Here is a 57,671-nt window from a genome sequence, read left to right on the forward strand (position 1 = left end):
AGCGTCCGAACCGGACGCCAACGAGGTGATCTTGAAGCCCTCGCCGGCGAGCTTCTCCCGCAGCGCCCGCAGCACCTCTGGGCGCTTGTCGTCCTCGGCCTTCAACAGGACCCCGGAGCTGAGCTGATAGGCCTCGCCCTCATCGGCCACACCCAACCCCCGCCCCTGGCACCTGTAGTAGCCGACGAGCTTGCTCCACGGATCGCGCTCAAGGCCCGTCAGCTCGCGCACGTGGTCCTGGACCCGATCCGTCCGGGCCAGCGCCTCCTCCCGGGACTCGACACGTGTGGGCACGCTCGGTGTTCCCGATCCTCCGCCCGGCGACCCCACGGACGAGCACGAGCCGAGCACCAGGGCGCCCGACACCATCAACACGGCCGCGCAGGCCGCCCGTCCGGCCGCCCCGGACGGCACGGCCGTCGATCTCTTGAACAAGTGCAGTACTCTCCCCCGCTGACAGGTGTGCGTTGTGCCATCCGGATGCTACGGCACCACCGGGGAGGCTCCGCAGGTGGCGCCGAAGCGTGACAGCTGACACCAAGGCGCGCGCGTACCGATGGACCCGAGAGACCCGGGGAGCCACCTGACGAGCACGATGAACCGGGCCACCACAGGTGGAACCCGGCCGGGCATGTGGGAACTACGGGAGACGTGTCGCCGTCCGGACGAGGTCGGCGACGGCCCTGGACCGGCTGTGCGGTGGCCAGGCGATCACCGTGGTGACTTTCGGCGCGTCCAGCACGGGCACGGCGGCGAGGCCACCGTGCAGTTGGACTCGGCACGACTCCGGCGAGACCGCGCAAGCCCGGCCGAGCGCGACGAGCTGCAACAACTGTGCGTGGTCGCGGACTTGGGGGCCAGGGCCGGGTGCGTAGGTGCCGTCCGGGTTGGGCCAGCGTGGCAGGGGCAGGCCCGGCAGCCCGGCGATGTCGGCCATGTGTACGTGGTCCCGGACGGTGAGCGGATGCCCGGCCGGCAGGACCGCCACCTGGCCCTCCGTGCTGAGCGCCTCGGCGTGCAGCCCGGCCGTCGAGTCGAACGGCCGGTGCAGCAGCGCCACGTCGGCCCGGCCCTCGCGCAGAAGTCGTCCCTGCTCGGCCGGGCCGCACAGGATGACGTCGACGGGGACCGAGCCGGGTTCGGCGGCGTACGCGTCGAGCAGTTCCGCCAGCAGTTCGCTGGACGCGCTGGCCTTCGTGACCAGGACCAGACCGGGGCCGCCGGTGGGGGAAGCGGCGGCGCGGCGGGTCCGACGCTCGGCGGCGTCGACCGCCTCCAGGGCCGCCCGGCCCTCGACCAGCAGCACCGAGCCGGCCTCGGTCAGCGTGACGGTGCGGCTGGTCCGATCCAGCAGCGCTGCCCCGAGCCGGCGTTCGAGCTGCTGGATCGCCCGTGACAGCGGCGGTTGCGCGATCCCGAGGCGCTGCGCGGCGCGCCCGAAGTGCAGCTCTTCGGCGACGGCGACGAAGTAGCGCAGTTCCCGGGTCTCCATCCGGCCACGGTACTCCGGATCAATACCCGGACGGTATCGGTGCCCACCCGATCGGTCTTGGACCCCAACCGGGGGCCGCGGGCAGCATGGCCCCATGAGCGAACGAACGACTGCGCTGGTCACCGGCGCGAACAAGGGAATCGGCTACGAGATCGCCGCGGGCCTGGGCGCCCTCGGCTGGAGCGTCGGCGTCGGCGCCCGCGACGACCAGCGCCGTGAGGCCGCGGTGGAGAGGCTGCGCGCGGCCGGCGTCGACGCGTTCGGCGTCCCGCTGGACGTGACCGACGACGCGAGCGCGACCGCCGCCGCCCGGCTGATCGAGGAACGGGCCGGGCGCCTCGACGTGCTCGTCAACAACGCCGGCATCGCCGGCGGCATGCCGCAGGAGCCCACCCGGGTCGACCCCGCCACCATCCGGACGGTCGTGGAGACCAACGTGATCGGCGTCATCCGCGTCACCAACGCGATGATGCCGCTGCTGCGCCGCTCCACCTCGCCGCGGATCGTGAACATGTCCAGCAGCGTCGGCTCCCTCACCCGGCAGTCAGGAGCCGCTGCCGAGCAGACGGCGGGTCCGGTGGCCGTGGCGTACGCGCCGTCGAAGACGTTCCTGAACGCCGTCACCCTCCAGTACGCCCGGGAGCTGAGCGGCACGAACATCCTGATCAACGCCGGCTGCCCCGGCTACGTCGCGACCGACCTCAACGGCTTCCACGGCGTGCGCACCCCCGAACAGGGCGCGGCGATCGCCATCAAACTCGCGACCCTGCCCGACGACGGCCCGACCGGCCAGTTCTTCGAGGACGCCGGCGTAGTGCCCTGGTGATGCGCACAACGACCGCCGCCCCGGCCGCCACTCCGGCGCCCGGGGATCCGCATCGCAAGGTCACCACACCCGCATGGTCTTGTCCTGTCCCGAGCGCCTGGTCACTGCGAAGGCGAACCGGTTGACAGAAGGCTGCCATGCCGGGCGTCGCGACCGGCGAAGAGCGGCTCAGCCGGGGCTTCCCGGGGCGAGGTGGCGACATCCTAGATCATCAAGTTGAGGTTCTGTCAGGTTCCGCGACTTCGACTCCGGATCCACCACCGGTTGTGCTTCCCTTCGTTCCGGACCGCCGAGTTCGGCGGCCCGGTTCTGCCCCGCGACACACACGATGGAGACGGAATGCCTGAGAACGAGACCGTAACTCGCGCCACCCTGCGCACGCTGACCCTGGACATAGAGGGCCGACCCTCCACCACGTGGCGCCTTGACGACCCGCAGGTGCTCGCCGATCTGAAGAAGACTCCGTTCGTCCTCGCCGAAGGTGCCCACTACAGGCTCAGTTACAGCTTCACGGTGAGCGGTGACATCGTGTCCGGCCTCAAGTACGTCTCCGCAGTCTTCCGCAAGGGTCTCAAGGTCTCCAAGGACCAGCAGATGCTCGGCTCATTCGGCCCGCAGGACAAGGAGCACACGGTGCGCCTTCCCCGGCACGGCTGGGAGGAGGCTCCGAGCGGGCGGCTGTCCCGCGGCAACTACACCGCCAAGTCAACCTTCGTGGACGACAACGGCACGACGCTCGGGGAGCTTGAGTACGCCTTCGACATCACCGAGAACTGGCCGGCCACCGAGTCGACCAGCTGACACACCTCCTCACTTCCTCTCCACGCCAAGGGCAGGCACTCGCCGTTGCCCTTGGCGTGGCCCCGCACCGCCTCGGTTTCCGGGCCCGTCCGACGCCGTGACGCGCTCCACCGAGCAGGAATTCTCGGCTGTCCGCGCTGAACACTCCGCCCACCTGCCGGTCGAGCGCCGGGCCCCGCAACCTGCCGGACACCGCCGGCCGCGTGGCCGGCCGCAGGTACGGCGAGGGCCAGGACCAGCCCCGCGAGCGCGGCAGCCGCCACGTTTCGAAAGCGCATGATTCCTCCAGGTATTGAGGGGTCGTCCGCACACCCCACCGCACCACGGCCCCGCAGGACGGCCGACACCCTGACGGCACGGCCGCACTTCCCCGACCGGGCCCTCCGCGCCGAAGCGCGACAGCCGACACCGAGATCGGCCGAACGGGTGGGCACCAGCGGCGCCGGAAGCCTTGTGCGTGCACGAAGGCAAATCGCCGTGCGTAACTGTGCGCGGGTCCAGCGGGCACACGGTCCGCCGTACGAGCCGATGGCCGCAGCCCTCCCCGTCCCGCCCCGCCCCCCGAACGGAGTCGCCCACCCATGCGCACCCCCGCTCTCGCCGCCCTCTCCCTGGCGCTCGCCCTACCCCTGACGGGGTTGGCCGCCACCGGCACCGCCGCCGCCCAGTCCTCCGCCTCCCGAGGGGTGCCGATCACGGAGTGCGCGGGCGTCCCCAAGGTCCGCGACGCCGGCGCCGAGGACTACCTCTGCACCCGGAAGGAACTCGGCCCGGTCACCCTGCCGACGGACTCCGTGGTGACCAAGCTGCTGGCGGGCTACGACCGGCTGGGCGGAGTGACGCCGGTACGCTTCCTGGACTGGTACCGGGACTGGAGGGGGTGGAAGTACCCGGACAACAACGGCTTCACCGACAACAACGGCACCCTCGACATGGCCGTACAGAGCATGACGGAGCACCAGAAGCTGGACCGCTTCGGGAACAGCGCCTACGGCTCGTTCCTCGCCCCCGGCGGCACGCCGTTCCCCCAGCGCGCCCTTCCGCCGGACTCCCTCAACGGAGGCGAGGACAACTACCACTGCTTCGAGGTGCAGAAGCCGTTCCAGGTCCAGCAGGGGCACATCGCGGGCGCGTTCTCCCAGCCGGGCAACGGACTCCAGCAGTGGCTCGACCCGGCCCTGAAGCCGGGCGACATCCCGGGCACGTACGACGTCGCCGCCCTCATCACCGCCGGGTACCTGACCGAACACGTCGCCGACAAGAACTTCTGTCTGGCGGACAACGACGCCGTCTGACCCCCACCCGGGCAGACCGCGCTGCGCACAGTCGGCAACCGACACCCGCCCCGCCCGGCAACGCGCCCGGCGGGGCCGGCGCAGCAGTCGGCACAGGTCTGTGACCTGCGGCGACACCGGGACGGTCCGGCCTTCGGCACTCCCGCTCGACGTGCGGGTTGAGCACCCTCCGCAGCACCTCCGCACCATGGCGCGGGAAAGTCCGGTGCATCGATGACTGCCGGCCCCTAGCATGCGTGGGTGAACCTTTCGCATCTCGGCGTGCCGATCGGGCCGATGATCCGTGTCCACGGCGGGTTCGCCAACCGGATGTACCGGCTCGACACCGACCAAGGGTCGTTCGCGGTGAAGGAGTTGAACCTCGTCGACCGCCGCTGGACCTATCGCGTCGAGGACGTGTTCAGGTTTGAGCGGGCGGCCTTCGCCGCCGGCATCCCGATACCGGAGCCGATCTCGGCCGGCCAGCACACGCTCGTGCACCGATGGGTCGAGGGAGAGAAGGTGCCGGAAGCACCGGTGTCGGCGGCGTACGCGTTCGAGATCGGTGAGATCCTCGCGCGCATCCACGCGCTCGACGTCGCGTGGACCCATGTGCCGATCGAGGAGCCGACGTCACGGGACTGGCCCGAGCTCGCCGCGCGGGCGGCGGCGACCGGACAACCGTGGGCCGACGAACTCGCCTCTCGCGTCGAGGCGTTCCTCGCGATCGCCCACTTCGTCGACACCTGCGAACGGCCGGGCCCCGTCGTGCTGACCCACAAGGACATCCACCCGTGGAACCTGCTCGCTCGGGAGGGTCGGCCGGTGGTGCTCGACTGGGAGCTCTCGGGAATGCTCGACCTGTCCGGTGAGCTCGGCTCGACCGCGCTGAGCCTCGCGAAGGGGCCTGGCTTCGACCACATCGAGCCCGCCGTCTTCCGCTCGGTCCTCGACGGCTATGTCGCGGGGGGCGGAGCGCTGCCGCCGTCAGGTCCGAGCTGGTTCGTGTTCATGATCGGCGGCTGGCTGGGGCACACGAGGTGGAACATCCTCCGGTGCCTCGCCGGTGTCGAGGCGAGCACCGGCCCTGACCTCGCGCTGTCGCACGAGTCCGTGCGCAACGGCTTGCGCGGCCTCCCCGACCTGTTCGGCCGACTTCCGGAGTTCGAGGCGCTGCTCGTCTGACAGTGGCCCGCACCTGTGCCCGGTATGCGGCGCAAGGCGCGCCGGACGGCGACACGGGCGGCGACACGGACGACCGAGCCCCCCGCTCACCTGTGAGCCAGATCACCGTTGAGGTTGACCTTGGGTCAGGGCTCAAGCTCCTCGCAACGGCACGACGCCGACCGGGCGTCACCGATGCGAAGGAGCACACCACCATGTCACTCCCCCTTTCCGGCCCTTCCGACCAGGACGAGAGCACCCTGCGGACCGTCGCTCTCGGCGCCCCCGGGCAGGACCGCCCGGAGCTGCAGAAGGCGATCGAGGAGATCGTCGACTCCGGTTTCACCGGGGTGTCGCTGCGCGTGCACGACGAGCGGGGCGCGTGGGTCGGCAGCGCCGGGGCGGCCGAACTGGGCGGGGCCGCGAAGCCGCCGACGGACGGGCACGTCCGGATCGGCAGCAATACCAAGACCTTCACCGCGACCCTGGTGCTGCAACTGGTGGCCGAGGGCAAGGTCGGGCTGGACACCCCGGCGGCGCACTACCTGCCCGAGTTCGGGCTGGACGGGCGGATCACGGTGCGGATGCTGCTGCAGCACACCAGCGGGGTGTTCAACCACACCGGCGAGGTCTACGCCGACGGGACGGTCGCGCCGGGCATCCCCATCCCCTACGGCACCACGGGCAGGGAGTGGATGGACAACCGGTTCAAGACCTACCGGCCGCAGGAGCTGGTACGGCTGGCGCTGTCCAGGCCGGCCCGGTTCGAGCCGGGGGCGGGCTGGAGCTACTCCAACACCAACTACGTGCTGGCCCGACTGCTGATCGAGAAGGTCACCGGCCGCCCGCTCGCCGAGGAGATGCAGCGGCTGATCCTGGAGCCGCTCGGGCTGTCGGGCACCGTGCTGCCGGGCGCCTCGCCCGAGATCCCCGAGCCGCACGCCCACGCCTACTACCGGTACGAGGACGCCGGCGAGCAGAGGACGATCGACATCACCCGCCAGAACCCCTCCTGGATCTCCAGCGGCGGCGACATGATCTCCACCACCCGGGACCTCCACACGTTCATCTCCGCACTGCTGGGCGGCAGGCTCCTGCCGGCCCCGCTGCTGGCGGAGATGTGCACCCCGCACCCGACGGGCATCCCGAACATGGACTACGGCCTGGGCGTGTTCGTGGTGACGACGGACGGCGGCGCCACCGTCGTCTCCCACAACGGCGCCGCCGTGGGCCACGCGGCGCTGATGTACAGCACGCCCGACGGCAGCAGGACCCTGACCGCCGCGCTGAACTGCGTGGACGACGCCGCCCTGTCCATCGGCGGGGCGTTCCAGCAGGCGATGCACAGGCTCGTCGACGAGGTGTTCTGCGGCGGGCCGGCCGATCCGTCCCGGCCGACGGACTGATGTGGTGTGCGTAGCCGCCGAGTTCGCGTACGAGGCAGGATTGGCGGATGAACGGAGTCACGATCGGGCAGGCGGCGGCATTCGTCGGCATCACGGTGAAGACGGTGCGGCACTACCACAAGCTCGGCCTGGCCGAGGAGCCGGAACGCGACAGCTCCGGATACCGGCGGTACGGATCGGCCGACCTGTTGCGGCTGGTGCAGATCCGGACGCTGGCCGCCGCCGGGGTGCCGCTGGCCGAGACCGGGCCCCTGCTCGACGCCGACGCCGCGCTGTTCACCGCCAAGCTCGCCGACGTCGAACGTCAACTCACCGAGCGGATCGAGGAGTTGACCGCGCGGCGCGACACGCTGCACCGGCTCGCCGACGGCGACCGGGCGCTGCTGCCCGACCGCGCCGTGGCACTGCTGGAGCGGATGGCCGGCCTCGGCTTCACCCCGGACGAGGCGGCGGCCACCAGGGAGGGCTGGGTGCTGGCCAGGGCCCTGGTCCCGGAAGGCTTCGACGACTACCTCACCCATGTCGAACACGCCCTGCTGGACAGCCGGTTCGTCGCCCTGCTCAAGCGCGGCGCCGAAGCCGCGACCTGGGAGCCGGACGACCCGCGCATCGCCGAACTCGCGACCGCCGCGGCCGACCACTTCCTCGCCAACCCCGCCCAGCTGAAGATCGTGACCGGCCTCCAAGCCCGCACCGAAGCCGCGACCCGGTACCAGCTGATCGCCCACCACGGCGAAGAACAGGGATCGGCCGAGGCCCGGCTGGTCGCACTGGTCGAGACCAGGCTCCGCTCCGCCAACGTCCGCATCCCCAGGCCGGACTCCCCCTGACCGAGACGGGACCGATCATTCGAGGAAGCCGCCCCGGCCTACGGGGCCGGGGCGGCTTGTGCGTTTGTCGGTGGCGCAGGTGTCGGGGGCTCAGGCGCCGTACTCGTAGCCGACCGTGACCCGGGTCGGGACGACCCAGAGGCCGAACTCGATCACGCCCTCGTCGTCCGACCAGCGATGCACCCCGCCCAGGACCGGGGACCCCACGCGAAGACCCAGGGCCGATGCCTCTCGGGCATCGCACTCCCGGGCATGCATGTCATCCCGGGCATGCGTGATCGTCCGGCCGGAAGCGTCGAGCACTTTCGCAGTGAGACCCGCGTTCTTGCCGGGCGCCGTCGAGAGCAGATCCGGCACCAGCGCTGCGAAGTGCGCCGGGTACCAGACGACCGCCAGCATGGTCCGGCTCCGGCCCCGGCCCGCGATGTACTCGCGCCTGACCAGCTGATCGCCGGGATCAAGGTTGAAGATGTCCTGCACGTACAACGGGGGCACCACCAGCTCGGCGGCCGTGACCCGGCTGGTTTCGCCCTCCATCAGGCTGGACCTGAGCCGCTGGACCGTGGTCAGCCGGTCCCGTCCCGTCGCGGTCGACGTCACCTCGTCCGCGACGAACGTGCCACGCGGACTCGTCCTGATGAGCCCTTCCACCATCAGCTGGTTCAAGGCCCTGCTGACGGTTGCCGCTGCGACGTTCCACCGCTGGCACATCTCCCTGTTGGTCGGGAGTTTCTCGCCTGGAACGAGTTCGCCGGTGAGTATCGCCTGCCGGTAGTGATCGGCGATCGCGGTGAACGTCTTGGAGCCGGCCATGCGCTACTCCTCGGTCGAGGTGATAGTCACTCAGGAGCACACTAGTGAACCGACGTTGAAGCCGACAGCACTTCTCCTCGCTCTACCTTCTGACCTAGGACACAGGTTGAGTGCTCTAGGGAGTTCGCAGTGGCGGTTCGCAAGAGGTCTCGCGCGTCAAGGACCTTACGGACTCAGGCATCGAGCGTTTCCAGATCTCCCGGACCGTCTTCAGGGCGGGGGGTCCGGCGGTTCACAGTGTCCTCGTCGGCGCTCTCGGGCGTTGCTTCATCGGGCTCCTTTCGCGGCCGAGTTCGGCCCGATCGCCGCCGACGCGCCAACCGGGGCATCGGGCGTCCGTGCAGCCGTCCCGATTCCGGGGGCGGTCGGAGGGCTCGAAGTTCAGCGCACCGGCTCGGGCCCCGGCGAGGGGGACGGGGCGCCCGCCCAGCGGTGCAGGGCGGCTTCGAGGGCGGCGGCGTCGGCGGCGGCCCCGGTGGCGGTGCTGGTGGTGTCGCAGGCCCAGGCGACCACTCCGTCCGGGCGGACGAGGACTCCGGTCGGTGTCGCGCTGTCGTCGGCCACAGCGGTCACAACGGTCACCCGCCCGGTCCAGTCCGAGGCGAGGCGGGTGAACGCGCCGTCCGCCGTGCGGTCGAGCAGCAGGAACCCGCCGCCGTGGCCGTGGTCGACCAGCCGGGAGCCGTCCCCCAGCCACAGGTCGGGGACGTACCGCCCGACCAGCGGGTGGTCGCCGGGCAGGTCGATGCGCTGCGTCACCCCGGAGATCTTCTTGACCGCGTGGGTCGCGCCCGCCCCGGTGCCCAGCAGGTCGGCGACGACCTCCCGGAGCGCGGCCGACTTGGCGTCACCGCGCATCACCCCGATCTGGGCCCGCGTCCAGTCCAGCACCCAGGCGCCGAGGGGGCGGCGCTCGGCGTCGTAGGTGTCGAGCAGCCCTTCGGGCGCCCACCCGGCGACCACGGCGCCGAGCTTCCAGCCGAGGTTCATCGCGTCGCCGACCCCGAGGTTGAGCCCCTGGCCGCCGAACGGCGAGTGCACGTGCGCGGCGTCGCCGGCCAGGAGCACCCGCCCCGAGCGGTAGGCCGCGGCCTGGCGGGCGTTGTCGCTCCAGTGGGTCGCGGGGCCGCGCAGCGCGGTGAGGGTGACGTCGGTGCCCGAGACCCGGCGCAGGCTGCTCTGCACCTCCTCAAGGGTGACCGGCGCGGAGCGGTCGGCGGGGCCGCCGTCGAACTCCACGGTGACCACCCGCCCGGGCTGCGGCCCGTAGCGGTAGGCGCCCCGGGTCGACCACGCCCATCCGTCCGCGAGCACCGTGGGGTCGGCGATGTCGACGACCGCCAGGTGTCCGGTGAGTTCGGGGTCGGTGCCGGGGAAGCCGATGCCCGCGAGGCGGCGCACGGTGCTGCGCCCGCCGTCGCACCCGACCAGCCATCCGGTGCGCACCGTGCCGGCGGTGGTGGTGACGAGCACGCCGTCGCCGGTGTCTTCGAGCGCGGTGACCTCCACCCCGCGACGCACCGCCACGCCCAGGCGCGCGGCCTGGCCGGCCAGCAGTGCCTCCAGCTCGCGCTGCGGCACCATCCGCGCTCCGTCGACGGCGGTGTGCGCGGCGAGGTCGGCGTCGGACCAGTCCACGAGGTCGGCGTCGAGGACCATCCCGGCGAAGTGCCCGGTGAAGCGGGGTGCGCGCGGCGGCCGGCCGCCGCCGGGCGGCTGGTCGACCGCGCGGGCGAACGACCCGACCCGTTCGAGCTGCTCCCGCTGCACCTGTTCGGCGGCCGGCAGCAGGCCGCGGCGGTCGAGCGCCTCGGCCGTCGGGACGTTGACCGCCCCCGCCTTCATCGACCGGTCCGGCTCGGCGAGCCGTTCGAGCACCTGCACCGTCGCCCCGGAGAGCGCCAGCTCGGCGGCGAGCACGAGGCCCACCGGCCCGGCGCCGACGACGGTCACGTCCACGTCCACGTCCCGCTGCACGTCCCGGCTCACGGCCTGGTTCGAATCCTGGTTCACATTCGTAGTCACGAACAGTGTTCTATAAACGAACGGCGTTCGTGTCAAGCTATGATGGTCCGGTGAACCCGAGAGAGCGACGCGCGGCACGCCACCAGCCGCCGAACCCCGACGCCGAGACCGACCCCAGGCCGCGGCGCCGCAAGGCCCCCATCACCGTGGACCAGGTCATCGACACCGCGCTGGACGTCATCGCCACCGAGGGCTACGAGGCACTGACCATGCGCCGCCTCGCCGGCGCCCTCGACACCGGACCCGCCTCGCTCTACGCCCACGTCGTCAACAAGGCCGACCTCGACGAGCTGCTCATCGGACGGCTGTGCGCCGCGCTCGCCCTGCCCGAGCCCGACCCCACGGCCTGGCGGGACCAGATCCGCGGCGTCTGCACCCAGATCCGCGACCAGTACCTGGACTACCCCGGGATCTCCCGCGCCGCGCTCGCCATGGCCCCCACCGACCTCGAAACCATGCGCGTCAGCGAAGGGATGCTGGCGATCCTGCTCGCCGGCGGCGTCGCCCCACAGGCCGCCGCCTGGGCCGTCGACGCGCTCCTGCTGTACGTGGCCGCCTACTGCCTCGAAGTCTCGATCGTGCGCCAGCGAGCGGCACACGACGACGACGCGTGGGTCCTCGACCGCGACGAACTACTGCGCCGCCTCACCGCCCTGCCCGCCGCGGCCTTCCCCCACACCACCCGCCACGCCGCCGAAATCACCGCCGGCACGGGCCACGACCGCTTCGACTTCACCGTCTCCCTGATGATCGACGGCCTCGCCCGCCGCTAGGGCGCGTCTTCAAACTCCCGCCTGCGCGCCGGCGTTGGGGCACGCACCTCGCCGCGTTGTCGTCAGTCGCCGATGCTCCGCATGGACTCCCTCCTCCGCCTTGCGATGCACGCACCCCAACGCCGCCACGCCCGCCCTCCGGGCGGACGACGGGAGTTTGAAGACACGCCCTAGGCCCTTTCCGGCGGATCACGTGACGGCCTCGTTCTTGGATGATTATTGCTTGTGGGGCGGGGCGATCTGGCAAGCGAGGAGTGGGCGGTTGGGGCCGCAGCTGCCGAAGTCCGGTTGCCGCGGAGGGCGCTGGATCGATCACCGGAAGGTGATCAACGGGATCCTTTTCCGAATACGCACAGGCGTCCCGTGGCGGGACCTGCCCTCGCGGTTCGGGAACTGGAAAACCGTCTACGAGCGCCACCGCCGTTGGTCAGCGGACGGCACGTGGGAAGCCCTCTACCAGGCCGTCCTGACCGACGCCGACGCTCAGGGGCGAATCGACTGGAGCATGGTCGGCGTGGACTCCACCTCGTGTCGTGCCCACCAGCACGCTGCCGGAGCACCGCGCAGGCCGCCACGGCTCCCCAAGCGAAGATCGACGCCCCGGCAGCACCGTCCCGACGAAGGACTCGGACGCTCCAGAGGCGGTTTGACCTGCAAGCTCCGCCTTGCCGGGGAGGGCGGCCTTCGCCCACTGGCCCTGCTGATCACACCGGGCCAGTGGGGCGACAGCCCGCAGCTGATCCCCGTGCTGGAGCGCATCCGGGTCAAGCGCACCGGCGGTGGCCATCCGCGCACACGGCCCGACCACCTCGGTGGCGACAAGGCCTACAGCTCCCGCCGTAACCGCCGCTACCTGCGCAGACGCCAGATCAAGCACACCATCCCCGAACCGAAGGACCAGCGGGCCAACCGCCGGCGCCGCGGCAGTAGAGGAGGCCGACCCACGGGCTTCGACAAGCAGATGTACAAGCGCCGCAACGAAGTCGAGCGCACGATCAACCGCCTCAAGAGCTTCCGGGCCGTGGCGACGCGCCATGACAAGCGGGCCTACGTCTTCCACGGAACCGTCACCGTAGCGGCGATCAGGCTGTGGCTGCGCCCCTGACCGCGTCTCAGTGCGCGGGCTCGGCCAGGAGCAGCGCGTTGAGGGTGGCGTAGTCGAATCCGCCCTCCAGTGTGGTCGTCGTGCCATTCTCCAGCAGTTCGCGGGCAGCCCGGCGGACCAGCCCGTACGCCGCCTCGGCGATGGAGGATCCAGCACTGATGCGGGCGGCTCCCGCCTCGGCGAGCTCGGAGACCGGGAGTGCGCCGGGGCCGGCCAGGACGTTCACCGGCAGGGGTTGAGAGCCCACGAGCGCCCTGACCGTCTCGGCGTCCGGCGTGCCGAGGACGAAGATGCCGTCCGCGCCGGCTGCCGCGTAGGCGCGGGCGCGGGTGAGCGTCTCGTCCAGCCAGGCCGTGTGGTCACCTGGCGGCAGGCGGTGCGTGTCGATGCGGGCGTTGATGAACAGCGGGATGCCGGTCTCGTCCGCGGCCCTGCGGGCGGCTGCGATCCGCTCAGCCTGCTCGTCGACGGGGCGCAGGGTGTCCTCGAGGTTGATCCCCACGGCTCCGGCCGCGAGGACGCCTCGGACAGTCTCGGCCACGCCGTCAGGGCCGGTCGCATAGCCGCGTTCGATGTCGGCGGTGACCGGTACGTCAACAGCGGCCGTGATCCGGGCGATCGCGCCGAGCGCCTGGTCGCGGGTCATGTGATCGCCGTCGCCGCGGCCGAGTGACCAGGCGACCCCGGCACTGGTGGTCGCGATCGCAACAGCACCTGCGTCCGCCACCACACAAGCGGAAGCACCGTCCCACGCATTGGGCAGGACCAGCGGCGTGCCAGGTACATGCAGGGAACGGAACCTCTGTGCCACATCAAGAAGCGTTGCCATAAGCAACATTGCATCACGAGAGCCAGATGGACGATCAAGGCCCACACCCCGTCGACGCCATGATCCGCCGGACAGGGCCTAGAGCTCTCTGTCCGACTCCGTTCACACGGCTCCGCCCGCCGCCCCGGCCCGAGAACGAGGGCCGGAACGACGGGCGGAGCGACGCGCGGGTGCGGTCAGGCCTGGGCGTTGCCCGGCTGGCGGCCGGGGGCGTCGGCGGCGGCGCGCTTGAGGACGGCGGTGTTCGCGATGACGGTGCCGGGCTTGACCCCGGAGACCTCGGTGACCTGGACGCTGCGCTCGCCCAGGAAGGTGTAGGAGCTGCGGTCGAAGATGATCTCGTCGCGGGAACCGGTGGCGGTGTTGGTACGGGCGATCGCGATGCCGGTGCGCCCGGCGGCGTCGGTGGCGCTGTCGACGAGGACGACACCGGGGATGCGGGCCGCAGCCTGGTAGAGCGCAGCGGCGAGCTCGCCGGGGACGGCCTGCTCGCGGATCAGGTCGCCGATGGTGACGAACGCCTGCTGGTCCGGCCCGCTGCCGCTTCCCTTGGTCTCGGTGTAGATCTTCTGCAGCAGTTCCTGCGGGTCGGTGGGCAGGGTGCGCAGGTAGTCGTAGGAGGGTGCGTTCAGGTGGTTGCCGCTGTCCGCCGAGAGTGCCGCGCCGCCTTCCGGGGACTTGCCCTCTTCGGTGAGCCAGCCCGTGCGGCCGTCGGCCGAGTGCCAGATCTGCCGCTGGTGGGGCTTCTCGACCCACACCTTCGACGTGCCGCTGCTGAGGTCGACGGAGCCCGCGAGGTGGGAGACGGTGCTCTCGATGTAGACGTACTGCCCCGGGCGCAGGACGACGTCCGGCGCGGCCTTGGCGGCCAGCGAGATCCGCTCCACCGCGCCGGCCAGGCCTGCGGTGTCGCCCGCCGAGACCTGGATGACGGGCGCGGCGATGCGCTCACTGCCCGCGGGGGTTGCTCCCGGGCTGCCGAGCGTGGTGGCCGCCACGGTGGCGGCGAGGGCGAGGGCCGCCACCGTGGTGGGTACGGCGATCAGCAGCCGCCGACGCTTCCTGGCCTCGGGGCGGACCGGCACTGCGGCTTCGGTGGTACGGGTGATCTCGTTCATCAGGAACTCCTCGATCTGGCGCTGCCGGCCGAGCGGGACGGCAGGTGCTCCGGCCGCCGGCAGCAGGTGCCTCAGCTCCGTGTCATCGAGCGGCTGCCGCCGCTGCGGGATGCTGGTCATCTGCTTCACTCCTTGTTCGACCGGGCCGGAACCATCCGGCCACCCTGTACTTGTCCGGCTGCCCGCAGGGGTTCCCGGCGAGTTTTCGAGGCCTGCCGCAGTTCCTTGTCGGCCAGGGCACGCAGCCGGGTCCGGGCCCTGGAGAGCCTGGAGCGCACGGTGCCGACCGGGATGCCGAGGGCCTCGGCGGCCTCGGGGTAGCTGAGGTCCGCCCACACGCACAGCGAGAACACCTCGCGCTCCCCACGACGCAGTTTCTCCAACGCCGTCTTGGCGGCCAGCAGCTGATCGCGGTCGGCGATCCGACCGACCAGCTCGTCGGCGAAGTCCGGGGCGGGTTCGGCGAGCGGCATGCGGGCGAGGGCGGCCGCGTGCCGACGGGCGGCTCTGGCCCGGTTGCGCAGCACGTTGACGGTGATGCCCATCAACCACGGGCGCGGAGTGACCCCTTCGTCGCGGAGCTTGTCCCGCAGGCGCCAGGCCTCCAGGAAGACCACCGCCATGACGTCCTCGGCACCGGCGCGATCCCCGCTCACCCGGACCGCGTGTGCCAGAACCGCGCGCGAGTGCTCCTGGAACAACTGCCGGAAGGCGTCCGGGTCCCCGGCTCTGATCCGTTCGTGCAGCGAATAGTCCACACCTCTGGTTGTCCTGCCACCACGAAGCAGTTCCAGTGAGCTGCGTCACAGGTGTGCCGGCGACCGGCGGGTGCCTTTCGCGCTGACGACGGGTCCTCCGCGCAGGTGCCGACTTGAGCGGCGGCACCTGCGCGGCGGCACCTGAGGCGCTCGGCCCGGTAGCGAGCGGCTGCCCACCGGGCCGTCCCCCGAACGCCACGAGGTGTTCCGGCGAACCCCCCGATGCCGAGAACTCTGCAGCGGCGGCGCATTGTCCGAAAGAGCCCTCTGGGCAGGACATTCAAGTCGGACAACGATGTGAGGGGGCGGGAGAGGCCTGCCAGGGGTGGTGAACGTGGACACGCGGCCGAACGGGACACGGCGCAAGGCCCGGCTGGGCAGACCGGAGCGGTTCGTGGATCCGCAGGCCGGTCCGGTGGAGCGGCTCGCCTGGGAGCTGCGCCAGTTGCGGGACCGGTCGGGCGCACCGAGCTACCGCGTGCTGGCGAAGGAGTCGCACTACTCCGCCAGCACGCTGGCGGAGGCGGCGAAGGGTGAGCGCCTGCCGTCGCTGGCCGTGGTGCTCGCCTACGCGCGGGTGTGCGGCGGGGAGCAGGCGGAGTGGGAGGCCCGCTGGCAGGCGGCGTCCCGGGCCGTCCAAGGGCCGTCCGCCACGGCGCAGGACGGCGGTACGGACCGTGCGGACGGGGGCGGCCCCGCTCTCAGCCCGTACCTGGGACTGGCCGCGTTCGGCACGGGGGACGCCGACATCTTCTTCGGCCGGTCGGAACTGGTGAGCCACCTGGTCCGGCACGTGGGTGAGCACCGGCTGACGGCAGTCGTCGGCGCCTCCGGCAGCGGCAAGTCCTCGCTGCTGCGGGCGGGGCTGCTTCCCCGGCTCGACGAGGCCTGGCACACCGCGCCGCTGGTTCCCGGCGACCGCCCGCTGCGGGCGCTGGCCCTGGCGGTCTGCGCGCTGACGGGCGGTGACGCGGAGGCGCTGTCCCGCGCGCTGGCCGACGAGCCCGCGGCCCTGGGGATCGCGCTGGACACCTGGCTGGTCACGCAGCCCGCCGACCGGCGCGTCGTCCTCGTCGTCGACCAGTTCGAGGAGCTCTTCACCACCTGCGCGGACGCCGGGGAGCGGGAGGCGGCCCTGGCCTGCCTGGCCTGGACGGCCGGCGAGCGCACAACTGGCGACGGGGCCGCCGGCGCAGCCGAGGCCCGGGTACGGGTCGTCATCAGCGTGCGCGCCGACTTCTACGACCGCTGCCTCGCCCACCCCGCCTTGGCCGCCGCCCTCCGCTCCGGCGCCCAGCTGCCGGTCGGCGCACCCACCCGGGCCGAGCTGCGGGACATCGTCGTCGAACCCGCGGCCCGAGCGGGCGTCGTGGTGGACCCCGACCTGCTGGAGGCCGTCCTCGCGGAGGCCACCGGCCAGCCCGGCGCCTTGCCGCTGGTGGCCCACGCGATGCGCGAGACCTGGACCAGGCGCCGCGGGGCCGTCCTGCGGCTGGCCGACTACCGGGCCACCGGCGGCATGCGGGGAGCCATCACCCAGACCGCCGAGGCCATGTACGCCGGTCTCCCGCCGGGCCACCAGGAGGCCATGCGGCTGCTGTTCCTCCGGCTCACCGCCCCGGGCGAGGGCACCGAGGACACCCGCCGCCGCCTGGCCCGGGAGGAACTCGACGGCCTCGCCGACGCCGCGACCGTCGACGACCTCCTGCACCGGCTCGCCGCCGCCCGCCTGATCGTCCTGGCCGACGGCACCGTCGACGTCGCCCACGAAGCGGTCATCCGCGCCTGGCCGCGGCTGCGCCACTGGCTCGACGTCGATCGCGAGGCCCTGCGGACGCACCGCCGGCTCACCCAGGCCGCCCTGACCTGGCACGAACTCCGCCGCGACCCGGGCGCGTTGTACCGGGGAGCGCAGCTCGCCACCGCCCGGGGCTGGTCCCGTACCGGCGGCGCGGCGCTCAATCGGCTGGAGTCCGCCTTCCTGGACGCCAGCACCGCGGCGGACGACCAGCGTGGCCGCCGCCGGCGCCGGACGGTCGTGGCGCTGGCCGTCCTGACCGTGCTCTCCCTGGTGCTGGCGGTGACCGCGTTCGTCCAGGGGGCGCAGTCCGACGCGCAGCGCCGCATCGCGGTCTCCCGCGAACGGGCCGCCCAGTCCAGGCAACTCCTCGAAACGCAGCCCGAGGCCGCGGCGCTGGTCGCGTTGGAGGGCTACCGGGCGGCCCACAGCACCGAGGCCCGCAGCAGCCTGCTGAGCGCCTACGCCGCGTACTCCTCCAACCAGTTCACCGGTCACACCGGCGCCGTGACGGCGGTGGCGTACGCGCCCGACGGCCGGACCCTGGCCACCGGCAGCGCCGACCACACCGTGAAACTGTGGGACACCACCACCCACCGCCTGCTCGCCACCCTGACCGGCCACACCGGCATCGTCAACACGGTCGCCTTCAGCCCCGACGGCCGCACCCTGGCCAGCGCCGGCACCGACCGCACCGTACGGCTGTGGGACGTCGCCTCCGGCCGCACGACGGGCATCCTCACCGGCCACACCGGCGTCGTCTCCTCGGCGGCGTTCTCGCCCGACGGCCGCACCCTGGCCACCGCCGGGTACGACCAGACCGCCCGGCTGTGGGACGTGGCGTCCCAGCGCGCCCTCACCACGCTCACCGGTCACACCGGTGCCGTACGAGCGGTGGCGTACGCGCCCGACGGCCGCACCCTGGCCACCGGCAGCGCCGACCACACCGTGAAACTGTGGGACACCACCACCCACCGCCTGCTCGCCACCCTGACCGGCCACACCGGCACCGTCGGCACGGTCGCCTTCAGCCCCGACGGCCGCACCCTGGCCAGCGCCGGCGCCGACCGCACCGTACGGCTGTGGGACCTGGCATCGCACGACACCACGACCATCCTCAACGGGCACACCCAGGAGGTGAGCCAGGCCGCGTTCACCGCCGACGGCCGCACCCTGACCACGATCGGCCAGGACAACACGGTCGCCCTGTGGGACGTGGCCGAGCGCCGGCTGACCGCCACCCTCCACGAGACCAACACGTCCGCCCCCGCGCTGGCGCTCTCCCCCGACGGCAACGAGCTGGCCACCACCGCCACCGATCACATCGTCCACACGTGGGACCTCAAGACCCGCCGGATCGCCGCCACCTTCAGCGCGACGAACGACCTGGAGGCCGTCGCGACCGTCGCCGCCTACGCCCCCGACGGCCGGACACTCGCCATCGGCCACACCGACGGCTCCGTCACCTTGTGGACCACCACCCCGCCCCGCCCCCTCGTGACCTTCCCGGCGCACAGCCAGGACATCATGCACCTGGCGTTCTCCCCGGACGGCCTCCTGCTGGCCACCGCGAGCTCCGACCGCACGGCGCGGCTGTGGGACGCCGCGTCAGGCCGCCCGGTGGCCACGCTCGAAGGCCACACCGACCAGGTGTCGGGCGTCGCCTTCTCCCCCGACGGCCGCACCCTGGCCACCAGCAGCCTCGACACGACCGTCCGCCTGTGGGACGTGGCGACCCACCAGACGACAGCGGTCCTCCAGGGGCACACCAGCCTGGTCTCCAAGGCCGTCTTCGCCCCCGACGGCCGCACGCTGGCCACCGCCGGATACGACGGGACGGTGCGCCTGTGGGACGTGGCCACGCACCGCACCCTCGCCGTACTGTCCGAGAACACCAACGCCATCGCGTCCCTGGCCTACTCCCCCGACGGCCGCACCCTGGCCACCGGCAGCTCCGACGCCACCGTGCGCCTGTGGGACGTGGCGCAGCGCCGGGCGGTCGCCGCCCTCACCGGCCACATCAACACCGTCTTCTCCGTCACCTTCAGCTCCGACGGCCGCACGCTGGCCAGCACGGACGCCAGCGGCACGGTGTGCCTGTGGGACGTGGCATCACAGCAGGTCAAGGCACTGCTCGTCGGTCACACCAGAGCCGTGCACACGGCCGCCTTCAGCCCCGACCAGAGCACGCTCCTCACCGCCGCCGGCGACGGAGCACGGCTGTGGCCCACGGACGCCGACCGGACCGCCGACCGCATCTGCGACCTGAGCCGGACCAACCACTGGCCCGGATCCCTCTCCGGCACCACCACGGGCGAGGCCTGCCGGTGAGCGGACTCACGGCGGTATCACGACCTGGTGGCCGCACGCTTGCGCCCCCGCTACCCGGACGGCTGGTGGAGCGAGCGGTAGTCGACCTTGCCGTTCCCGTTCCGGGGGAGGCCCGGCAGCCGCACCCAGCGCCGAGGGAGCATCGGATTCGGCAGGCTCGACCGCAGCGATGCGAACAGGTCGTCCTGAAGCGTCCCCGGCTCCGCCGCGTAGTAGGCGACGAGCCGTGCCTCGCCTCCGGCGCCCTCTGCGACCACCGCGCACTCCGTCACACCGGGTATTCCGGAGACGGCGGCCTCCACCTCGTCCAGCTCGACGCGGACGCCGGCGAGCTTGACCTGCCGGTCGGCGCGCCCGGTGCAGTGGACCAGCCCATCGGCGAAGTAGGCCGTGTCCCCCGTGCGGTAGAGCCTGCCGGTGGGTGAGCGGGGGTCGAACTCGTCGACGAAGAACGATGCACCGGTGAGCTCCGGGTCGTTGACGTAGCCCGCCCCCACAGCGCACCCGCCCACCCACAGCTCTCCTGCTTCGCCGGGCTCTGCCGCCCTCCATCCACCGTCTTCCCTGACCAGCAGATAGAGGGCTATGCCGGGTAGGGGGCCACCGGCCGGAAGCTGCGGCAGGGCCAGGTCCGCCGGCCTCACGTGGTGGAGCGCGACGTCGTCGGAGCACTCGCTCGCCCCGTAGGCGTTGAGGAGGTCGGTCTGCGGAAGCGCTCGTAGGACCGCCGCCGCCAGCCCGGGGTCGAGCCGCTCACCCGTCGAGACGAGGCATCGCAGGTCGGGCAGGGCCGGGCCGGAGCGGCGGGCCGCCTGCGCGTCTCGCACGATCCAGCCGACCACGGTGGGGACCAGCTCCATCACGGTGATCCCCCGGCTCTCGGCGTAGCCCACGAGGCGGCGGGCGAACCGGAGGTCCGCCTCGGGAACCACCACGACGGACCCGCCCACGAGCAGGACGGCGAGCATCTGCCAGACGGAGATGACGTGGACCGGCGGCGCGGTGAAGGCGACCCGGTCCGATGCTGTCAGCCGCAGCGCGCCGACCATCGACCGGAGGTGGTTCATCATCCCGAGCTGCTCCACCACCGCGCCCTTCGGCCGGCCGGTGGTTCCGGAGGTGTGGATGACATAGCGCGCCTCGTCGTCCGGCGGTTCGGTCGACAGCGCGAACGACGGCGCGAACAATGGCGCCTCGGCTGTGGACCCCGGTGGCGTCAGCACCGCGATGGAGGCCTCGGCCGCCGCCGCGCGGAGCGGGCTCCCGGCCGCCCCCGACAGGGCGTCGAGCAGGAACAGGCATCGGGGCCGGGCGTTCTCCAGCACCTCCGCCAGCCGGGCCTCGGGCCACCCGGGATCGATCGGCACGTACGTCGCGCCCAGGCTCTCGACGGCCAGGAACACGGCGACGGTGTCCGCGCCCCGGGGGCCGGCGACGGCGATCCGGTCGGCGGAGCCGCACCCTTCGCCGAGGAGGGCTGCACGGATCTGACGGACCCGGACGCACAGGTGGTGGTAGGTGATCTCCTCCGAATCCGCCACCACGGCGACGCGGCACGCGTCCTCGGCCGCCAGCTCACTGACGCGGGCCCAGACGGTCCCCGTTTCCCCGCCCCGGCCCGCGCGCTCGGTCCCCCTCAGAGCACGGCGGACCGCCGACGGCGCCTCGTCGGCGAGCATCGGCAGCCGGTGCAGTCCGGCGCTTCGAGACCGGCATGCTGGGACGCCGGTGTCGACGGGGTGCTCCATGGATGTCCTCCTCCGTTCAACGCGGGTGCGGCGCGGGCCGGGAGCGACCGGCGACCGGCTGTCGTGTCATGTCCTTGGTCCAGGGCCAGGGCGCGTCCGGTGGATCCCTGCGGGTCCGGTGGATTTCTGCGCGTCCGGTGGATTTCTGCGGGTCCGCCACGATCCACCGGACCCGCCCTACCGGGGAAGGTCCGCGCCCGGCTGGGCGAACTGCGCCCGGTACAGACGGGCGTACGCGCCACCGGCGGCGAGCAGCTCCGGGTGCCGTCCCTGTTCCACGATCGAGCCGTTCTGCAGGACGAGAATGGCGTCCGCGTCGCGCACCGTGGACAGTCGGTGGGCGATCACGAAGCAGGTGCGCCCCTCGCTCAGCCGCGCCATGGCCCGTCGGACCAGCAGCTCGGTCCGCGTGTCCACCGCGCTCGTGGCCTCGTCGAGCACCAGGATCGCCGGGTCGGCCAGGAACGCCCGGGCGATGGTGATCAACTGGCTTTCCCCCGCGCTGATCCCGGCGTTCTCGCCGTCGAGTACGGTGTCGTACCCGTCCGGCAGCGTGCGGATGAAGTGGTCCGCGTGGGCGGACCTGGCAGCCAGCTCTATCTGCTCCCGGGTGGCGCCCTCCCGGCCGTACCCGATGTTGTCCGCGATCGATCCTTCGAAGAGCCAGGTGTCCTGGAGCACCGCGCCGATGTGACGCCGCAGAGTGGCGCGCTGCAGCTCCCTGAGGTCGACTCCGTTGAGCGTGATCCGCCCTCCGGTGACGTCGTAGAAGCGCAGCAGCAGGTTGACCAGGGTCGTCTTGCCGGCGCCCGTGGGCCCGACCACGGCGATCGTCCTCCCGGGCTCGACCGTCAGCGAGAAGTCCTCGATCAGCGGGCTCTTCGGCTCGTACCTGAAGCCGACCGACTCGAAGCGGATCAGACCCCGACCCACGACATGCCCTCGTTCGACGGCGTCCGGCGTCTCCTCGACGGCGTCCAGCAGCTCGAAGACCCGGCCGGCCGAGACGACGCCCGACTGCACCACCCCGGCGAGACTGGTCACCTGGGTCAGTGGTCCGCTGAGCTGCCGCGTGTACTGGATGAACGCCTGGACGTCGCCGATCGACATCGTTCCGGAGATCACCCGCAGGCAGCCGACCACGGCGACCACGACATGGCCCAGGTTGTTGACGAAGGTCATCACCGGCTGGCTGCTTCCGCTGAACAGCTGTGCCTGGTAGGCGGATCTGAACACGGCCTCGTTGTGCTCCCGGAAGACTGCCGCCGATCGCTCGCCCTGGTCGAACGCCTTGACCAGGGTGTGGCTGGCGTACATCTCCTCGACGTGGGCGTTCAACCGGCCCATCGCGTTCCACTGCTCGGTGAGGCGGGGTTGCGCCCGTCGGCCGAGCAGCGCGGTGGCCGTCATCGCCGCGGGCACCACCGTGAGGGCGATCACCGCGAGCAGTGGGGACAGCCGGAGCATCACCACCACCAGGCCCAGGATCAACAGCACCGAATTGGTCAGCTGGCTGAGGGTCTGCTGCAGGGTCTGGACGATGTTGTCGACGTCGTGCGTGATCCGGCTGAGGACCTCGCCGCGCCGATGCGTGTCGAAGTAGGCGAGCGGAAGCCGGGCCAACTTCGCCTCGGCGTCCGAACGGAGCCGGTAGGCGGAACGCTGGATGGCCTTGGTCGCCTGTCGGCCCTGCAGTACCCAGCAGAGCCCGGAGAGGCCGTACACACCGAGTGCGAGCGAGAGGACCACGGCCACGGGGGCGAGGCCGCCGCCCTGCCCCGGGCCGGAGCCCGACGGCCGCGGCGCCGTTGCCATCGCCACGATCAGGTCGGTGGCGCGCCCCAACAGCAGGGGTCCGGCCACGTTCAGCGTGATGCTCGCGAGCCCGAGGACGAGCATCAGCACGAACGGCCTTTGAAGGCCCACCAGTTCCAGCAACCGACGCGCGGTGGCCAGGAATTCGCCCCGCGGCGGGCCCGTGGGCGTACCCGACGCGGTCCGGGCCCTCTTCGACCGTCCGACGCTCACGTCGTCCGCTCCTCGTCCAGCTGGGATGCGACGATCTCGCGGTACACCGGATTCGAGGCCAGCAACGCGTCGTGAGTCCCGGTACCGACCACCGCCCCGGCATCCAGGACGACGATGCGGTCCGCGTGCCGCACGGTTGCCACCCGCTGTGCCACCACGACGACCGCGGCGCCGGCCGCCTCCACGGCCAGGGCCGCGCGCAGCCGCGCCTCGGTGGTGGAGTCGAGCGCCGAGAACGCGTCGTCGAACAGATAGATCTGCGGACGGTGCACCAGCACCCTGGCGATCGCGAGCCGTTGTCGCTGCCCACCGGAGAAGTTGGTGCCGCCCTGCGCGACCGGTGTGTCGAGGCCCTCGTCCAGCGCCTCGACGAACTCCTTCGCCTGCGCGACCGCGAGTGCGTTCCAGAGCTCCTCGTCCGTGGCGTCGGGCCGTCCGAAGCGCAGATTCGAAGCGATCGAACCGGAGACCAGCGAGGCGTTCTGCGGTACGAGACCGACCGAACGACGCAGCACCGACTGGTCCAGGTCCCGTACGTCCTCGCCCCCCACGCGCACCTGACCGGCCGTCGCGTCGGCGAGTCGCGGCACGAGCCCGAGCAGTGTGCTCTTCCCGCTGCCGGTCGATCCCACGACGGCCGTCGTCTCGCCCGGCGCCGCGGTGAGGTCCACGTCGCGCAGAACGGCCTCCTGGGCGCCCGCGTAGCGGAAGGAGACGCCGCGCAGCTCAAGGTGCCCCGGCCGCGGCTGGGCGTGGAGGGGCTGCCCGGCCGGCCGGACACTGGACTCGGTGGTGAGGACCTCGGCAATGCGTGCGGCGCAGATCTCGGCCCGTGGTACCGCCATGAGCGTGAAGGTGGCAGTGATCACGGCGACCAGGATGAGCGTCAAGTACCCGAGGAAGGCGGTGAGCGCGCCGACCTGGAGGCCGCCGTCCCGGATCCGGTACGCCCCCAGCCAGAGCAGCACCACGCCGAACAGGTTCACCAGCGTCGCCGCCAGTGGAAACATCGAGGACGTCAACAGGCCGGCCCGCACCGAGTGGTGGGTGAGCTCCGCGTTGGCCCGGGTGAACCGCTGCCGCTCGAACTCGTCCCGCGCGAACGCGCGGATCACCCGGATACCGGTGACCTGCTCCCGCAGGACCCGGTTCACCACGTCCATCCCCCGCTGCATGCCGGCGAAGTGCGGCCGCAGTCGGCGCACGACCAGGGCCACGGGCAGACCGAGCAGCGGGACCACGGCGAACAGGGCCGAGGCCATCGGCACGTCCTGTCCGAGAGCGAGCACGACACCGCCGACGGCCGTGATCGGTGCGGCGACGAGGCCGGTCAGTGCCGCCGACACCAGGTTCTGGACCTGCTGGACGTCGTTGGTGGTACGGGTGATGAGCGACGCCGTACCGAAGTTGCCGACCTCACGGGAGGAGAAGCCCTGCACCCGCTGGAAGACCTCCGCCCTGATGTCGCGGCCGACCGCCATCGCGATCCGCGCGCCCAGCCCGACGGCGCCCAACGCGCAGCCGACCTGGAGGAGGGAGACGACGAGCATGAGGCCTCCCCGCCGCAGGACGAAGGCCGGGTCGGCACCGAGCGCGCCGTCGTCGATGATGTCGGCGCTCAGCCTCGGCAGGTAGAGCAGGGCGACCGTCTGCACGAGCTGCAGGGCCATCAGGGACACGAGCTCGCGTCGGTACGGTCGCAAGCCGTTCCGGACGAGGGCGGCCAACGAGCGGGCTCGGGCCCGTCCGCCGGGCACCGGTGGCGGCGTCTCGGCCGGCGGTGGTGGTCGCCTCGCAGCGCGCGTCGTCATCGGCATCCTTGCACCGTCCCGTTCCCGAGCCGCGTCACACCACGGCCCGTGGGCCCGGCACGGTGCTTCGCGCCTTCGGCGTCCGCGACCTCCTGGGGTTGAACAACCGATCCGCGAAGCCCTGTTCCCAGCGGTCGGGCCGGCCGTCCAGTAGGCCGTACGTCTCCAGCAGATCCGGATCGGCCGGCCCGAGCTCCGCGGTCAGCGCCGGCGGAACCCCGTCGGGGAACACCTGCCCGGTGTGGTGCAGCGCGTAGCGGATGCTGTCCGCACAGCCGTACCGCCGGACCCGCGACACCAGGGTTTCCAGCTGTTCGCCGGACAGCCGGTTCAGCAACTGGACGAGATCGAGGAACTTGAGGATCGTCAGGTCCTTGCCGATCTCGATGTACATCAGCGTCGTCGCCTCGACGTGCAGTTGGACGCAGACGTCGATGAACTGGTCCACGGCATCGAGCCTGCGGCTCGCCTCGCCGAAGAGCACGGCGTCGACCGCGCGGGCCAGGATCTCGGCGGGATCGACCACCGCCCCGGAACCGAGCTGGAACACGTTGAAGCACGGATCCAGCACGAACACCTCGACGTCGTCACGTTGGGCCGGCTTGAGGTAGGGAAGCGTCGAATTGGCCAGGCTGACCTTCCACACCATCTGCGTCCGCCGGTCGAAGGGCACCACCAGCTCGGCGTTGCCCGAGAGATGACCCTGCCGGTAGCCCAGCCCTTCGACGACCGAGGTGAACTCCGGCAGCGAGTCCCTGCTCAGCAGCACGTCGAGATCGCCCATCCGGCGCAGTCCCACATCGCCGTAGACGCCCTCGGTGAGCACCGGCCCCTTGCGGATCGCGTAGTCGAGACCGCCGGCGTTCAGGCCCCGGATCACCTTGGCGTACTCGTCGGCGAGCGCGTGGTTGCGTCGCCGGTTCCCCTCGTAGGCGTACGCGTAGATCCAGCGGTAAGGAGCCAGGCTGCGCCCGTCCGCGGAGTGGACCAGGCGGTACGTCAGGAGATTGCGCCCGATGAGCGGCAGGACCCCGTGCCGGCACGCCTGGTCGACCAGCAGCCCCCAGTCGAGGTCCTGGCCGTTGGCCGTCAGGAAGCGGAAGATCCGTTGCTGCTGCGCCGGCTCCAGCCGCGGACGGGCGAGCGCCAGCAGCAGCCTCGCCTCCGGGGACAGGTCTTCCAGGCAACCATGCGTCAGGGAGTCGTCGATCGAGCTGTCGGTCACTGCTCTCCTCCGTGCGTGTCCGGGTTGGTTCGACCACCCGCGACGGCGCGGTCGGATGCCTCGCTGATCTCGTCCCGGTAGCGCTCGGCTCGGACGATGACCCTGTGCAGGACCTCGACCACGCGTACCGGATGCAGGCCGTAGCCGGTCTCGCCGGTCACCATGAGCGCGTCGGCCCCGTCGATGACCGCATTGGCGATGTCCGACACCTCGGCCCGGGTGGGCAGGGTGCTCCGGCGCATCGAGTGCAGGAGCTGGGTGGCGACCACGGAGAGCCTGCCCCGGCCGGCGCACTCCGCCACGATCCGCTTCTGCGCCATCGGGACGTCCTCGAACGGGATCTCGACGGCCAGATCTCCGCGCGCCACCATCAGACCGTCGAAGGCCGAGGCCAGTGACGGCAGCGAAGCCAGGGCGTCGGGGTGCTCGACCTTGCCGATGACCAGCTGGTCGGGCGCGATCGCGTGGACCGCCGCGTAGTCGTCGGCGGAGGCGGCGAAGGAGAGCGCCACCAGGTCGACGCCGAGTGCTCGGGCGAACTCCAGGTCGTCGGCGTCCCGTTCGCAGAGCCCGGCGGGGACGGTGGTCGCCCCCGGGATCGTGACGCCGCGGCCCGACGTCACCGGACCGCCCTGGACGACCGTACACCGCAGCTCGGACGCGGATGCCGCCGTCACGGCCAGGACGATCGCACCGTCGTCGATCAGCACCTCGGCGCCAGGGCGGAGCCGCTCCGGCTGCCACGGATGCGTGGTCCAGGTGCGATGGGACGCCGCCTCGACCGGCTTGGCACACAGCGTGACGACCTCGCCCGGTTGCCACTGCGCCTGGCCGTCCGGGAGCGCCCCGAGCCGGTTCTTCCTCCCCTGGAGGTCGGCGAGCAGAAGGACCCGCCGGCCGATGTCGGCCGACACCTCGCGGATGTCGCGCACGGCGGCCGCATGCTGCTCGCGGGTGCCGTTGCCCATGCTCAGACGGACGACGTCCACACCGGCCCGCAGGACGTTCTCCAGGCAGGGCCGCGTCCCGCTGACCGGGCCGAGTGTCGCGATGATGGCGGTCCGCCGCCCGGGAAAGCTGCTCAGCACAGTCGGAGGTCCTTTACGCTGCATCGGTGGTACTCCCGGTGGAAGCCCTCCGGATCCGTCATCGCCACCGGCGTCACCCCGTGGAGGACTCCGGCGGTCGGCAGGTTGTTCACGAAGACGATCCGATCGGGCCCCAGCGCCCCGACGGTCGTTCCGCACTCGGCCAACGCCGACTCGCAGTGGTCGGCCCGCAGCACGGGCTTGCGGCCGTCGGTGAGTTCGTCGGACCACTCGAAGACCTCGTCGAAGCGCAGCGAACGCTGACGCAGGTACGGACGCATGTCGATGAGTTGCAGCTCACCACCGGTGAAACCGGTGACCGGACCGTACAGGTGCGAGAAGAGCAGCGCATCGCAGTCGGTGTGGAAGCGCTTGAAGCTCCAGCTGGTGCCGTAGAGCTCGATCGGGATGGCACCGTCCGAGATGGTACCGACCTTGATCCGGAAGTCGCTCTCCTCGCCTCCGCGGGCGGTTCGGCGCCGGAACACCTCCCACACCGCTCGGAAGAGCGCTTGGTGATAGGTCCGCGCCTGTTCCAGCGTGAAGTGGCGCGGGACACCGCTCACCAGGGCGGCCCCCGGACCGGCCGGGTCGCCGCTCCTGGACAGCAGGTCCACGATCGCGGACGCGAGTTCCGCGCCGACCGCCTCCGGGTGGACCGGAGCGGGGAGGTCCTCGCCCAGGACGATCTCCCATCCCGCGAACGGCGTCCGGCGCTCCAGCGGCGGCTGGTCGGGCGGTTGGTCGGGCGGTTGGTCCGCCAGCGAACTCAGCGCGGATCTGCGCAGGGCCATCATGTCGGTACCCGAGCCCATCGGTCAGTCCTCCAGACCATCGGTCAGATCATCGGTCGAGTCGGGCACGTCGGCGTCCACGGCGTCCACGGCGTCCATGGCGTCCATGGCGTCCATGGCGTCCAGCGATTCCCACAGCGCGGCACGGACCTCGTCCGACGGGCGCGTTCCATCGACCTCGCGCAGGAGCGATCGCTCGGCGAAATAGGCGCGCAGATCGCCGATGATGCGGTGGTAGTCGGCCAGACGCCGTTCGAAACTGGCTGCGGCATCGTCTCGGCGACGCATCACGCCGCCGCCGCAACCAGGGCAGGCGGGGGCGTCCGGGGCGTCCGTCGTCGCTCCGCACTCCACACAGAGACGGCGGTTCGCCACCCGGGTGCGTGCCGTGCCGTCCGGCACGGTCACGACGGCGAATCCGGTCACCCGCACGTCCCGGTCGGCAGCGGTGCGCAGCAGGTCGTCGCATTGCGGAAGATCGCGGGGGTAGCCCTCCACCGCCACGACCCGCACGGCGGCCGGCAGGTGGTCGAGGAAGTGGGCGAACTCCAGCCGCACGAGCTCGTCGGGGAGCAGTTCCTGACGCAGCAGGGTCTCGCGCATCCGCGTGCCGAGCGGGTGGCCGGCCGCCGCGAGCCGGAGCCCGTAGTCCCGCACGCCGAAGCGGGCCAGATCGGGGTGCCGGTCGTCGAGTGCCATCAGCGCCGTCGACTTTCCGGCGCCCGGCGGTCCGGTGACCAGGACGGCGTTCGGTGGAGTTCCGTTGCGCATGTCAGTCCCGCCCGGTTCCGGGGGGACGCTGCTCGGAGCGTGCCGAGAACAACGCCCAGGCGCGCTCGACCGTCTCGCGATCGGCCGTGACCCTTCCCTCGGCCAGGTGGATCTCCAGTGCGCGCAGGGTCGCGTAGAGCCGCCGGTCGGGTTCGGCCAGAAGGAGCTCGGTCAGGTGGTAGAGCTGGTTGGTGTCGGCGGCCATCCGGAGCGAGTCCGGGAACTCGTCGGCCAGGAGCCTCGCCAGGTCCTGGGGGCCGTTGTCGACCAGGTACACCGTCAGCGGATCGGCGTAGAGGTACTCGATGGCCTGTTCCCAGTCGTCCGTCTGACGGACGTTGGGGCATCGGTGCGGGTCGTTTCCTTCCAGGATGCGAACCCTTCCGTCGTCCTCGATGAGGCACGCCAGCCCCTCCAAGTGGCGGACCTGCGGGCCGTTGTAGGTGCGAGCCGGCACACTCTTGCCCTGCTCGGTCTCGAACCGCCGGCCGAACACCTCGGCCAGGGACTGCTCGGGAAGGCTGACCGGCAACCGGGACAGCTTCCGTTGGTTCATCCGGCCTTCGACGATCAGGTTCTTGAAATAGACGAGGACTGTCCGCCCGTCCGGCAGATGAATCCTCCGCTGGTAGTCGTCCATCTCGGTGAGCTCTCCGCCGAGCGCCGCCGCGAGCTTCTCGGTGGTCGAATCACCGTCGAGAAGAACGGATCTGACGTAGCAGCCGACGTCCCGTAGGCCGTCCTCACCGAGCAGGCGGATGACCCTGGCTGCCGGCTCGACGCCGATCCGCTGGGCGTGGAACCAGTCGAGACTGATGCGGATGGTGAAGTTCGCCCTGGCCAGGTGCGCGGGCCGGGTGCGCCATGCGTCCACCAGGCTGCGCACCCGCCGACCGGTCTCGTCCTCGTCCGCGGCGAAATGCGCGCTGGTGATGAGCTCGATCTCCTCAAGACCAGGTGAGTCGACCTCATGGACGAACCGCTCGCAGAACTCCGGCTCGACCATGGGCTCGCCACCACCGGACAGCACGGCCTTCCACAGTCCCATGCCGTTCATCAGCTTCAGGACCGGAACCGGATCCCGGGCGACGCTGTACCTGCTTAACCGATTTAGGGACATCGGTGCGGCGTAGTTGCAGTGCCCGCAGCCGACCGGACACTCCGATGACGGCCAGACGTAGCAGGTCGTGCCGGTGGTCGGCCCGTGCTCCGTGTATCGGGTCAGCGAGGCGATGACCTGATCACGGCACTCGGTGAGTGCCGAATCATTCACGGCCGAAGCCGAATTCGCTTCCCGCTTGAACAGGGATTCAGGCATGATGGCGCCCTCCGCTCGCATCTGAATTGACCGGCAGGTCGGCGACGGCCGCCCAGACCGCACCTGCCGTTTTGAACGTTTCGGAAACGAGCCGCTCGTCCGGTACGGAGATGCCCATCCCTTCCTCCAGATCCATCACCAGATTCACCATGGCAAGGGAGTCCAGACCCAGGTCCGCCAGCAATTCGTCTGCCGAGACCGGCCCGTCGGCCATCGGCAGGTGCCGACGGAGAATTTCCTCGAATTCCGCCGGCCAAGTCATCGCGGACCGTCCTCGTCGTCAACGGCCGAGTCGATGACGGACATCAGGTCAGCGGGCAGGACGGTGACATCGCGATCGAGTAGCGCAAGCGCCCCGTTCATGGTGAGCAGGCGGTCGTTGTTGAAATTCAGACGCGCCGACCGGAGATCGCGGAAGTTCCGCTCAAGCGGGATTCCGGCATCCCGGCTGTAGCCCTCGAACAGCCCGGCGATCTGGAGCAGGCGATCCGCGGCCCTGAACGTCAGTTCCGAGGAGACGACTTTGAGATTGTTGAGATGGATCTGGGTCGCCGTCCCGCTCAGTGACGACCCCTCTCGCCGACGTGCCAGGATCTCGTCCCGGACGGTGCCGAGATAGGCGGCGACGAGTTCGACATCGATCCTGGCCCGTGCGATCCGCTCGGCCACCAGGTCGGTCAGACGGCCCACGCCAGGTGCCCGGCCGGGATCATGCTCTCCACGGCGACGGTCCTGAAGTCGCCCGGACTCCCCACGACCTGCCAGGCAGGCACCGTACCCGCCAGCTTCATCCCCCGGCTCTCGGTACCCCGCATCCCCAAGGTGTTCCAGGCGCCCGAGGGGGCCACGGAAAGCTGGTGCCGGTCGGCGTAGCACAGGGTGACCCGGTGGTCGGCGGCGTCGGGCGACTCGCGCATGGTCACCAGGAATCCCTCGGCATGGGCGCCGCCGGTGACGATCGGCGCCTCACGCTCGAATCCCAGCTGCTCCCCCGCCCCGTTCAGGGCGGCTCGCCCGCTGAGCAGGTGTCCGCCCTTGCCCGGCTCGGTGGTCACCGACGCGAGGTACACCTCTCCCGACGCCAGCCGCGGAAGCAGCTCGTCCCGCAGCCGCGCCGAGCCGAAGCGCACGATGCAGTCGACCTGCTGGCAGTGCATCGCCCAGATCATCGCCGTCGAGGAGCAGCCCGACGCCAGCAGGCCCGCCACGGCCACGAGGTCGCCGAGATCTCCTCCCAGTCCGCCGTACTCCTCGGGTACGAGAAGTCCCATCAGGCCGTTCGCCCGCAAGAGCCCGACAGCCTCCTCCGGGAACCGGGCGGAGTCGTCCGTCCCGGCAGCTTGAGCCCGGATATCCGGAAGTACAGCGCGGGCCTTCCGGCAGGCAGCCGCTGATGTTCTGCTTCCCATCTCATCCACCCCGTTCATTCACATCGCCGGACGCCGGTGCACTGGGTGCACCGGCGGGTCCGCGGACGGTATGGCATCGATCCAGGCCTGATATCGCACGGCCTCGGCTCGCCTTCCCGCCGACCGCGGAGAAGGCATGTCATCGATTCGAAATGACCGAATGCTCGACGCAGCCCCCCCTGGAGCTATCTGCGTCGGCCCGCCCATGCGGCTCCGGCGGATCCCTCGTGGATGCCGGAGCTCCTGCGTCATCGGTCTGTGCCCGCCCCGTACAAGGACAGTGGTCGAGGATATGTCAACCACCTTTTCAACCAGGGCTACGAGCTTCACACACCTTCCCCGAAGTGCCGGTCCGAGGCCCGGATCCGCCTTCCTCCTCCGGAATCGCCCAGGCCGAAACCCGTGGCAAGCCGCCCCACCGTCCGCCGGCCCGGATCCCGGTCCACCGAAGATCAGCAGCTCAGACGGTGGTCGCCGGGATGCCGGCAGGCCCCTCGCCGAGGTGCCCGCAGCCGCCCGCACCCCCTGGACGCCGGACGCGCCGCGAAGACACCGCCAACCTCCCGTTGCGCGAATGAACTTGTGATGGCCAGCCTGCTAAAGCGTTTAAGTTCCCATTGGTATGGACCATTTTGGTATGGACCATTTATCTCGCTCTTCCGAGCGCGTCCAGCAGGAGCTGCCCCCTGACCGACTGAACCGCCAGCTCAGGCATCCCGGCAACGGCCGTCCCCCACCGGCCGAAGCCGCTACCCGGCTGGCGGACGCCACCGCGACGGCCCGGGCCGGGGCATGACGGCCCCAGGGCCGAGCGGACGAACGGCGAGGGGTCCGTCGCCATGCCCGTGCGCCGTCCACCGCCCGACCCGGAACGGCGCACGGGCAGGCACGCCCCAGCAGCAGGTACCGAGTGGTTCTTCGTCCCGGATCCGGTGGTGACAACGACAGTGCCAGGAAAGAACGAACTCCCGACCGTCCTCCAAAGTGATCACAACACCTATCTGGCCGGCGCGTTACCGCTCTGCGTGATCCTCGCGGACGAGGCCATGAGGCCATGGTTCTACTCGCAGTACATCCAGCTCTATGCCATGGGTTCCGACTCCCAACAGAAGGCGCCACACCTGGACTTCCACAGCTCACTGACCTGTCGGGAAGTCCTGCACACCCGGACACTGGACCGCGCGGCCGCCGGGCGCATCGGCCGCATCGTTGCGTTCCTCCGAAGCTGTATCGACTCCGGCCGGCACGTCATCGTCTTCGTGGACGACTCCTTCCTGCGGGGGGAGCCGCGTCCCTTCGTCCATGAGCTTCTCGTCCACGGCTACGACGACCGGTCGGAGCAGCTCCGCGTCGTCGGCTTCGGCGGTGCGATCGGACGGCCCGGAAGCCAGCGGTTCCAGACCCTGAAGTTCGGCTACCGGGCTTTCGAGGAAGCCTTCGAACGAGCGCTGTCCCTGACGGCACCGAACTCCGACTTCGCCGCGATCCGCTACCCCGTCCAGCTCCTCCAGCGTGTGCGGACGCGCCCGGCGTTCGATCCCGGGCGGCTGTGGACCGAGCTGTCGAGCTACCTGGAGGCACCCGAGCTGGACATCTTCCGCGCCGGTACCGAGTACTGGTGGTGGTCCCCACCGAAGCCCGAGGCCCAACCGCCCGACTTCACCGTCTCGTCGGGGTTCGAGGTCCACGACAGGTTCATACGCCATCTGAAGGCCGTCGAGGCAGGAGACCACCTCATCGACTACCGGCAGTTCCACCTCCTCTGGGAACACAAGACGGCCGTCCTGCGCCGACTGGAACACCTCGCCCGGGAGTTCGACCTCCAGGGCGGCCTGGACGACGTGATCTCCGGTTGCCGCCGCCGCGCACAGGAGTTCCTCGACCTCAGGCTCAAGGTCCTGATGGCCCTCAACGGCAGGAGCACACCCCAGGCAATGGCCCAAGGGGTATCCCTCGTCACACGCACTCTCCACGAGGAGCCGGAAGCACTGTCCCGTGTCAGGGACGTCGTGGCCGGCCTGCGCTGAGCGGCTCACGTCACCGAGTCGCGAAGCGGGCCTGCCGGGGCGCCGGTCGCGGTCCGTCAGTTGGGCATCGGGCGCGGGCGGCTGGCGGGGGGATCCGAGGGGATGTCATCCACGCTGGGCAGGTTCTTCAGGAGCCAGTGGACGCTGTTGTCACCGCCGAGTTCGGGGAAGTCGACGACGGCGGTCTCGCAGAGCCAGAGCAGGTGCTCCTTCATGGTCCGGTGCCCCTTCGCCTTCTGCTCGGCGGCGAAGTCGTAGTACTCGAAGGTGGGAGCGGCACAGGTCCCGTCCCAGGCGGGGTCGTCGCTGCCCGGGGTCGTCATGAGGAGTTCGGCGATGGGGTAGAGCACACCACTCATCGAGGCGATGAAGGTGCGCTCCAGGTGGTAGCGGGTGTTCCGCTGGTTCGGGTTGAAGTTCGACTGGACGTCGTAGAGCTTGTCGAGCATGGCCAGGGTGTAGCAGTAGGCGGCGTTGAAGAGGACTGCCAGGCCTGCGGCCGGTCCGGAGAAGCCCTTCGCCCGGGGATCGCTGGGGACGTTGCGGACCTGCCCGGTGACCTCGATGCCCTGTTCGATCCTCTTGAACTTCGCGTAGTGCGAGAGCTCGTCGAGGCCGGGGCGCGGGTTGACCGGGTCGATCGGGACGGTGGCCTTCTTCGGGTCCACGCCCTCGCCCTGCTCGACCACCATCTTCAGAGCGGTCTCGGCGGTGTGGAGGTCGGTGATGACCACGGGTTCGCCGCCGCCGTCGTGGTTCCAGTACGCGCTCTCGTACTGCCAGGGGGCGTTTGCCTTCGCGTACTTCCACACGTCGTCCGGGTCGGCCTCGGTCAGGTGCTTGAGGCCGACTTCGATCGCCTTGTAGAACTGGCCGAGCGTGTTGTACTCGCCCGGTTGCGGCTTGGCGCCCTTCTCGGCGGGCAGTTCCAGCGGCAGGAACACCCGGTTCATCAGATCCTTGCTGCACGGCTCCAGGTGGAGGGTCAGCGGCGGAGTCCGATGGAGCATCAGGCTCGGGTACCTGGTGATGAAGTCCGGGTCGTAGAAGACGATCCGGTCCGCTCCGCCGAGCGCGATGATCAGGTTGCGCACCAGGCACAGGTGCAGCATCTCCTCGATCGCGATGCTGATGATCGTGCGCTGGGCGGAGATTCCCGGGTCCCACTGGCTGTGGCCCTTGGTCCCGATGGAGTAGGCCGCGTACAGGTACATCGGGACGGTTGACAGCTCGACCTGGGCCGCCTGGTACAGGTGGTCGAGCAAGGTGTCGATGTCCTCGATCGGTCGATCGGCCTTGATCGTGCCGATCGGGGTGACCGCGAAGGGGATGTCGGGAAGGCGGCGGGTGGCGGGCTTGGTGGCGTCGGTCGTCATACCTCGGCTCCGTTCGGTTCCGGGCGCTCTGGGCGCGGTGAGGGCGGTGCGGGCGGTGTGGGTAGTGCGGGCAGTCTGGGCAGTGCGGATGGCGGACCGGCCCGGTCGGGGCGGTCGGGGTGCTCGGTGTCGGGGTGCTCGGTGTTCGAGGAGGCGAGGAGCGTGCGCCGGACGTCCTCGGTCAGCTCCGTGACGTGGACGCCGTGGTCCCGGCGGCGCAGCAGCAGGAGTACGGGGCGTGCGGCCGGCGGCTGCGGGTCCTCGCCGCGGGCCACCGCGGCCGCGTAGCGGTGCACGGGGTGCCGACAGGCCAGCACGCGGCACGCGCGGGCCGGCTCGGCGTCGTACACCTCGACGAAAGCCCGTTCGTATCCTGCGAGTTCGACGATCAGCTGGACCCAGGGGTCGACGTCGCGGCCCGGTGGGTCGAGGTCGGGCCTGGTGGTCGCGAGGTGTGACGCGAAGCCGTCGGCGAAGTGCTCCAGGGTCCAGCTGCGGGGCGGGCAGGTGCTCAGGTACTCGGTGGCGAGCGCGTCGAAGGCCTCCGGCCCCAGGAGTCGGCGCAACGCGGGGAAGCAGGAGCGCAGGCAGGCCAGCAGGCGCAGCCGGTAACCGCGGCGGTAGATGTCCAGCCGCTCGCCGGCGGTGAGCCGGCCGGACGGTGTGAGCACCTGGTCGGCGGCCGCGCCGCCCTCCTGGTCCGGGCCGGTGGCGTGGAGGACGGCGGCCTGCAGCCAGTGCTGGAGTTCGGCCAGGTGCGCCGGCGCCCCTTCGACCGTCGACATGTCAGACTCCCGTCGCGACGGGGACGTTGGTCGGATCGAGGGCCCGCCGGCGCGCCTTGTCGAGTTCCGCGACCAGCTCGGGGAAGGGCGGCAGGCGGTCGTCCCACTCCAGCAGGGTGGACACGGGCCCGGTCAGCGCGATCGCCGCGTCGTACAGCTCCCACACTGCCGGTGCGACCGGTCCGTCATGGGTGTCGATCAGATGTGTGCCCGCGTCGGTGTGACCGGCCAGATGGATCTGCACGACCCGGTCGTGCGGGAGTGCTCCGAGGTATGCGCGCGGATCGGTGTCGTGGTTGACGGCCGACACGTAGACGTTGTTGACGTCCAGCAGGAGCCCGCAGTCGGCCTCGACCGCCAGACGTGCGACGAACTCCTCCTCCGGCATGGTCGATGCGGTGAAGCCCACGTACGTGCTGGGGTTCTCCAGCACCAACGGGCGCTCCAGGAAGTCCTGCACGGTCCTGACCCGGCGCACCAGATGCGTCAGAGCGGCCTCGGTGAAGGGGACCGGCAGCAGGTCGTGGGTGTTGAGCCCGGCGACCCCGGTGAAGCACACGTGGTCCGACACCCAGGCGGCGCCCACCGCGTCGGCCAGCTGCCGGAGCCTCCTCAGGTAGTCGAAGTCCAGGGGCTCCACACTGCCGATCGACAGCGACACCCCGTGCATGACCAGGGAGTGCCGCTCGGCGACCCGGTCCAGTACGTGACGCGGGTGGCCGTGGGAGTCGAGGTGGTTCTCGGAGATGATCTCCAGCCACTCGGCGCCCAGCTCATCGCCGAGGTGGTCCAGTACGTACCGGTGGTGCGGGCTGCGCAGGCCGACACCGAACCCCAGGTTCGGCAGGTCGAAGCGGGACACCCGGTCGGCCCGCTCGCCGTGGTGACGCTGCGTCACGCGTTCGCCTCGTCCGACGGCAGCGGGAGCACCTGCGGCTTGCTCCGGTCGAGCCTCTTCTTCCTCCGCTCGGCCTCGTTCACTTCGTACGGCGGGACCAGGTCGTCCGGGTAGCCCTCGCCCGGGGACGGACCGAACGGGAGGCCGGCGGCGTACATCCGGGCCTCGAACAGCTGGCGGGCGAGCTTCCAGACGCTCTTGCCCTTCAGCGGGCCGCCCGCGAACACCCGGCTGACGTTGATCGGGCTCGCGCAGCTGCCGTTCTGCCGACAGGCCTGGTCGCCCGGCTTGGCGAGTTCCGCGTCGGGGCCGGTGTAGCCGCACCCGCCCTGCCCGCGGCACTCGTTGGCGCCGTGGCACACGTGCAGGACGGTGGCACAGGCTCCCATGCCCGCCATCGGCGCCTTCTCGTCGATGTCGTGGTTCCGGCAGGCGTTCAGGCCCATGCACACGTGGAGCTCAAGGGCCTTCTGCAGGTCGGCCGCGGACACGCGCGGCCCGCCGGCCTCGTGCGCGGCGTGCCGCAGCGCGATCCCGTCGTCGCCGCCGAGGATCACGCGCTCGATCTCCGCCAGCTCCTCGGGTCCCAGATCCGGGAAGCCGTCACCTTCGGCCCTCCTGCCACCGTTCTCCCTGCCACTCACGAGTACCTCCTCGATCGTCTTGGGTCGGGCACCCACGGCGGTGCGATTCCGCCGCGATGTGACGCGATGTGATGTGGCGCGATGTCACACGATGTGACTCGCGCCACAGTCGCCAAGGTCATCACAGTCGGAGGAGGGCTGGATAGCGCCATATGAGTAGTGTGCGAATTATTCCTTCGAAGCGAGCCCCGGGCGCTGCTCGGGGCAGGCGGTTCGGACGCGGCTCTGGTCCGGGGTGCTGCGCGGGCGGCTACGCGTCGAGCGGGATGGTGCCGAGGGCGACGGTGAAGCAGGCGCCGCCCTCGGGGCCGTGGCCGTGGACGGTGATGGTGGCGCCGAGCCGGTCGGTGAGGCGACGTGTGATGGCCAGGCCGAGGCCGGTGCCGCCGGGGCGGGTGCCCGCATAGCGGGAGTGCAGGGCGCCGGGTTCGAAGGCAACCCGGATGTCTTCGTCGGTCAGGCCGGGGCCGCCGTCGCGGACCTGTAGCTCGGTGTCGCCGCTGTCCGTTCGGCGCAGGGCCAGCACCACGGGGGCGCCGGGCGGCGAGATCCGCACGGCGTTGCCGATCAGGCCGTCGAGCAGCTGGCGGACCCGGAATCCGTCGGTGACCGTGATCACGGGTTCCCCGGCCGTTTCCACCCGCAGGTGGAGTTCGCTCTGTCGGACCCTCTGGTCCCAGGCTTGCGCGGTCTCACGGACGAGGGCGGTGAGGTCGGTGGGTTCGCGGGTGATGGGGAAGTCGTCGGCGTCCAGGCGTGCGAGTTCGAGCAGGTCGGAGACGAAGCGGTCCAGGCGTTTGGTCTCGGTCAGGAGGATCTGGCCGACCTGGGCCTGCTGCCCGGGTTCGACGACCCTGTCGGTGAGGGCCTCGGCGTAGCCCTGGAGTGCGGTGAGGGGGGTACGGATCTCGTGGGAGATCGAGGTCAGGAAGTCGCGCTGGCGCTGTTCGCTGCGTTCGAGGGCGGCGCCCAGTGCGTTCAGGGCCTGGGCGACGTCACGGGCCTCGGTGGGGCCGTCGGCCTCGCAGCGCAGGCCGCGTTCACCTGCGGCGAGTCGGTGGGCGACACCGGCCGCCGCGACCAGGGGGCGGGCGATGCGGCGGGCCAGCAGGGCTCCGGCGAGGGCGGCTCCGACCAGGCCCGCGACCAGGGGGAGCGTCAGGCTGCCGCGCATCCGGCTGGCCGCCGCATCGACCTCGGTGAACGGCTGGGTCAGCACGACAGCGCCGCCGTTGCTTGCCGGGTGTCCCTGGACGAGTACGCGCTGGTCGCCGAGCGAGGCCGTGGCGGAGAGCGTCCGTCCGGCGAGCAGCGCGTCCCGGTCGGCCGGGGCGACGGCCTTCGCCGCGGGGCCGTCCACGTGTCCGTCGGGAGCGACGACGGCGACCAGGACGCCGGTGGCCCCGGTCAGCCGCTGGGTCTGGTCGAGGAGCAGCACGGACAGGTTGGGAGCGAGGCTGAGCACGGTGGCCTGCCGGGACAGGCGCTCCCGGTACTGGGACTCGGCGTTGGAGAAGGCGGTCTGCCAGGCCGCGACCCCCGCCAGCAGCACGGCGGTGGCTGCCACCACGGTGGCGAGCAGGACCAGGCTGCCGGTGAGTGAGCCCGCGCGCAGGCGCCTCACCGGTCCGGCTCCTGGGCGCTGTAGCCGATCCCCCGCACGGTGCGGATCGGGCTGGCGTCGCCGAGCTTGGCGCGCAGCTGCGAGACGTAGACGTCGACGACCCGGCTGTCGCCGTAGTCGGCCTGCCCCCAGACCTGGGCGCGGAGCTGCTCGCGGCTGAAGACCTGACCGGGCCGGGCCAGCAGGTGGGCGAGCAGGTTGAACTCGGTGGTGGTCAGCTCCAGCGGTTCACCGTCGCAGAGCACCGTGCGGCGGCCGGGGTCCAGGCGCAGTCGGCTGGTGCCCAGGACGGCCGAGACCGGTGGGCCGGCGGTGCGGCGCAGCACAGCCTTGACGCGGGCGACCAGCTCGCGGGGCGAGAACGGTTTGGTGAGGTAGTCGTCGGCGCCGATCTCCAGGCCGAGGATCCGGTCGGCCTCCTCGTCCCGGGCGGTGACCAGGATGACGGGCGTCCAGTCGTCGGCGGCGCGCAGCCGGCGGCAGAAGTCCGTGCCGTCCAGCCCGGGCAGCCCGATGTCGAGAACGATCGCCACCGGCCGCAGCCGTGCCACGGCAGCCAACCCGGCGGTGCCGTCGGCCTCGGTGTGGACGCCGAAGCCCTCGCGGGTGAGGTACAGGCGCTGGAGGTCGGCGATGTGGCGCTCGTCCTCCACCACCAGTACAAGGCCCTTGCTCTGTGTCATCTGTCCGGTGTCACCGCAGTCTCCCTGCGCCGCGGCACCCCTCTCGCGGCTGCTTGGCCAGTCGCGCGTGCCACGGCTTCGAACTGCACCGATGCTAACCCGCGGACCGTCACCGTCCGGCGGACCGACGGCGATCCTTACACGGCCCGAACACAGGCCGAACCTTCGCCTTGCACAACGGCGACAGGATGCTTCCGACCTCGCCGACCCGCGGGGTCAGGACAAGGGAGAGCAGTCGTGCTCACGGGCTCCAGATCCCTCGCGCTGCTCGGCGTCTGTGTTGCGGCCCTCCTGATCGTCGCGGTCGTCGTGCTGCTCACGCACACCGGTCGCGCCCCGTCCCCAGGACAACGGCCGACCACAGGACGCCGCCGGGACCGCACCGGGCCGCCCGCCCCCCTCCGACGCCCCGACGACGACAGCAGGACAATGATGACCACCCGTCCCGAGCCGGCCCGAACCGCCACCACGCGGCTGGGCCGCCTCCGCCGCCCGACCACCCGGCGAGGCCGGATCACCCGCGCCGTCGTCCTGCCCGTGGCCGTCGTGCTGGCCCTCGCCGGGGGCGGCGAGGCCGTCACCCGGCACGTCCTGGAGAGCCGGATCGCCGACCGCATGGGAAAGGCGCTCGCCACCCGCGTGACGGTCGACACCGGCGCCGGCCCGGCGCTGCTCACGGTCCTCGACCGGCACCTGGATCACGTCACGCTCGGCGCGGACAACGCCCACCTCGGCCCACTCACGGGCGCCTCGGTCCGCATCACGCTCGACGACCTCCACTTGGCCGAGCCCGCGACGGCGTCCGACGTCCGGGCCACCGTCACGATCCCCGCCGACTCCCTGGCGGAAACGATCCGCGACTCGGGCCAGGGCGTTCCCGTCAGCAGCACCCGGACCGACCCCGCCACCGGCACCCTCCTGCTCGCCCTGGGCCCGGGTGGCATGGGCCAGTTGACGCTGAAGCCCGCCCTGGCCGGCGACCGGGTCACCATCACCGCCACCAGCCTGCAGTTCCTCGGCCGAACGATCACCGGTCCCCAGCTCGACCAGATCAACACCAAGCTCACCGCGCGGAAACAACAAGCCGACTACCCCCTGTCCCTCAAGCCCGTCTCACTCACCGTCACACCGACCGGACTCGCCCTCACCCTGGCCTCCGGCCCCACCACGCTGAAGCAGCCATGAACCAGGAACCGACCCCGGCGATGACCGACCCCACGACACCACCGTCCAGCCACCCCACGACACCACCGTCCAGCCGCCGTACCCGCCTGCGCCGACGCATCGTCGTCGCCGTCACGGGCCTGCTCGTCCTCACTCTCACGGCGGCGTCCGGCGCGCTGTGGCTACTGACCGGCAAGTTGCTGCACCCCACCGACGACACCCCGCTGAACACCCGCGTCATCGCCGTGGGGACCGCGACGGTGACCCTTCCCGCCACCGACGAGAGCCGCTACGCCGGCACCTACGGCCTGGTCTGGCAGGACAGCGGATCCGCGCAGCGGCGCTCGGGAGAACTCGGCCGCATCCTCGCCTCGGACAGCAAGACCGTCACCCGCGAACTCCAGGCCACCACCCCACCCGCCGTCGGCGCCAAGGCGAAGATCATCGTCACCGTGTGGAACTCGGACCCGCGCCGAGCGGTGGGGCTGGACCACCAGGACGTCAGCTACCCCGGCGACCTGGGCCCGATGCCCGCCTGGTACCTCCCGGGCTCGCGCAGCACCTGGGTCATCCAGGTCCACGGGCTCGGCGCCGGCCGCAGCGCGGGCCTGCGGACGATGCCCGAACTGCACGACCTCGGCTACCCGATCCTCGACATCACCTACCGCAACGACCCCGGAGCACCCCGCGACTCCAACGGCAACCGACAACTCGGCAACACGGAATGGCGCGACCTCGACGCAGCCGTCCGCTACGCCCGCGCCCACGGAGCCTCCGGTGTGGTGCTCTACGGGTTCTCCATGGGCGGCGCAATCGTCGAGAACTACCTGCAGCGCGCCCAGGACACCAGCGCGGTCCGCTCAGTCGTCCTCGACTCACCCGCACTCGACTACCGGGCGGCCATCGACACGATCGCCACCGGCCTCGGATTCCCGTTCCCCATCGCCGACCTCACGGCCCCCTTCATCCAGATCCAAGCCGGAGTGGACCTCGACCAGGTCGACACCCTGGCGGCGAACCGGCGCAACGGCGGCCCCGGACAGCCCGTGCTGCTCTTCCACGGCACCGCCGACACACTCGTCCCGTACGCCAGCAGCGCCCGATTCGCCCGCGACTGGCCGGACAAGGTCCGACTCGTCACCGTCCCCGGGGCCGGCCACACCGGCTCCTGGAACGCCGACCCCGCCCAGTACGACAAGGAGCTCGCCGACTTCCTCGGTCAGCACTCCTGACCGCGTCCCGGGCACCGCGCCGCAACGCCGAACAGCCCCACTGACACACCAGCCGTCCCACCAAGGAGGCAACCGATGAGCCGAACCCGCCCCGCAGCCCTCGCGGCCGCGCTCCTCACCCTGACGACCACCGCACTCGCCGCCACCACCGGCACCGCCCACGCCGCCACCGTCAACTACGTGGCCCTCGGCGACTCCTACTCCGCGGGCGGCGGATCATCCAGCACGTACCTCAACAGCTGCAACCAGAGCACCAACGCGTACCCGTACCTCTACGCCCAGTCCACCTCACCGGCCACCTTCGACTTCCAGGCCTGCGGCGGCGCCACCACCACCGACGTCGTGAACAACCAACTCGCCCCGCTCACTTCCGGCACCACCTTGGTCAGCATGACCATCGGCGGCAACGACGTCGGCCTGCGCGACGTACTGGCCTCCTGCTTGCTCGGCAGCGACGCCGCCTGCCTCAGCGCCGTCTCCTCCGCAGAGAACACCGCCCGCACCCAACTCCCCGGCGAACTCGACACCGTCTACGGCGCCATCCGCTCCCGCGCCGCCAACGCCCACGTGGTGATCCTCGGCTACCCCCGCTTCTACGACTCCGGCGCCCCCCTCTGCCCGGGGATCAGCCCGGCCAGGCGTTCTGCCCTCAACGACGGCGCCGACGTCCTGAACAGCGTCATCCAGAGCGAGGCCGCCAAGTACCCGAACTTCGCCTACGCGGATGTGACCAGCCGGTTCGCCGGCCACCAGCTCTGCGACCCCGCTCCCTGGCTGCACGCCCTGAACTGGCCGATCGGACAGTCCTTCCACCCGACCGCCGCCGGCCAGGCCGGCGCCTACCTCCCGGCTCTGGAAGCAAACGACTGACGCAGCCCCGCCGCCGCGGCCATCGGACGGCGGCGGGCGGCGGGCGCCTGCGCCGACGGCAGGTGTCAGGACGGGAGGGTCCAGCGCTGGTTGGGGCCGCCGTGGCAGTCCCAGATCTGCAGCCTGGTCCAGTCGGCGCCGCTGCCGTCGCGGGCGTCGAGGCAGCGGCCGGAGGCCGGGTTGAGGAGGGTGCCGTCCGGGCGTGGCTGCCAGCGCTGGGCGCCGGTGCCGTTGCAGTCGTAGAGCTGGGCGGGTGTCCCGGCGGCGGTCCAGCCGTTGGTGACGTCCAGGCACTTGCCGAGGGCCCGCAGGGAGCCGTCCTGCCCGACGGTCCAGTCCTGGGCGCCGGTGGAGTTGCAGCGGTAGAGCTGGACGGCGGTGCCGTTGGCCGTGTCGGCGCGGATGAGGTCCACGCACTGCCCGGCGATGCCGGTCACCCGGCCGCTCGGGCGGGGGGTGGCCCAGCTCTGCTCGGCGCCCCCCGAGCAGGTCCGCAGCAGCAGCCGGCCGCCGGCGGCCGCGAGGCAGCGGCCGGATTCCGGGTGGAGGAGCGAGGAGTCCGGGCCCGGGCGCCACACCTGGTCGGCGCCTGCGGTGCAGTCCCGCAGCCGGACGGCGGCGCCGTCGTCCGGGCCCGCCGGGGTCAGGCAGCCGTCGAGGGCACGGACGGTGCCGTCCGAGCCGACCGCGGCGTCCTGGGCCGCCGTGCCCGCGCAGCCGGCCAGCCGTACCGCCTCGTTGCCGTCCGCGGCGGCGGCGGCCGCGTCCAGACAGGACCCGTCGGCGCCGGTGATCCGCCCGGACCAGGTGGAGACGGCCGGCGAGGCAGGGACGTCCACCGTGCCCTGCAGCTTCGGCGCGCGCGAGGAGGAGCCGACCATCAGGCCGTACCGCCCGCCGGGCACCTGCCAGCCGTGCACGCCGGGATCCCAGAGCGCGAAGGAGGAGCGGTCCAGCGGCAGTTCCACGTGCGTCGAACGGCCGGGCGCCAACGTGACCTTGTCGAAGGCCTTGAGCTGCTGCGGCGGCTCGCCGGCCGCGGACGGGAAGGAGACGTACAGCTGCGGCACCTCGGTGCCGGTCCGGGCCCCCTGGTTGGCGAGGTCGAAGCCGACCCGCACCCGGCCGGCGGCGTCCGGGCCGGTCACGGTGAGGTTGCTGTAGCCGAAGGTGGTGTACGAGAGGCCGTGGCCGAAGGGGAACAGCGGGGCGGTGGCGGTCGCGTCGTACCAGCGGTACCCGACCGCGAGCTGCTCGGTGTAGTGGTAGGCGCCGTCCGTGCCGGGGTACTGGGAGGCGTCCCGGATCGGCGTGGCCGCCGCCGAGGTCGGGAAGGTGACGGGCAGCCGCCCCGCCGGATCGACGTCGCCGAACAGCACGTCGGCGAGCGCGGTTCCGCTCTGCTCGCCCGGGTACCAGGCCTCGACCACCGCCGGCACCGCGTCCAGCCACGGCATGGTGACCGGCCCGCCGGTGTTGAGCACCACCACCGTCCGCGGGTTGGCCCGGGCGACGGCGCTGATCAGGGCGTCGTCCGCCGGGGCGAGGTCGAGCGAGCCGCGGTCCGCGCCCTCGGTCTCCTCGTCGCCGACCACCACCACCGCGACGTCCGCCCCGGCGGCCACCGAGGCGGCCGCGGCCGCGTCGTCGCCCGGGTGGTAGCGCATCGAGACGCCCGCACCGGCCCGGGCGGCGATGCCCTGACGCGGCGTCACCACTTGGTCGGGGTAGGGGGCGACGTGCGAGGAGCCGTAGCCGCCGGTGTAGGCGTGGTCGGCCCACGGGCCGATCACCGCGACGGACGACAGGTGGGCGGCGTCCAGCGGCAGCACCGCCCCCTGGTTGCGCAGCAGCACCGTCCCGGCGGCAGCCGCCGCCCGGGCGTCGCGCGCGCCGGCGGCGGGGTCGGCGGCGGGCGGCTGGCCGCCGTCCAGCGCTCCGGTCCGGACCATCAGCCGCAGCACCCGCCGCACCTGGTCGTCCAGGACGGCCGGGGCGAGCCGCCCGTCGGCCACGGCGGCGGTCAGGTCGGCGAAGTACGTCGTACCGCCGAACTCCTGGTCCAGCCCGCCCGCCGCGGCGTTCACCGAGGAGTGGGTGGCCGGGTAGTCGGAGCCGACCGCCCCGTCGAACCCCCAGCGGCCCTTCAGCACGTCCCGCAGCAGCGGGAAGTTCTCGCACGCCCAGATGCTGTTGACCGGGTTGTAGCCGCACATCGCCGACCAGGCCCGGCCGTCCCGGACGGCCGCCCGGAAGGCGGGCAGCTCGATCTCGGCCAGCGTCCGCTCGTCCACCTCCGAGCTGTACGACTGCCGGTTGTTCTCCTGGTTGTTCGCCGCGAAGTGCTTCACCTGCGCCGCGACCCCCTGCGCCTGGATGCCGCGGACCTCCGCCGCCGCGACCCGCCCGGCGAGGAACGGGTCCTCGCCCAGCGTCTCGAAGTTCCGCCCGCCCTGCGGCACGCGCACGAGGTTCACCATCGGCGCGTACAGCACCTGGTAGCCGCGCGCCTGGGCCTCCCGGCCCAGCACCGCGCCGAAGGTGGTGGCGAGCCCCGGGTCGAAGGCGGCGGCCAGCGACACCGGTGCCGGCATCGCCGTCGCCGGTTGCCCGTCCCGTACGCCGGCCGGGCCGTCGGACAGCAGCAGCGGCGGGATGCCCAGCCGCGGCACGCCCCGGACGTAGCCGACCGCGTACACCCCGTTCGGTGCGGCGACCCCCTGCAGCAGCGTCGCCTTCTCGTCGGTGGTCAGCTGGCCGAGGAGCGCTTCGACCCTCTGCTCCGGCGACGGCCCGCCTTGCGACGGCCCGCCTTGCGACCACCCGTCCTGAGACCGCCCGCCGTGCGGCTGCGGACCGCCCGGTCCGGCGACCGCTGGGCACATGCCGGAGCCGGAGGCGGCCGCCAGGAGGCAGCCGCTGAGCCCGAAACGGAGTATTCGCGTCCACGAGGAGATACGCCGCATGGCAGCACCTTTCGACGAAGGCGGGCCGAGCCGGGAGGGCCGGGAAATGTGACGGCCAGTCAAATTTACGGCGCATTAACACTTACCGGCAGGTAGCGCGCAAGGGCGCGTCGGAGGCACCGAGGGGCGCAGACAGTCACCGAGGGGCGCGGGCGGGGTCGTCCCGGCCGTCGTTGACGCTTCGCCTATCCGCTGTCAACGCGCCGACCCTAGCCTGTCCGCGCCCCGCGATGCGGGCGGTATGCGGAAATGAGTTGAGGTGCGATCAGTGAAGTTCCCCCCGCCAGGCCCTGCGCGCTCCCCTCCTGCGCCTGGCCGTGGCAGCGCCCGAAGCGGCGGATCGGTGCTGCCGGCCGGCTCGTCCGGGCGCAGGTGTCAGAGGGGTCAGGGGTCAGAAGGTGCAGGTTTCAGGGGGTGCCGGGCCGGGTGGGCGTCAGGTCCGCGACCAGGAGCGCCAGGAGGTCCGTCGGCGCCTCGATGAAGCGGTAGTGGCCTCCCTCCAGGAGTTCGAAGGTCGTTTCGCCGCAGGCCGACCAGCCGGTCATCAGTGACGGCTCGATGCCCGTGTCCTCCGTCCAGCCGATGGCGGTGATCGGGGACGGCAGCCGGACCGGCTCGGCCACGTGGTAGCGCTTGTTCATGTCGACGTCGTTCCGCAGGACGCCGAGGTAGAGCGCGAGCAGGCTCGGTTCCAGGGTGCCGCCCAGTTCCGCGACGAGCTGGCGCAGTTCGCCGGCCAGCTCGTCGTCGTCCATGCCGAGGAAGCGGCCGTAGGGGCCGTCCTGCGGCGCGACCTCGGCGGAGACGAACACCCGGGTCGGGGCGGGGCAGCCCCTTTCGACCAGCCGTACGGCGGTCTCGTACGCCGCCAACGCGGAGCCGCAGTGCCCGAACAGCGCGTAGGGACGGTCCAGGTAGGGGCGCAGCGCCTCGCAGAGGTCGTCGGCCAGCGCCTCGTAGGTGGTGTGGGCGGGCTCGCGCATCCGGTTCTCCCGGCCGGGCAGTTGCACGGGGCAGACCTCGACGCCGTTGACCGATGACGGCCACTGGCGGTACATGCTCGCTCCGCAGCCGGAGTAGGGCAGGCAGAACAGCCGTGCCGGTGCCACCGGCGACGGCTCGCGCAGGAACCACTTGTTGCGGGTACGGGCCGGCGGAGCGTTCACTGATGACCTTCCGGGTGGGTTTCTTCTCGGGTGCGGCTGCGGGGGTTTGAAGACACGCCCTAGCGGGTCCGCGCGGTGATCGGCAGGTGGGTGAAGCCCGCGATGATGTTCGAGCGCATGCGGCGAGGTGCCCCGGCGAGTTCGAAGCCGGTGAACCGGCCGAGCAGTTCGGCGAACAGGATCCGCAGGGCCACCCGGGCGACGGTGTGTCCGATGCAGTAGTGCGCGCCGACGCCGAACGCGATGTGCTTGTTGGGTCGCCGCCGGATGTCGAAGGTGTCCGGGTCGGCGAACACGGTCTCGTCGCGGTTGGCCGACCCCAGCCACACGACGACCGCGTCCCCCGCGGGGATCGGCACGCCCCGGACCTCGACGTCGCGGGTGGCGTGGCGCATGAAGTGCTGGGTGGGCGAGGCCCATCGCAGTGCCTCCTCCACGCCGCTGCCGAGCAGCTCCGGGTGTGCCGCCCAGTCGTCCAGGACCGGCGTCCCGGCCAGTTCGACCATCGCCGCGACCGGTGGCTGGGCGGTGGTGACGGTCGCACCGAGCAGCAGGCTGTAGCAGTTGGACACGATCTCGCCCGGCGACAGCCGGCGTCCGTCCAGTTCCATCGTGAGCAGCACGCTGATCAGGTCGTCACCCGGTGCGCGCCGACGCGCGGTGACGATGTCCTGGAAGTAGGCGAACAGTTCGCGGTGGGCGGTCACGAGGGTGGCCTGCGGTCCGGCGGCGAGCTGGAACTCGGGGTCGTCCGCGGCGATGCAGGCGTGGGCGAGCCGGACCAGCCGCGGCCAGTCCTGTTCCGGCAGCGCCATCATGGTGCCGATCACCGCCATCGGCAGGGTCGCCATGGCGGCGGCGAAGTCGAACGGGCCGCCGTCGGCCAACGGCCGGAGCAGCTCGACGATGACCCGGCGGATGGCCTCCCGGTCGTTCTCCACCGTCTTGATCGACAGCGCCTGCTGCAGCGGGCCGCGCAGGTGCGCGTGCCGGGGCGGGTCGGTGACGGCCATCTGCCGGCCGCCGGCGGGGTCGCCCTGGCCGAGGAGGTTGAGCAGGGTGCCCTGTTCGGAGGTGAACGTGTCGTGGTCGCGGAGCACCCGGTTGGCCTCGGCGTAGCCGACGACCGACCAGTAGCCGATGTCGCCGACTGGCTGCCAGCTCACCGGGGCGTGGCGGCGCAGCCGTCGCCACACCTCGTGCGCCCCGCCCGAGTGGTAGAGGTCGGGGTCGATCAGGTCGACCGGCTGCGGGGCGAGGACCGGGCATCGCGGGGTCGGGGGAACCGCCGTCATCGGGGCTGCTCCTGCCGTGCGCCGTCGGCCGGGCCACCCGCCGTCAAGCCGTCCGGGTCCGCCGTCCGCATCCGGGCGGTGAGGGCCGTCGCCAGCTCGGCGACGGTCGGCGACAGGTACAGGATCTGCGCGGGGAGGTCCACGTCGAACTCGCGCTGGGTGGCGACCAGGAGGTCGGTGGCCAGCAGGGAGTGCCCGCCGAGGTCGAAGAAGTCGTCGTCGACGCCGACCGGTTCGATGCCGAGGATGTCGCCCCACAACTCGGTCAGCCGTATCTGCACCTCGGTGACGGGCGGGACGAACTCGTTGGCCACGTTGCGCGGTACCCGGGTGGCGGTGGGCAGGGCGCGGCGGTCGATCTTGCCGTTGCGGTTCACCGGCAGTTCGGGACGGACGAGGATCGCCCAGGGGATCAGGTAGCCCGGCAGCCTGTCCCGCAGTTCGTGGCGCAGCCGCCGACCGAGGTCGGCGTTGCCCGCCGGATCGGGCTGCGCGGGCACGACGTAGGCCAGGAGCCGGGTGCCGCCCGCCGGATCGGCCTGCGGCAGCACGACCGCGTGCCGCACCTCGGCGAGCCGTTCCAGCTCGACCTCGACGGCGCGCGGTTCGGCGCGGTAGCCCTGGACCTTGACCTGGTCGTCCGCGCGACCGACGAACTCCAGCGTGCCGTCGGGCAGCCATCGCACGAGGTCGCCGGTCCGGTACATCCGGGCCCCCGGCTCGGTCCCGAACGGGTCGGGCAGAAACCGTTCGGCCGTTGCGGCCGGGCGGCCCAGGTAGCCGCGGGCCAGGCCCGCCCCGGCCACGTAGAGTTCGCCGCACTCGCCGACGGACACCGGCCTGAGGTCGTCGTCGAGCACGGCGACCCTGGTGCCGCTGATCGGGCGGCCGATCGGCACGCTGCGCAGCTCCGGGAGGGTGCTGCTGGTCCAGCAGGTCGTGTACGTGGTGTTCTCGGTCGGCCCGTAGCCGTTGGTGAAGAGCAGCTCCGGGTAGCGGGCCAGCAGGTGCTGGACGTGGCCCGGCGAGGCCACGTCGCCCCCGGTGAGGACGTGCCGCACGTCGGCGAACGCCTCCAGGTGGGAGCTCACCATCTGGTGGAAGAGCCCGGTGGTCAGCAGCAGGACCGTCACACGCTCGGCGCGGACGACGCGCGCCACGTGCTCCAGCGTGAGGGCGACCGGGGGGAAGAGGACCAGTCGGCAGCCGTTGACGAGGGGGGCCCAGATCTCGAACGTGGACGCGTCGAACGCGACCGGCGCGAGGTGGAAGAAGACGTCCTCGGCGCGGACGTCCACCCAGTCCGCGCCCCGGACGAGCCGGTCGATCGCCCGGTGGGGCACGCCGACACCCTTGGGCTCGCCGGTGGAGCCCGAGGTGTAGCTGACGTAGGCGAGCCGGTCCGGGTCGCCGGGGCGGGCCGCAGCCGCCGGCCCGGTGGCCGGCTCCTGCGCCGGGCCGCCGTCCGTCACCGTGACCGTCACCGTGACGACGGTGTCGGGCAGCTGCTCCCCCAGGGCCTCTCCGACGATCACCATGCCCGCGCCGGCGTCCTTGAGCAGCAGCGCGTGGCGGCCGGCCGGGTCGTCCGGTTCGAGTCCGAGGTACGCCCCGCCCGCGATGAGGACGGCGAGCAGGGCCACGATCAGCTCCGGCGATCGCGGCACCAGCACGCCCACGACGTCCTCCTGCGCCAGTCCGGCCGCTCGCAGCCGCCCGGCGAGCCGGTTGGCTCGGTCGTTGAGCTGCCGGTAGGTCAGGGTCCTTCCGTCGCAGGTGACGGCGGGCGCGTGCGGGGCCCGCTCCGCCTGTTCGGCGACCAGCTCGTGGATGGCCCGTGCGTCGAACGGTGGCCGTCCGCTGCCGACGAACGCCGGGATGTCGGAGGTGAGGACCGTCTTGGTCAACTGCTTCCCGCTTTCCTGTGCTGAAGTGTCCCCGTCGGGGTTGAACGCGCGACCGCGTGGGCCGTCGCCGTCGCTGTGCCCGTCGCCGTGGCCATCGCCGTCGCGGTGGCCGACGCGCAGCACGTGGTGCGCGGTGTCACCGGGTGCGTCCACCGCCTCAGACCGCCGGCACGTGGAAGAAGGTGTCGCGCGCGGCGATGCGGCCCTGCGGCGTCATCCGGAAGAAGTCCGCGAACCGCAGCTCGACCTCACCGCCGTCGTGCAGCACGCCGCGGAACAGGCCGTGCACGGCCACCTCGTCGTCGGTCGTGACCACGGTGGCCAGGGTGTGCACGCCGGCGCGGATCACCCGCTGGTCGCGGTAGAAGCGTTCCAGTTCGGCGTGCCCGACCATGGGTTGGTAGCCGGGGCGGTGGTAGCGGGCGTCCGGGGTGAACAGGGCGACCAGCGCGGGCACGTCCCCGGCGTCGACGAGCTGGTAGTACCGGCGGACCTGGGACACCCCCAGCGCCGGGGCCGTCAGGGTTTCCGGTGCCATCGGGGTCTCCGGTGTCGCGGGTGTCGCGGGTGTTGCCGGTGGTGCCGGCGTTTCGTCGGGATGGGAGAGGGTGTGGACCATGCCGAGGTGCTTCCTGTGATCGCTTGACCGCTTGATCGCGGTCAGAGTCGTGTACGTGGTGAGAGGGCCGGTACGGCCGCGGCGTCCGGGGCGTCCTTGAGCGCCTCGACCAGGCGCGCCGGCGTGGGTGCCTGGAACAGGGCGCCGAGGGTGAGTTCACGGCCGAACCTCACCCGCACCCTGTTGACCAGCCGGGTCGCGAGCAGGGAGTTGCCGCCCAGCGCGAAGAAACCGTCGTCGACGCCCACCGCGGGCCGGCCGAGCACCTCGGCGAACAGCGCGCACATCGTCTGCTCCGCCGGGGTTCGCGGCCCGGGCCCGGACGGTGCCGGTGCGAGCTCCGGGACGGGCAGCGCGGCCCGGTCGATCTTGCCCCTGGGCGTCAGGGGGAAGGCGTCGAGCGTGACGATCGCCGAGGGCACCATGTAGTCCGGCAGCGCCGCGCCGGCGTGCTCCCGCACCGCCGCCGGGTCGAGCCCCGAGTCCCCGGCCGGGACGACGTAGCCGATCAGACGCCGGCCGGGCGAGGTGCCCGTACCGGCGACCACGGTCGCCTGGGCGACGTCGGGGTGCCCGGCCAGCACCGCCTCGATCTCGCCCAGCTCGATGCGGAAGCCGTGGAGCTTGACCTGCTCGTCCGCGCGGCCGAGGAACTCGAGTTCCCCCTCGGCGTTCCAGCGGACCACGTCGCCCGTGCGGTACATCCGCTCGCCCGGTTCGCCGAACGGGCACGGCAGGAACTGGCCGGCCGTGCGGCGGGGGTCGTTCAGGTATCCGCGCGCCACGCCCGCACCGGCGACGTACAGCACGCCGGCCACCCCGGGCGGCACCGGCGACAGCGCCTCGTCCAGGACGTACACCCGCCTGTTGTCCACCGGTCGGCCGAGCGGGACGACGTCGGGCACGGGCTCGCCGGGGCGCAGCACCCTGCGCGTGGTGAACGTGGTGGCCTCGGTCGGGCCGTACCCGGCGACCACCACGGAGTCCGGACACCGTGCCAGGACGCGCCGGACGGCATCGGCCGGCACGATGTCACCGCCGGTCCACACCTGGCCGACCCCGGCCAGCGTGCCGGGGGACTCCTCGGCGAACACCCGGAACAGCCCGGCCGTCAGCCACAGCGCACCGACCCGGTGATCGACGATGAGCCGGTGGAGGTCCGAGAGCGCCAGCTCGCCGGGCGGGGCCACGACGACCCGGCCCCCGTTGAGCAGCGGCACCCACCACTCGTAGGTCGAGGCGTCGAAGGCGTGCGGGGAGTGTGCGAGGACTCGCGGGCCGCCCTCTTCGCGCCAATAGCGTTGCGCGGTCAGGCTGATGACGTTGCGGTGGGTCAGGGCCACGCCCTTCGGCGTGCCCGTGGACCCCGAGGTGTACAGGACGCACGCCAGGTGGTCCGGGCGCAGCGGCACGACGGGGTCGGTGGCCGGCTCGTCGGCGAGGCCGGGGTCGGCGTCGACGACCACGACCGCTGTGCCGTGGGACGGTGCGTCGTCCCGGGTGGCCCGGTGGGTGAGCAGCACCGCCGCCCCGGTGTCGTCCAGGACGCGGCGCAGGCGGGCCGTCGGGGCCCGGGTGTCCAGCGGCACGTAGGCGCCGCCGGCCTTGCTGACCGCCAGGACCGACACCACCACGTCGACGGAGCGTTCCATGAGCACCGCCACCGTGCTGTCGCAGCGGACGCCCAGGGCGATGAGCCGATGGGCCAGCCGGTTGGCCCGGTCGTTCAACTCCGCGTAGGACAGGGTGGTTTCCCCGCACACCACGGCGGGCGCATCGGGCGTGCGCGCGGCCTCGGCCGCGAAGGCCAGCGGCACGGTCGGGTGCGGCAGCGGCTGCGTGGTGCGGTTGACGGCCACGACGGTCCGCTGCCGTTCCTCGGGGGTGAGGAGGTCGGGCCGGCCGATCGGCCGGTCCGGGTCGGCGGCCACCGCATCCAGGAACCGGAGGAAGCGCTGCTGGTGGGCGGCGAGTTCGGCCTCGGAGTAGAGCGCGGGATTCGCGTCGACGTCGAGCCGGGGCTCGGCGCCGTCGGAGCGGTCGTAGACGGAGAACGAGAGGTCCTCGACCGGCCCGTTGGACAGGTTGTGCACGGTGGCCCGGACGCCCGCGAAGTCCAGGTGGTAGTAGAAGGACATGATGTTGACGAGGGGCCCGAACAGGACCCGCTCCGACCTGGCCGGATCCAGCTCCCTGCGCAGGTCCTCGCTGCGGTGGCGCTGGTGCCCGCGCAGGGCGGCGACCTCCTCGGCCACCTGTCGCGCGAGTGCGGACAGGCCCTGTTCCGGGTGCACGCGCAGCCGCAGCGGCACCACGTTCGCCACCATGCCGGGGACGGCCGGCCCGGAGGAGCCGGTGCGCCCGGTCACCGGCATGCTGAGCACGATGTCCCGTTCGCCGCTGAGGCGGTGGAGGTACGCGGCGACCGCTGCGGTGAAGGCGCTGGGCCAGCTCGCCCCGGCGGGTCGTGCGGCCCGCCGCAGCGCTGCCACGGTGGGCGCGTCGAGGGCGCTGGTACGGCGCAGGAAGCCGTCCGAGGCGGCCGCCGAGCGGCTGGCGAGGCTGACGGGATCAGGCCGGCCGGCCAACCGGGCCGCCCAGAACTTCCGGTCCTGTTCGGGCTGTTCCGACGCGTGGTAGGCGGCGTCGTGCGCCAACAGGAGGCTCAACGGCCCGAAAGCCGGTCCTGCCCCCTCCCTGCCCTCGACCAGTCCGGTGTAGGTCTTGGCGACGCGGCGCGCGATGAGCGACATGCTGAAACCGTCGACCACGATGTGGTGGACGCGCTGGTACCAGAGGAAGCGGTCCGGCGCGACGGCGAACAGGGCCTGGCGGAACAGCCGGTCCCGGGTGAGCCCGAGCGGTGTGGACAGGTCGGCGCGCATCCAGCGCTCGGCCGCCCGCAGCGGATCCGGTGCCGAGGTGAGGTCGACGTGGTCCATCGACCAGTCGGGCGCCGGGGTGACGACCTGCCGGGGGCCCTCGGCACCGTCGGTGAGGCGAACACGCAGGGACTCGGTCTCGTCCACCACGCGCCGCACGGCCGTCTCGAACAGCTCCGGGTCGATCGGCCCGGGGATGTCCACGTACTCGCCGGTGTTGTAGGCGGGACTGCCGGGACGCAGGTGGTGGGCGAACCAGATGCCGGACTGCGCCGACGACAACGGCAGCTCGTGTCCGTCGCTCATCCGAGCTCCTCCAGGACGGCCGACAGGGCGTCGGCGAAGGGTGCGACGTGCGGCGGCGACAGCATGTCGTGGTGGTTGCCGGGCACCTCGACCACGCTCAACGCCCCCCGGGTGCGGTCGCGCCACCGGGCGGGGACCACGACCGGGGCGGCGAGCACGGGGTGCTCCTCGGCGCTCGTGAACAGGTGGATCGGTGTCCGCAGCCGCGCGGTTGACCGGTAGCGTCGGGCGGCGTCGCCGTTGGTGGTGAAGACCCTTACCATGCGCCGCAGTTGGTCGGTGCGCACGCGCAGGGGGAGGCGCTCGCCGGCGTGCGCGTCGTGGAGCAGCAGGGACAGGGCGTCCTGCTCGTCGAGCTCGTCGAGGTCTCCGACGGCTCCGGTGGGCAGCCCGGCGGCGAGCGCGAACCGGGCCGTCCCGTGCGCGTCATGGCCGTCGGGCCCGCCGGTGGGCCCGTGGTCGGACTCGGTGGCTCCGCTGGTGGACGCGTCGGTGAGCGCGGGCGCTCCGACGTCGATGATCCCGAGGAATCCCGGGGGGTTCCCCTCCTCCTCCAGCAGGCGGGCCATCTCGAAGGCGACCAGCCCGCCGAAGGACCAGCCGGCCAGCAGGTACGGGCCGTCGGGCAGGACGGACCGCAGCTCCCGCAGGTAGCGCTGCGCCTGCTCCTCGACGGTGGCCAGTGGCGGCTCGTCGGTGTTGTAGCCGACGGCCTCCAGGCCGTAGACGGGCCGGCCGCCGGCGAGCGGTTCGGCCAGGTGGAGGAAGGAGCACACGTCGCCGCTCTGCGGGTGCACCAGGATCAGCGGCGCCCTGCGGTGGTCTCCTTCGGCCAGCGGGACCACGAGCCGGCGCAGGGCCTGCGAGGCGTTGGGCAGTTCCGCGCACAGACCCTCGACGGTGGGATGGCGGAACACCGTGTTCAGCGGCACGGTGACCCCCCACTCCCGCCGGATCGCCTCCACGAGCTCGACCGCCCTGAGCGAATGCCCGCCCAGCGCGAAGAAGTCGTCCCGGACGCCGACCCGCGGGGTGCCCAGCACGCGCTCCCAGATCCTGGTCATCAGGAGTTCCAGCAGGTCCCGCGGCGGTAGCGCACCCGCGTCGTGGCCGTGGCGGGCGGGCTCGGGCAGGGCCCCGCGGTCCACCTTGCCGTTCGTGGTCAACGGGATCCGGTCGAGTGCGGTCAGCGTCGTGGGCACCATGAACTCGGGCAGGGTCTCGCGCAGGGAGCGCCGCAGGACCGCCAGGTCACCGGGCCCGTCCTGCCACACCAGGTAGCCGGCCAGTTCGGCGTCCGTCCCGGTGCCCCGCACCGTCACCGTGGCCCTGGCGACACCGGGCTGCGCGCACAGCGCGGCCTCGATCTCACCCAGCTCGATGCGGTACCCCCGGATCTTCACCTGCTCGTCGGTGCGGCCGAGGAAGACCAGGCTGCCGTCCGGCAGGTACCGCGCCAGGTCGCCGGTCCGGTACAGCCGGCCGCCGTCGGCACCGAACGGATCGGGCACGAAGCGCTCGGCGGTCAGCCCCGGCCGGTTGGCGTACCCGCGGGTGACGCCGGCCCCGCCGATGTGGATCTCACCCGGTACGCCGACGGGCACCGGGGCGCCCGCCGGGTCCAGCAGGTAGATCCGGAGGTTGCCGAGCGGCCGGCCGATCGGCACGGACCCTCCCGGCCGGGCCAGATCCCGGTCGGCGTCCACGCGCCGGGTGACACAGCCGACGGACGCCTCGGTGGGACCGTAGCCGTTCCACAGCGTGGAGACCCGGTCGAGGAGCCGCCGGGCCAGGGCGGGCTGGAGCGGTTCGCCCACGCAGATCGCCTGGAACCGGCCGCCCTGCCAGCCGCCGTCCAGCAGCAGGAGCCAGGTGGCCGGTGTGGCCATGAGCGTGGTGACGCCGAACTCGCGCATCATCTCCGTCAGGCGCGGGCCGTCCACCGCGACCTCCGACGGGGCGATCACCACGCTCGCGCCCCAGGCCAGGGGCATGAGCACCTGGGGGACGATGACGTCGAAGGAGATCGAGGCCACCGAGGCGACGACGTCGTCCCCGCCGAGGTCCAGCTGTCGGCCGCGGACCACCAGGTAGTTGACCACGCCCTCGTGCGGGACCAGCACGGCCTTGGGGCGGCCGGTCGAACCGGAGGTGTAGATCGAGTACGCCAGGTTGGCGGGCGTCGCGAGCGGCGGCAGCCGGTCCTCGGGCAGGGCCGCGATGAGCCCGGCCTCGTCGTCCGTCCACACCGTCGCGGCGCCGTGCTGCGGCAGCCGGTCGGCCAGGGAGCGCTGGGTGAGCAGCAGCGGCACTTCGGCGTCGGCGAGCATGAACGACATGCGCTGTGCCGGGAGGTCCGGGTCCAGCGGCAGGTAGGCGGCGCCCGACTTGAGGACGGCCAGCAGGGCCACGACCAGGTCCGCCGAGCGCGGCAGGCAGACGCCGACCAGGCGTTCCGGCCGCGCTCCCCGGGCTCGCAGGTGCCGCGCCAACTGGTTGGCCCGGCGGTCGAGTTCCCGGTAGGTCAGTCGCTGGGCGCCGCAGCGGACCGCCACCGCGTCGGGGGTCCGCCGGGCCTGCTCCTCGACCAGCTCGTGAACGCAGAGGTCCGTGGGGAAGGGTTCGTCGGTGGCGTTGGCGGCCACCAGCAGCGCTTCGCGCTCGGCCTCGGTGAGCAGGTCCAGGCGCGAGACGGGACGGTCGGGTTCGCCGGCCGCGGCGTCCAGCAGCCGCAGGTAGTGGCCGACCAGGCGTTCCACACTCGCGCGGTCGAACAGGTCGGTGTCGAAGGCCACGGTCCCGGTCGTCCCGGCTGTCCCGGTCGCGCCGGTCGTGCTCGTCGTGGTCGTCGCGCCGGTCGTGCCCGTCGTGGTCGTCGGCCGGTCGGCTATCACCAGGCTGAGGTCGACCTTGGCCGTGCCGTTGTCAACCTCGATCTGTTCGACCTCCGTCCCCACCAGCCGGAGGGCGGCGGCCGGGTCGGACAGGCCGGCGAACATCACCTGGAACAGCGGGTTGCGGTCGAGACCGCGGGCCGGCCGCAGCTCCTGCACCAGCCGTTCGAACGGCAGGTCCTGGTGCGCGTAGGCGTCCACGGCGGTCCGGCGGACCCGGTCGAGCAGCTCGGCGAAGCTCGGGTCGTCCGCGAGGTCGGTGCGGACGACCACGGTGTTGATGAACGAGCCCACCAGCGGGTCGAGTTCCGGACGGGTCCGGCCCGCGACGGGTGTGCCGACCGCCACGTCGGACTGCCCGCTGTAGCGGGCGAGCAGGGCCTGGAACGCGGCGAGCAGCGTCATGAACATCGTCGCGCCGTGCCGCCGGCCCAGCAGCCGCAACCGGCCCGCCAGTTCCTCGGGCACCGTGAAGGTGATCCGCTCGCCCCGGCCCGCGCGGACCGGTCCGCGCGGGCGGTCAGTGGGCAGGTCCAGCGGCGAGAGCCCGGACAACTGAGCGCTCCAGTAGTCCAGTTGGCTCCGCAGGCGTTCGCCGGAGAGCCGGGCCCGCTGCCAGTGGGCGAAGTCCGCGTACTGGATCCGCAAGGGGGGCAGCTCGTGCTCGCGGCCTTCCAGCCGGCTCCGGTACATCGCCGACAGGTCGTCCCACAGCAGCGGCATCGACCAGCCGTCGACGGCGATGTGGTGGACGACCACCACCAGGACGTGTTCGTCCTCGTCGACCCGCAGCAGTGA

General features: G+C 71.9%; 44 protein-coding genes (2 of these 44 cut by a window edge). 13 read left to right on the forward strand and 31 right to left on the reverse strand.

All coding sequences use genetic code 11. The features are described 5' to 3' along the window. Positions 1 to 294: the 5' portion of a hypothetical protein gene (locus ACFWPI_RS06055; protein WP_380368439.1), read on the reverse strand. It extends 168 nt beyond the left edge of the window; the window shows 294 of its 462 coding nt (coding positions 1–294); it begins with the start codon at positions 292 to 294; its stop codon lies off the left edge, out of view. A 346-nt stretch (positions 295 to 640) separates the two neighbouring features. After that, positions 641 to 1,492, reverse strand: a complete 852-nt coding sequence (locus ACFWPI_RS06060) for a LysR family transcriptional regulator (RefSeq protein ID WP_380368442.1) — start codon at positions 1,490 to 1,492, stop codon at positions 641 to 643. Between the two features lie 94 nt (positions 1,493 to 1,586). Here ACFWPI_RS06060 and ACFWPI_RS06065 point away from each other — a divergent pair, with 94 nt between their 5' ends. From ACFWPI_RS06065 to ACFWPI_RS06090, 6 genes are all read left to right on the forward strand, one after another. After that, positions 1,587 to 2,318, forward strand: coding sequence for an SDR family oxidoreductase (locus tag ACFWPI_RS06065; protein ID WP_380368446.1), 732 nt, complete (start codon positions 1,587 to 1,589; stop codon positions 2,316 to 2,318). A gap of 339 nt (positions 2,319 to 2,657) precedes the next feature. After that, on the forward strand, positions 2,658 to 3,119 hold the full coding sequence (locus tag ACFWPI_RS06070) for a hypothetical protein (RefSeq protein ID WP_380368449.1): 462 nt from the start codon (positions 2,658 to 2,660) through the stop codon (positions 3,117 to 3,119). A 581-nt stretch (positions 3,120 to 3,700) separates the two neighbouring features. After that, complete coding sequence (locus ACFWPI_RS06075) at positions 3,701 to 4,414, forward strand: TNT domain-containing protein (protein ID WP_380368452.1); 714 nt, start codon at positions 3,701 to 3,703, stop codon at positions 4,412 to 4,414. Positions 4,415 to 4,675: 261 nt separating this feature from the next. After that, positions 4,676 to 5,578, forward strand: a complete 903-nt coding sequence (locus ACFWPI_RS06080; protein ID WP_380368455.1) for a phosphotransferase family protein — start codon at positions 4,676 to 4,678, stop codon at positions 5,576 to 5,578. A gap of 194 nt (positions 5,579 to 5,772) precedes the next feature. Beyond that, entirely contained in the window at positions 5,773 to 6,963 is a 1,191-nt protein-coding gene (locus ACFWPI_RS06085) for a serine hydrolase domain-containing protein (RefSeq protein ID WP_380368458.1), read from the forward strand. A gap of 47 nt (positions 6,964 to 7,010) precedes the next feature. Next, complete coding sequence (locus ACFWPI_RS06090; RefSeq protein WP_380368461.1) at positions 7,011 to 7,793, forward strand: MerR family transcriptional regulator; 783 nt, start codon at positions 7,011 to 7,013, stop codon at positions 7,791 to 7,793. A 90-nt stretch (positions 7,794 to 7,883) separates the two neighbouring features. On the opposite strand, the gene ACFWPI_RS06095 is transcribed toward ACFWPI_RS06090, so the two are convergent. Next, complete coding sequence (locus ACFWPI_RS06095; protein ID WP_063352252.1) at positions 7,884 to 8,606, reverse strand: GntR family transcriptional regulator; 723 nt, start codon at positions 8,604 to 8,606, stop codon at positions 7,884 to 7,886. A gap of 381 nt (positions 8,607 to 8,987) precedes the next feature. Next, on the reverse strand, positions 8,988 to 10,583 hold the full coding sequence (locus tag ACFWPI_RS06100) for an FAD-dependent monooxygenase (RefSeq protein WP_380368717.1): 1,596 nt from the start codon (positions 10,581 to 10,583) through the stop codon (positions 8,988 to 8,990). Positions 10,584 to 10,681: 98 nt separating this feature from the next. Here ACFWPI_RS06100 and ACFWPI_RS06105 point away from each other — a divergent pair, with 98 nt between their 5' ends. Together ACFWPI_RS06105 and ACFWPI_RS06110 are read left to right on the forward strand one after the other, a co-directional pair. Next, positions 10,682 to 11,404: a TetR/AcrR family transcriptional regulator gene (locus tag ACFWPI_RS06105; RefSeq protein WP_380368466.1), complete on the forward strand. Its 723-nt coding sequence runs from the start codon at positions 10,682 to 10,684 to the stop codon at positions 11,402 to 11,404. A 225-nt stretch (positions 11,405 to 11,629) separates the two neighbouring features. Next, positions 11,630 to 12,509, forward strand: a protein-coding gene (locus tag ACFWPI_RS06110) for an IS5 family transposase (protein WP_380368475.1) whose coding sequence is annotated in 2 segments (ribosomal slippage) — positions 11,630 to 11,664 and positions 11,663 to 12,509 — 882 coding nt in all. Because the reading frame shifts where the segments join, the coding sequence is not laid out codon by codon here. A 7-nt stretch (positions 12,510 to 12,516) separates the two neighbouring features. Here the strand turns inward: ACFWPI_RS06110 and ACFWPI_RS06115 are convergent. The 3 genes from ACFWPI_RS06115 to ACFWPI_RS06125 form a co-directional block, all read right to left on the reverse strand. Then, positions 12,517 to 13,347, reverse strand: coding sequence for an isocitrate lyase/phosphoenolpyruvate mutase family protein (locus ACFWPI_RS06115; RefSeq protein ID WP_380368477.1), 831 nt, complete (start codon positions 13,345 to 13,347; stop codon positions 12,517 to 12,519). 167 nt (positions 13,348 to 13,514) lie between these two features. Then, positions 13,515 to 14,576 carry a CU044_5270 family protein gene (locus ACFWPI_RS06120; RefSeq protein ID WP_380368479.1) on the reverse strand — a complete coding sequence of 354 codons (1,062 nt, stop codon included), beginning with the start codon at positions 14,574 to 14,576 and terminating at the stop codon, positions 13,515 to 13,517. A 5-nt stretch (positions 14,577 to 14,581) separates the two neighbouring features. Next, positions 14,582 to 15,214, reverse strand: a complete 633-nt coding sequence (locus ACFWPI_RS06125) for an RNA polymerase sigma factor (protein WP_380368481.1) — start codon at positions 15,212 to 15,214, stop codon at positions 14,582 to 14,584. Between the two features lie 334 nt (positions 15,215 to 15,548). On the opposite strand from ACFWPI_RS06125, the gene ACFWPI_RS06130 reads away from it, so the two are divergent. Further along, entirely contained in the window at positions 15,549 to 19,343 is a 3,795-nt protein-coding gene (locus ACFWPI_RS06130; protein WP_380368483.1) for a cytochrome D1 domain-containing protein, read from the forward strand. A gap of 50 nt (positions 19,344 to 19,393) precedes the next feature. On the opposite strand, the gene ACFWPI_RS06135 is transcribed toward ACFWPI_RS06130, so the two are convergent. The 11 genes from ACFWPI_RS06135 to ACFWPI_RS06185 form a co-directional block, all read right to left on the reverse strand. Next, complete coding sequence (locus tag ACFWPI_RS06135; RefSeq protein ID WP_380368484.1) at positions 19,394 to 21,091, reverse strand: amino acid adenylation domain-containing protein; 1,698 nt, start codon at positions 21,089 to 21,091, stop codon at positions 19,394 to 19,396. Positions 21,092 to 21,268: 177 nt separating this feature from the next. Continuing rightward, positions 21,269 to 23,119, reverse strand: a complete 1,851-nt coding sequence (locus ACFWPI_RS06140) for an ABC transporter ATP-binding protein (RefSeq protein ID WP_380368486.1) — start codon at positions 23,117 to 23,119, stop codon at positions 21,269 to 21,271. After that, positions 23,116 to 24,789, reverse strand: a complete 1,674-nt coding sequence (locus ACFWPI_RS06145; protein WP_380368488.1) for an ABC transporter ATP-binding protein — start codon at positions 24,787 to 24,789, stop codon at positions 23,116 to 23,118. The genes ACFWPI_RS06140 and ACFWPI_RS06145 overlap by 4 nt, the downstream gene beginning before the upstream one ends. Positions 24,790 to 24,964: 175 nt before the next feature. Then, positions 24,965 to 26,155: a nucleotidyltransferase family protein gene (locus ACFWPI_RS06150; protein WP_380368489.1), complete on the reverse strand. Its 1,191-nt coding sequence runs from the start codon at positions 26,153 to 26,155 to the stop codon at positions 24,965 to 24,967. After that, positions 26,152 to 27,243 (reverse strand): pyruvate kinase, encoded by a 1,092-nt coding sequence (gene pyk, locus ACFWPI_RS06155; protein ID WP_063352258.1) that lies wholly within the window; start codon positions 27,241 to 27,243, stop codon positions 26,152 to 26,154. Before pyk ends, ACFWPI_RS06150 begins: the two co-directional genes overlap by 4 nt. After that, positions 27,237 to 28,058, reverse strand: a complete 822-nt coding sequence (locus ACFWPI_RS06160) for a hypothetical protein (RefSeq protein WP_380368492.1) — start codon at positions 28,056 to 28,058, stop codon at positions 27,237 to 27,239. Before ACFWPI_RS06160 ends, pyk begins: the two co-directional genes overlap by 7 nt. A 3-nt stretch (positions 28,059 to 28,061) precedes the next feature. After that, the gene (locus tag ACFWPI_RS06165) at positions 28,062 to 28,808 is read right to left on the reverse strand and encodes an adenylate kinase family protein (protein WP_380368495.1); all 747 of its coding nucleotides are present in this window, start codon (positions 28,806 to 28,808) and stop codon (positions 28,062 to 28,064) included. A 1-nt stretch (position 28,809) separates the two neighbouring features. Further along, entirely contained in the window at positions 28,810 to 29,856 is a 1,047-nt protein-coding gene (locus ACFWPI_RS06170; protein ID WP_380424614.1) for a hypothetical protein, read from the reverse strand. A 262-nt stretch (positions 29,857 to 30,118) separates the two neighbouring features. Further along, entirely contained in the window at positions 30,119 to 30,388 is a 270-nt protein-coding gene (locus tag ACFWPI_RS06175; RefSeq protein ID WP_380368502.1) for an acyl carrier protein, read from the reverse strand. Beyond that, positions 30,385 to 30,816: a hypothetical protein gene (locus ACFWPI_RS06180; protein ID WP_380368505.1), complete on the reverse strand. Its 432-nt coding sequence runs from the start codon at positions 30,814 to 30,816 to the stop codon at positions 30,385 to 30,387. The genes ACFWPI_RS06175 and ACFWPI_RS06180 overlap by 4 nt, the downstream gene beginning before the upstream one ends. Continuing rightward, a complete protein-coding gene (locus tag ACFWPI_RS06185; protein ID WP_380368507.1) occupies positions 30,804 to 31,553 on the reverse strand; it encodes an acyl-CoA dehydrogenase family protein in 750 nt (249 codons plus the stop codon). The genes ACFWPI_RS06180 and ACFWPI_RS06185 overlap by 13 nt, the downstream gene beginning before the upstream one ends. A gap of 929 nt (positions 31,554 to 32,482) precedes the next feature. On the opposite strand from ACFWPI_RS06185, the gene ACFWPI_RS06190 reads away from it, so the two are divergent. Then, complete coding sequence (locus ACFWPI_RS06190; RefSeq protein WP_380368510.1) at positions 32,483 to 33,562, forward strand: hypothetical protein; 1,080 nt, start codon at positions 32,483 to 32,485, stop codon at positions 33,560 to 33,562. A gap of 56 nt (positions 33,563 to 33,618) precedes the next feature. Here the strand turns inward: ACFWPI_RS06190 and ACFWPI_RS06195 are convergent, their stop codons facing one another. From ACFWPI_RS06195 to ACFWPI_RS06220, 6 genes are all read right to left on the reverse strand, one after another. Beyond that, the gene (locus ACFWPI_RS06195) at positions 33,619 to 34,938 is read right to left on the reverse strand and encodes a ferritin-like protein (RefSeq protein WP_363377717.1); all 1,320 of its coding nucleotides are present in this window, start codon (positions 34,936 to 34,938) and stop codon (positions 33,619 to 33,621) included. Continuing rightward, positions 34,935 to 35,723, reverse strand: a complete 789-nt coding sequence (locus ACFWPI_RS06200) for a putative DNA-binding domain-containing protein (RefSeq protein ID WP_380368514.1) — start codon at positions 35,721 to 35,723, stop codon at positions 34,935 to 34,937. The genes ACFWPI_RS06195 and ACFWPI_RS06200 overlap by 4 nt, the downstream gene beginning before the upstream one ends. A gap of 1 nt (position 35,724) precedes the next feature. After that, positions 35,725 to 36,621: a DUF692 domain-containing protein gene (locus tag ACFWPI_RS06205; RefSeq protein ID WP_380368516.1), complete on the reverse strand. Its 897-nt coding sequence runs from the start codon at positions 36,619 to 36,621 to the stop codon at positions 35,725 to 35,727. Continuing rightward, positions 36,618 to 37,265: a hypothetical protein gene (locus ACFWPI_RS06210; RefSeq protein ID WP_380368519.1), complete on the reverse strand. Its 648-nt coding sequence runs from the start codon at positions 37,263 to 37,265 to the stop codon at positions 36,618 to 36,620. The genes ACFWPI_RS06205 and ACFWPI_RS06210 overlap by 4 nt, the downstream gene beginning before the upstream one ends. Positions 37,266 to 37,515: 250 nt before the next feature. Further along, on the reverse strand, positions 37,516 to 38,889 hold the full coding sequence (locus ACFWPI_RS06215; protein ID WP_380368522.1) for a histidine kinase dimerization/phospho-acceptor domain-containing protein: 1,374 nt from the start codon (positions 38,887 to 38,889) through the stop codon (positions 37,516 to 37,518). Beyond that, positions 38,886 to 39,572 (reverse strand): response regulator transcription factor, encoded by a 687-nt coding sequence (locus tag ACFWPI_RS06220; RefSeq protein WP_380368524.1) that lies wholly within the window; start codon positions 39,570 to 39,572, stop codon positions 38,886 to 38,888. The genes ACFWPI_RS06215 and ACFWPI_RS06220 overlap by 4 nt, the downstream gene beginning before the upstream one ends. A 429-nt stretch (positions 39,573 to 40,001) precedes the next feature. Here ACFWPI_RS06220 and ACFWPI_RS06225 point away from each other — a divergent pair, with 429 nt between their 5' ends. The 3 genes from ACFWPI_RS06225 (at position 40,002) to ACFWPI_RS06235 (ending at position 42,838) form a co-directional block, all read left to right on the forward strand. Further along, positions 40,002 to 40,757: a DUF2993 domain-containing protein gene (locus tag ACFWPI_RS06225; RefSeq protein WP_380423540.1), complete on the forward strand. Its 756-nt coding sequence runs from the start codon at positions 40,002 to 40,004 to the stop codon at positions 40,755 to 40,757. Continuing rightward, on the forward strand, positions 40,754 to 41,968 hold the full coding sequence (locus ACFWPI_RS06230) for an alpha/beta hydrolase (protein ID WP_380368530.1): 1,215 nt from the start codon (positions 40,754 to 40,756) through the stop codon (positions 41,966 to 41,968). Before ACFWPI_RS06225 ends, ACFWPI_RS06230 begins: the two co-directional genes overlap by 4 nt. Before the next feature lie 75 nt (positions 41,969 to 42,043). Continuing rightward, positions 42,044 to 42,838 carry an SGNH/GDSL hydrolase family protein gene (locus tag ACFWPI_RS06235; RefSeq protein ID WP_380368533.1) on the forward strand — a complete coding sequence of 265 codons (795 nt, stop codon included), beginning with the start codon at positions 42,044 to 42,046 and terminating at the stop codon, positions 42,836 to 42,838. A gap of 65 nt (positions 42,839 to 42,903) precedes the next feature. Here the strand turns inward: ACFWPI_RS06235 and ACFWPI_RS06240 are convergent, their stop codons facing one another. The 7 genes from ACFWPI_RS06240 to ACFWPI_RS06270 form a co-directional block, all read right to left on the reverse strand. Beyond that, positions 42,904 to 45,804, reverse strand: a complete 2,901-nt coding sequence (locus ACFWPI_RS06240; RefSeq protein ID WP_380368536.1) for a glycoside hydrolase family 3 C-terminal domain-containing protein — start codon at positions 45,802 to 45,804, stop codon at positions 42,904 to 42,906. 407 nt (positions 45,805 to 46,211) lie between these two features. Beyond that, positions 46,212 to 46,970, reverse strand: a complete 759-nt coding sequence (locus tag ACFWPI_RS06245; protein WP_380368538.1) for a thioesterase II family protein — start codon at positions 46,968 to 46,970, stop codon at positions 46,212 to 46,214. A gap of 59 nt (positions 46,971 to 47,029) precedes the next feature. After that, the gene (locus ACFWPI_RS06250; RefSeq protein WP_380368540.1) at positions 47,030 to 48,265 is read right to left on the reverse strand and encodes a cytochrome P450; all 1,236 of its coding nucleotides are present in this window, start codon (positions 48,263 to 48,265) and stop codon (positions 47,030 to 47,032) included. Further along, positions 48,262 to 50,325 (reverse strand): amino acid adenylation domain-containing protein, encoded by a 2,064-nt coding sequence (locus tag ACFWPI_RS06255; RefSeq protein ID WP_380368542.1) that lies wholly within the window; start codon positions 50,323 to 50,325, stop codon positions 48,262 to 48,264. Before ACFWPI_RS06255 ends, ACFWPI_RS06250 begins: the two co-directional genes overlap by 4 nt. A 4-nt stretch (positions 50,326 to 50,329) precedes the next feature. After that, positions 50,330 to 50,710 carry a nuclear transport factor 2 family protein gene (locus ACFWPI_RS06260; RefSeq protein ID WP_063352271.1) on the reverse strand — a complete coding sequence of 127 codons (381 nt, stop codon included), beginning with the start codon at positions 50,708 to 50,710 and terminating at the stop codon, positions 50,330 to 50,332. A gap of 122 nt (positions 50,711 to 50,832) precedes the next feature. Next, positions 50,833 to 53,979: an amino acid adenylation domain-containing protein gene (locus ACFWPI_RS06265; protein ID WP_380368545.1), complete on the reverse strand. Its 3,147-nt coding sequence runs from the start codon at positions 53,977 to 53,979 to the stop codon at positions 50,833 to 50,835. Next, positions 53,976 to 57,671 carry the 3' portion of an amino acid adenylation domain-containing protein gene (locus ACFWPI_RS06270; RefSeq protein ID WP_380368548.1) on the reverse strand. Its footprint extends 546 nt past the window's final position, so the window shows 3,696 of its 4,242 coding nt (coding positions 547–4,242); the start codon falls outside the window, past its right edge; it ends in the stop codon at positions 53,976 to 53,978. Before ACFWPI_RS06270 ends, ACFWPI_RS06265 begins: the two co-directional genes overlap by 4 nt.

This window comes from Kitasatospora sp. NPDC058492 (genome assembly GCF_042720685.1).
Lineage (GTDB): Bacteria > Actinomycetota > Actinomycetes > Streptomycetales > Streptomycetaceae > Kitasatospora.

Excerpts from the sequence above, each read along its gene's own strand:
- ACFWPI_RS06060 (WP_380368442.1), bottom strand. The coding sequence starts at position 1,492 with ATGGAGACCCGGGAACTGCGCTACTTCGTCGCCGTCGCCGAAGAGCTG.
- ACFWPI_RS06065 (WP_380368446.1), top strand. The coding sequence starts at position 1,587 with ATGAGCGAACGAACGACTGCGCTGGTCACCGGCGCGAACAAGGGAATC.
- ACFWPI_RS06070 (WP_380368449.1), top strand. The coding sequence starts at position 2,658 with ATGCCTGAGAACGAGACCGTAACTCGCGCCACCCTGCGCACGCTGACC.
- ACFWPI_RS06075 (WP_380368452.1), top strand. The coding sequence starts at position 3,701 with ATGCGCACCCCCGCTCTCGCCGCCCTCTCCCTGGCGCTCGCCCTACCC.
- ACFWPI_RS06085 (WP_380368458.1), top strand. The coding sequence starts at position 5,773 with ATGTCACTCCCCCTTTCCGGCCCTTCCGACCAGGACGAGAGCACCCTG.
- ACFWPI_RS06090 (WP_380368461.1), top strand. The coding sequence starts at position 7,011 with ATGAACGGAGTCACGATCGGGCAGGCGGCGGCATTCGTCGGCATCACG.
- ACFWPI_RS06095 (WP_063352252.1), bottom strand. The coding sequence starts at position 8,606 with ATGGCCGGCTCCAAGACGTTCACCGCGATCGCCGATCACTACCGGCAG.
- ACFWPI_RS06115 (WP_380368477.1), bottom strand. The coding sequence starts at position 13,347 with ATGTTGCTTATGGCAACGCTTCTTGATGTGGCACAGAGGTTCCGTTCC.
- ACFWPI_RS06120 (WP_380368479.1), bottom strand. The coding sequence starts at position 14,576 with ATGACCAGCATCCCGCAGCGGCGGCAGCCGCTCGATGACACGGAGCTG.
- ACFWPI_RS06135 (WP_380368484.1), bottom strand. The coding sequence starts at position 21,091 with ATGGAGCACCCCGTCGACACCGGCGTCCCAGCATGCCGGTCTCGAAGC.
- ACFWPI_RS06145 (WP_380368488.1), bottom strand. The coding sequence starts at position 24,789 with ATGGCCCTGCAGCTCGTGCAGACGGTCGCCCTGCTCTACCTGCCGAGG.
- ACFWPI_RS06160 (WP_380368492.1), bottom strand. The coding sequence starts at position 28,058 with ATGGGCTCGGGTACCGACATGATGGCCCTGCGCAGATCCGCGCTGAGT.
- ACFWPI_RS06165 (WP_380368495.1), bottom strand. The coding sequence starts at position 28,808 with ATGCGCAACGGAACTCCACCGAACGCCGTCCTGGTCACCGGACCGCCG.
- ACFWPI_RS06170 (WP_380424614.1), bottom strand. The coding sequence starts at position 29,856 with ATGGGACTGTGGAAGGCCGTGCTGTCCGGTGGTGGCGAGCCCATGGTC.
- ACFWPI_RS06175 (WP_380368502.1), bottom strand. The coding sequence starts at position 30,388 with ATGACTTGGCCGGCGGAATTCGAGGAAATTCTCCGTCGGCACCTGCCG.
- ACFWPI_RS06185 (WP_380368507.1), bottom strand. The coding sequence starts at position 31,553 with ATGAACGGGGTGGATGAGATGGGAAGCAGAACATCAGCGGCTGCCTGC.
- ACFWPI_RS06195 (WP_363377717.1), bottom strand. The coding sequence starts at position 34,938 with ATGACGACCGACGCCACCAAGCCCGCCACCCGCCGCCTTCCCGACATC.
- ACFWPI_RS06200 (WP_380368514.1), bottom strand. The coding sequence starts at position 35,723 with ATGTCGACGGTCGAAGGGGCGCCGGCGCACCTGGCCGAACTCCAGCAC.
- ACFWPI_RS06220 (WP_380368524.1), bottom strand. The coding sequence starts at position 39,572 with ATGACACAGAGCAAGGGCCTTGTACTGGTGGTGGAGGACGAGCGCCAC.
- ACFWPI_RS06225 (WP_380423540.1), top strand. The coding sequence starts at position 40,002 with ATGATGACCACCCGTCCCGAGCCGGCCCGAACCGCCACCACGCGGCTG.
- ACFWPI_RS06230 (WP_380368530.1), top strand. The coding sequence starts at position 40,754 with ATGAACCAGGAACCGACCCCGGCGATGACCGACCCCACGACACCACCG.
- ACFWPI_RS06235 (WP_380368533.1), top strand. The coding sequence starts at position 42,044 with ATGAGCCGAACCCGCCCCGCAGCCCTCGCGGCCGCGCTCCTCACCCTG.
- ACFWPI_RS06240 (WP_380368536.1), bottom strand. The coding sequence starts at position 45,804 with ATGCGGCGTATCTCCTCGTGGACGCGAATACTCCGTTTCGGGCTCAGC.
- ACFWPI_RS06250 (WP_380368540.1), bottom strand. The coding sequence starts at position 48,265 with ATGACGGCGGTTCCCCCGACCCCGCGATGCCCGGTCCTCGCCCCGCAG.
- ACFWPI_RS06260 (WP_063352271.1), bottom strand. The coding sequence starts at position 50,710 with ATGGCACCGGAAACCCTGACGGCCCCGGCGCTGGGGGTGTCCCAGGTC.
- ACFWPI_RS06265 (WP_380368545.1), bottom strand. The coding sequence starts at position 53,979 with ATGAGCGACGGACACGAGCTGCCGTTGTCGTCGGCGCAGTCCGGCATC.